This is a genomic window from Pedobacter sp. 22226 (assembly GCF_052045455.1).
In the GTDB taxonomy this organism is placed as follows: Bacteria; Bacteroidota; Bacteroidia; order Sphingobacteriales; family Sphingobacteriaceae; genus Pedobacter; species Pedobacter jeongneungensis.
Genome location: NZ_JBQEPB010000004.1, coordinates 1 through 57,671, shown reverse-complemented (window position 1 = coordinate 57,671; position 57,671 = coordinate 1). Strand labels below are relative to the sequence as shown.

Annotated in this window: 41 protein-coding genes (1 of these 41 running past the window's edge); 25 read left to right on the top strand and 16 right to left on the bottom strand. The window is 39.7% G+C overall.

Annotated elements, in window-relative coordinates; all coding sequences use genetic code 11:
• The 4 genes from ACTJKC_RS09770 to ACTJKC_RS09755 form a co-directional block, all read left to right on the top strand.
• Positions 1-1,024: the 3' portion of an efflux RND transporter periplasmic adaptor subunit gene (locus ACTJKC_RS09770; protein ID WP_344852238.1), read on the top strand. 146 nt of this gene lie to the left of the window's left edge; the window shows 1,024 of its 1,170 coding nt (coding positions 147-1,170); its start codon lies off the left edge, out of view; its stop codon occupies positions 1,022-1,024.
• A 50-nt stretch (positions 1,025-1,074) separates the two neighbouring features.
• Positions 1,075-4,257 carry an efflux RND transporter permease subunit gene (locus ACTJKC_RS09765; protein WP_344852239.1) on the top strand — a complete coding sequence of 1,061 codons (3,183 nt, stop codon included), beginning with the start codon at positions 1,075-1,077 and terminating at the stop codon, positions 4,255-4,257.
• 10 nt (positions 4,258-4,267) lie between these two features.
• A complete protein-coding gene (locus ACTJKC_RS09760; RefSeq protein ID WP_344852240.1) occupies positions 4,268-5,668 on the top strand; it encodes an efflux transporter outer membrane subunit in 1,401 nt (466 codons plus the stop codon).
• A gap of 1,352 nt (positions 5,669-7,020) precedes the next feature.
• On the top strand, positions 7,021-10,557 hold the full coding sequence (locus ACTJKC_RS09755) for a gliding motility-associated C-terminal domain-containing protein (RefSeq protein WP_440791480.1): 3,537 nt from the start codon (positions 7,021-7,023) through the stop codon (positions 10,555-10,557).
• Here ACTJKC_RS09755 and ACTJKC_RS09750 read toward each other — a convergent pair.
• Positions 10,554-11,564 carry a PorP/SprF family type IX secretion system membrane protein gene (locus tag ACTJKC_RS09750; protein WP_344852242.1) on the bottom strand — a complete coding sequence of 337 codons (1,011 nt, stop codon included), beginning with the start codon at positions 11,562-11,564 and terminating at the stop codon, positions 10,554-10,556. The genes ACTJKC_RS09755 and ACTJKC_RS09750 overlap by 4 nt on opposite strands.
• 296 nt (positions 11,565-11,860) lie before the next feature.
• Here ACTJKC_RS09750 and ACTJKC_RS09745 point away from each other — a divergent pair, with 296 nt between their 5' ends.
• The 5 genes from ACTJKC_RS09745 (at position 11,861) to ACTJKC_RS09725 (ending at position 17,367) form a co-directional block, all read left to right on the top strand.
• Positions 11,861-14,752 (top strand): DEAD/DEAH box helicase, encoded by a 2,892-nt coding sequence (locus tag ACTJKC_RS09745; protein WP_440791477.1) that lies wholly within the window; start codon positions 11,861-11,863, stop codon positions 14,750-14,752.
• 205 nt (positions 14,753-14,957) lie between these two features.
• Positions 14,958-15,344, top strand: a complete 387-nt coding sequence (locus tag ACTJKC_RS09740) for a GxxExxY protein (protein WP_440791475.1) — start codon at positions 14,958-14,960, stop codon at positions 15,342-15,344.
• Between the two features lie 145 nt (positions 15,345-15,489).
• Positions 15,490-15,807 carry a YgaP family membrane protein gene (locus ACTJKC_RS09735; protein ID WP_025143335.1) on the top strand — a complete coding sequence of 106 codons (318 nt, stop codon included), beginning with the start codon at positions 15,490-15,492 and terminating at the stop codon, positions 15,805-15,807.
• Positions 15,808-15,872: 65 nt separating this feature from the next.
• Positions 15,873-16,655 (top strand): 3-keto-disaccharide hydrolase, encoded by a 783-nt coding sequence (locus tag ACTJKC_RS09730; RefSeq protein WP_293310408.1) that lies wholly within the window; start codon positions 15,873-15,875, stop codon positions 16,653-16,655.
• Between the two features lie 109 nt (positions 16,656-16,764).
• Positions 16,765-17,367 carry a TMEM175 family protein gene (locus ACTJKC_RS09725; RefSeq protein ID WP_344852246.1) on the top strand — a complete coding sequence of 201 codons (603 nt, stop codon included), beginning with the start codon at positions 16,765-16,767 and terminating at the stop codon, positions 17,365-17,367.
• 236 nt (positions 17,368-17,603) lie between these two features.
• Here ACTJKC_RS09725 and aat read toward each other — a convergent pair whose 3' ends face one another.
• Positions 17,604-18,236: a leucyl/phenylalanyl-tRNA--protein transferase gene (gene aat / locus ACTJKC_RS09720; RefSeq protein WP_440791472.1), complete on the bottom strand. Its 633-nt coding sequence runs from the start codon at positions 18,234-18,236 to the stop codon at positions 17,604-17,606.
• Between the two features lie 73 nt (positions 18,237-18,309).
• Between aat and ACTJKC_RS09715 the strand changes: the two genes are divergently transcribed.
• Together ACTJKC_RS09715 and ACTJKC_RS09710 are read left to right on the top strand one after the other, a co-directional pair.
• Complete coding sequence (locus ACTJKC_RS09715; RefSeq protein WP_344852248.1) at positions 18,310-19,752, top strand: DUF1800 domain-containing protein; 1,443 nt, start codon at positions 18,310-18,312, stop codon at positions 19,750-19,752.
• Positions 19,753-19,952: 200 nt separating this feature from the next.
• Positions 19,953-21,152, top strand: coding sequence for a DUF1501 domain-containing protein (locus ACTJKC_RS09710; protein WP_440791470.1), 1,200 nt, complete (start codon positions 19,953-19,955; stop codon positions 21,150-21,152).
• Positions 21,153-21,284: 132 nt separating this feature from the next.
• Here ACTJKC_RS09710 and ACTJKC_RS09705 read toward each other — a convergent pair whose 3' ends face one another.
• Positions 21,285-21,638, bottom strand: coding sequence for a hypothetical protein (locus ACTJKC_RS09705; protein WP_440791468.1), 354 nt, complete (start codon positions 21,636-21,638; stop codon positions 21,285-21,287).
• 107 nt (positions 21,639-21,745) lie between these two features.
• On the opposite strand from ACTJKC_RS09705, the gene ACTJKC_RS09700 reads away from it, so the two are divergent.
• Positions 21,746-22,114 carry a YccF domain-containing protein gene (locus ACTJKC_RS09700; RefSeq protein WP_440791466.1) on the top strand — a complete coding sequence of 123 codons (369 nt, stop codon included), beginning with the start codon at positions 21,746-21,748 and terminating at the stop codon, positions 22,112-22,114.
• Positions 22,115-22,543: 429 nt separating this feature from the next.
• Here the strand turns inward: ACTJKC_RS09700 and ACTJKC_RS09695 are convergent, their stop codons facing one another.
• The 3 genes from ACTJKC_RS09695 to ACTJKC_RS09685 form a co-directional block, all read right to left on the bottom strand.
• Positions 22,544-23,560, bottom strand: coding sequence for a glycosyltransferase family protein (locus ACTJKC_RS09695; protein ID WP_440791464.1), 1,017 nt, complete (start codon positions 23,558-23,560; stop codon positions 22,544-22,546).
• 20 nt (positions 23,561-23,580) lie between these two features.
• Positions 23,581-24,435 (bottom strand): UDP-2,3-diacylglucosamine diphosphatase, encoded by an 855-nt coding sequence (locus tag ACTJKC_RS09690; protein WP_440791462.1) that lies wholly within the window; start codon positions 24,433-24,435, stop codon positions 23,581-23,583.
• A gap of 626 nt (positions 24,436-25,061) precedes the next feature.
• Positions 25,062-27,569: a YfhO family protein gene (locus tag ACTJKC_RS09685; protein ID WP_440791460.1), complete on the bottom strand. Its 2,508-nt coding sequence runs from the start codon at positions 27,567-27,569 to the stop codon at positions 25,062-25,064.
• 129 nt (positions 27,570-27,698) lie between these two features.
• Here ACTJKC_RS09685 and ACTJKC_RS09680 point away from each other — a divergent pair, with 129 nt between their 5' ends.
• The 5 genes from ACTJKC_RS09680 (at position 27,699) to ACTJKC_RS09660 (ending at position 33,422) form a co-directional block, all read left to right on the top strand.
• Positions 27,699-28,778, top strand: coding sequence for an alginate lyase family protein (locus tag ACTJKC_RS09680; RefSeq protein ID WP_440791458.1), 1,080 nt, complete (start codon positions 27,699-27,701; stop codon positions 28,776-28,778).
• 65 nt (positions 28,779-28,843) lie between these two features.
• Positions 28,844-29,350, top strand: coding sequence for a GbsR/MarR family transcriptional regulator (locus tag ACTJKC_RS09675; RefSeq protein ID WP_344851668.1), 507 nt, complete (start codon positions 28,844-28,846; stop codon positions 29,348-29,350).
• A gap of 232 nt (positions 29,351-29,582) precedes the next feature.
• A complete protein-coding gene (locus ACTJKC_RS09670; RefSeq protein ID WP_440791455.1) occupies positions 29,583-30,398 on the top strand; it encodes a DUF393 domain-containing protein in 816 nt (271 codons plus the stop codon).
• A 4-nt stretch (positions 30,399-30,402) separates the two neighbouring features.
• Positions 30,403-31,347 carry a TIGR01777 family oxidoreductase gene (locus ACTJKC_RS09665; protein WP_440791453.1) on the top strand — a complete coding sequence of 315 codons (945 nt, stop codon included), beginning with the start codon at positions 30,403-30,405 and terminating at the stop codon, positions 31,345-31,347.
• 419 nt (positions 31,348-31,766) lie between these two features.
• The gene (locus ACTJKC_RS09660) at positions 31,767-33,422 is read left to right on the top strand and encodes a glutamine--tRNA ligase/YqeY domain fusion protein (RefSeq protein ID WP_440791451.1); all 1,656 of its coding nucleotides are present in this window, start codon (positions 31,767-31,769) and stop codon (positions 33,420-33,422) included.
• Positions 33,423-33,798: 376 nt separating this feature from the next.
• On the opposite strand, the gene ACTJKC_RS09655 is transcribed toward ACTJKC_RS09660, so the two are convergent.
• Positions 33,799-34,635 carry an N-acetylmuramoyl-L-alanine amidase gene (locus ACTJKC_RS09655; RefSeq protein ID WP_440791449.1) on the bottom strand — a complete coding sequence of 279 codons (837 nt, stop codon included), beginning with the start codon at positions 34,633-34,635 and terminating at the stop codon, positions 33,799-33,801.
• 114 nt (positions 34,636-34,749) lie between these two features.
• Here ACTJKC_RS09655 and ACTJKC_RS09650 point away from each other — a divergent pair, with 114 nt between their 5' ends.
• Positions 34,750-36,432 carry a dipeptidyl-peptidase 3 family protein gene (locus ACTJKC_RS09650; RefSeq protein ID WP_440791447.1) on the top strand — a complete coding sequence of 561 codons (1,683 nt, stop codon included), beginning with the start codon at positions 34,750-34,752 and terminating at the stop codon, positions 36,430-36,432.
• A gap of 512 nt (positions 36,433-36,944) precedes the next feature.
• A complete protein-coding gene (locus ACTJKC_RS09645; RefSeq protein WP_440791445.1) occupies positions 36,945-39,386 on the top strand; it encodes an outer membrane beta-barrel protein in 2,442 nt (813 codons plus the stop codon).
• Positions 39,387-39,587: 201 nt separating this feature from the next.
• Here ACTJKC_RS09645 and ACTJKC_RS09640 read toward each other — a convergent pair whose 3' ends face one another.
• From ACTJKC_RS09640 to ACTJKC_RS09615, 6 genes are all read right to left on the bottom strand, one after another.
• The gene (locus ACTJKC_RS09640; RefSeq protein WP_440791443.1) at positions 39,588-40,082 is read right to left on the bottom strand and encodes an N-acetyltransferase family protein; all 495 of its coding nucleotides are present in this window, start codon (positions 40,080-40,082) and stop codon (positions 39,588-39,590) included.
• Positions 40,079-40,639 carry a thiamine pyrophosphokinase gene (locus ACTJKC_RS09635; RefSeq protein ID WP_344851608.1) on the bottom strand — a complete coding sequence of 187 codons (561 nt, stop codon included), beginning with the start codon at positions 40,637-40,639 and terminating at the stop codon, positions 40,079-40,081. The genes ACTJKC_RS09640 and ACTJKC_RS09635 overlap by 4 nt, the downstream gene beginning before the upstream one ends.
• 63 nt (positions 40,640-40,702) lie before the next feature.
• A complete protein-coding gene (locus tag ACTJKC_RS09630) occupies positions 40,703-41,995 on the bottom strand; it encodes a hypothetical protein (RefSeq protein WP_440791441.1) in 1,293 nt (430 codons plus the stop codon).
• A gap of 59 nt (positions 41,996-42,054) precedes the next feature.
• Complete coding sequence (locus tag ACTJKC_RS09625; RefSeq protein ID WP_440791439.1) at positions 42,055-42,699, bottom strand: thiamine phosphate synthase; 645 nt, start codon at positions 42,697-42,699, stop codon at positions 42,055-42,057.
• A gap of 143 nt (positions 42,700-42,842) precedes the next feature.
• On the bottom strand, positions 42,843-45,287 hold the full coding sequence (locus tag ACTJKC_RS09620) for a TonB-dependent receptor (protein ID WP_440791437.1): 2,445 nt from the start codon (positions 45,285-45,287) through the stop codon (positions 42,843-42,845).
• 808 nt (positions 45,288-46,095) lie between these two features.
• Positions 46,096-46,626 (bottom strand): AAA family ATPase, encoded by a 531-nt coding sequence (locus ACTJKC_RS09615; protein WP_440791435.1) that lies wholly within the window; start codon positions 46,624-46,626, stop codon positions 46,096-46,098.
• A 435-nt stretch (positions 46,627-47,061) separates the two neighbouring features.
• On the opposite strand from ACTJKC_RS09615, the gene ACTJKC_RS09610 reads away from it, so the two are divergent.
• Positions 47,062-47,379 (top strand): carboxypeptidase regulatory-like domain-containing protein, encoded by a 318-nt coding sequence (locus tag ACTJKC_RS09610; protein ID WP_344851613.1) that lies wholly within the window; start codon positions 47,062-47,064, stop codon positions 47,377-47,379.
• A 210-nt stretch (positions 47,380-47,589) separates the two neighbouring features.
• Positions 47,590-50,427 (top strand): carbamoyl-phosphate synthase large subunit, encoded by a 2,838-nt coding sequence (carB, locus tag ACTJKC_RS09605; protein ID WP_344851614.1) that lies wholly within the window; start codon positions 47,590-47,592, stop codon positions 50,425-50,427.
• 193 nt (positions 50,428-50,620) lie between these two features.
• Here carB and ACTJKC_RS09600 read toward each other — a convergent pair whose 3' ends face one another.
• The gene (locus ACTJKC_RS09600) at positions 50,621-51,928 is read right to left on the bottom strand and encodes a M20/M25/M40 family metallo-hydrolase (RefSeq protein ID WP_440791433.1); all 1,308 of its coding nucleotides are present in this window, start codon (positions 51,926-51,928) and stop codon (positions 50,621-50,623) included.
• A gap of 231 nt (positions 51,929-52,159) precedes the next feature.
• On the bottom strand, positions 52,160-53,284 hold the full coding sequence (locus tag ACTJKC_RS09595; protein WP_344851616.1) for a DUF4407 domain-containing protein: 1,125 nt from the start codon (positions 53,282-53,284) through the stop codon (positions 52,160-52,162).
• A 128-nt stretch (positions 53,285-53,412) separates the two neighbouring features.
• Between ACTJKC_RS09595 and ACTJKC_RS09590 the strand changes: the two genes are divergently transcribed.
• Both ACTJKC_RS09590 and ACTJKC_RS09585 read left to right on the top strand, forming a co-directional pair.
• Positions 53,413-53,730 (top strand): rhodanese-like domain-containing protein, encoded by a 318-nt coding sequence (locus ACTJKC_RS09590; protein ID WP_344851617.1) that lies wholly within the window; start codon positions 53,413-53,415, stop codon positions 53,728-53,730.
• Between the two features lie 139 nt (positions 53,731-53,869).
• Positions 53,870-54,067 (top strand): DUF6358 family protein, encoded by a 198-nt coding sequence (locus tag ACTJKC_RS09585; protein ID WP_440791430.1) that lies wholly within the window; start codon positions 53,870-53,872, stop codon positions 54,065-54,067.
• Here ACTJKC_RS09585 and ACTJKC_RS09580 read toward each other — a convergent pair.
• Positions 54,045-55,076: a dipeptide epimerase gene (locus ACTJKC_RS09580; protein ID WP_440791428.1), complete on the bottom strand. Its 1,032-nt coding sequence runs from the start codon at positions 55,074-55,076 to the stop codon at positions 54,045-54,047. The genes ACTJKC_RS09585 and ACTJKC_RS09580 overlap by 23 nt on opposite strands.
• A 78-nt stretch (positions 55,077-55,154) precedes the next feature.
• Here ACTJKC_RS09580 and ACTJKC_RS09575 point away from each other — a divergent pair, with 78 nt between their 5' ends.
• Together ACTJKC_RS09575 and ACTJKC_RS09570 are read left to right on the top strand one after the other, a co-directional pair.
• On the top strand, positions 55,155-56,291 hold the full coding sequence (locus tag ACTJKC_RS09575) for a hypothetical protein (protein ID WP_440791426.1): 1,137 nt from the start codon (positions 55,155-55,157) through the stop codon (positions 56,289-56,291).
• 168 nt (positions 56,292-56,459) lie between these two features.
• Entirely contained in the window at positions 56,460-57,443 is a 984-nt protein-coding gene (locus ACTJKC_RS09570) for a hypothetical protein (RefSeq protein WP_440791424.1), read from the top strand.
• Positions 57,444-57,671: the final 228 nt, after the last annotated feature.

Sequence of the window (57,671 nt, the reverse complement as noted above, 5' to 3'; positions counted from 1 at the left end):
CACCACTTTAGATTCTGATTATCCGGCAACGATTGAAGGTATCCAAAATATCGACATCCGTCCGAAAGTAGATGGCTTTATTGAAAAGATTTTTGTAGATGAGGGTGCGGTAGTTAAAAAAGGCCAGTTACTTTTCACCATTAATGCACCTCAGTACGAGCAGCAGGTACGTACAGCAAGAGCGGCTATCAGCAGTGCAGAAGCTGATGTAAATGCAGCTCAGTTAACGGTAAACAAAACCAGGCCGTTGGTAGAAAAAGACATCATCAGCAAATACGATCTTGATGCTGCCCAGTTAACATTGCAAAGCAGGAAAGCAGCTTTGGCACAGGCAAAAGCCGAATTGGTAAATGCACAGGTTAATTTAGGTTATACCTCTGTTAAAAGCCCGGTTGATGGCGTAGTGGGCAGTATTCCTTTCAGAAACGGAAGTTTGGTAAGCAGTACCAGCACACAACCATTAACAACAGTTTCTAATACTTCAAAGGTTTATGCTTACTTCTCTTTAAATGAGAAACAACTTTTAGATTTTTCTAAAACCTATAAAGGAAATACATTGGCCGAGCAGATGAAAAACATCCCTGCAGTAAGCCTGGTACTTGCCGATGGAACAATTTATGCGCAAAATGGTAAAATCGAATCCATCAACGGACAGATTAACACCAGCACAGGTTCTGCAAGTTTAAGGGCAACTTTCCCCAACCCTACTTCTTTACTAAAAAATGGTGCAAGTGCTTCGGTAAGGATTCCACAACACATCGATAATGCAATTTTAGTCCCTCAAAAATCAACAATCGATTTACAGGGAAAGAAATTCGTTTATGTTTTGGGCGATTCTGCTAAAACCATCAACACTGAAATTCAGGTAATGGATTTGGCCAAAGGCAAATTCTATGTAGTAACTAAAGGATTAAAAGCTGGTGATAAAGTTGTTCTTGAAGGTTTCCAATCGTTAAAAGACGGAACGAAAATCAAGCCTGAAGAAAAAAGTGCCGATTCAGTTTATGCTGACATCAAGAAATAACAATATAATCTTGCCAATCACACTCTATTGTAGTGTAATCAATATTAATTATGTTTAAGAAATTTATAGAAAGACCGGTTTTATCAACGGTTATATCCATCATCATCGTAATACTCGGTGTTTTAGGTTTAGCTACGTTGCCGGTTTCACAATATCCTGAAATTGCGCCACCAACGGTGCAGGTTTCTACTTCATACCAGGGGGCCAATGCCGATGTGGTAATGAACAGCGTTGTTGTTCCGCTGGAAGAGCAGATAAATGGTGTGGAAGACATGACCTACATGACTTCTACCGCAAGTAACGATGGTACCGCAACCATTACGGTAAACTTTAAACTGGGTACCAACCCCGATTTAGCAGCGGTAAACGTACAGAACAGGGTTGCCCGTGCTACCAGTTTATTACCTGCAGAGGTAACCAAATCGGGGGTAATTACGGCTAAAAGACAGGCGAGTAATGTACTGATTTTTGGTTTGTATAGCGATGATCCTTCTTACGACCAGAAATTTTTGCAGAACTACGCAAACATTAACATCATTCCACAGATTAAACGTATTAATGGTGTAGGTGATGCAAGTGCATTCGGAACGTTAGATTATACCATGCGTATCTGGTTAAAGCCTGATGTGATGGCAACTTACGGTTTGGTGCCGAATGACATTAACGTAGCGCTTGCTGATCAGAACGTGGAGGCTGCTCCGGGTCAGTTTGGAGAGCTTGGCGATCAGGCATTTCAATACACCTTAAAATATACGGGCAGGTTAAAAGATGAGGCTCAATTTGGCAACATCATTATCCGCACTACTGATAACGGCCAGATTTTGCGTTTAAAAGATATTGCAAGGATCGAATTAGGTGCGCAGAGTTATGCCAGTTCGGTTAAATTTAACGGAAAACAGGCCTTGGGTATCGCGATTAACCAAACAGCAGGTTCGAATGCAAAAGAAGTAATCGAAAACTCGATCAAAACACTTGATGAAGCTCAAAAATCTTTCCCAAAAGGCGTTCACTACTCAACTTTGGTTAACGTAAATGACTTTTTGGATGCATCAATTGAAAAAGTGCTTCACACCTTAATTGAAGCATTTATTTTGGTGTTCTTAGTGGTATTTATCTTCTTACAGGATTTCCGTTCAACCCTGATCCCGGCAATCAGCGTGCCGGTGGCCATTATAGGAACGTTCTTCTTCCTGAGTTTATTTGGATTTACCATCAACTTACTAACCTTATTTGCCCTCGTACTGGCCATTGGTATTGTGGTGGATGATGCGATTGTGGTAGTTGAGGCCGTGCACGCCAAGCTGGATGAAGGTTATACCGACGCCAGAAAAGCAACTATTGATGCGATGGACGATATTAGCGGAGCGATTATTTCGATCACTTTGGTAATGGCTGCGGTATTTATTCCCGTGAGTTTTATCTCCGGATCATCAGGTGTATTTTATAAGCAATTCGGTTTAACACTGGCTATTTCCATCATCTTATCAGCCATTAACGCCTTAACTTTAAGTCCGGCACTATGTGCTTTATTCTTAAAACCTCACAAAGAAGAACACGAAAAATCTAAAAACTTTTTAAACCGTTTTTACGATGCTTTCAATACTTCATTTGATGCGGTAACCGGAAAATACAAAAAATCGGTAGGCTTCCTGTCCCGTAAAAAATGGATTGTTGGTTTGGCCATTGCCTTCTTTGCTGTTGTGTTGGTTTGGACGATGAATACCACACCAAAAGGTTTCGTACCGAATGAGGATTTGGGAACGATCATGAGTGATATCTCATTACCAGCAGGAACCTCGCAAGAGGAAACCAGTATTGTAATTGCAAAAATCGACAGTATCGCACACAAAATACCTGAAATCAAAAATACTTTGAGGGTTGTGGGCCGTAGTATGATTAGTGGTTCGGGTAGTTCGTACGGGATGGTAATTTCGCGTTTAACCCCTTGGGATGAACGTAAAGGCCGTGATGTAAAAACAATTATCGGCGAACTATTTGCCAAAACAGCAGGCATTAAAGGCGCTAAAATTATTTTCTTTGCGCCGCCAACCATTCAGGGTTTTGGTACCAGCGGTGGTTTTGAGTTTCAGTTGCAGGATAAAACCGGTGGCGATATTAAAAAATTCAACGAAATTGGAAACGGATTTTTAGCGGCATTGAGTAAACGTCCGGAGATTCAATATGCTTCTACCTCTTTTAACCCGAATTTTCCGCAATATCAGATTGATGTTAATGTGGCAAAGGTTAAACAGGCCGGCTTAACGGTTAGTGATGTTTTAGGCGTAATGCAGGGCTACTATGGTGGTGTTTATGCATCAAACTTTAATAAATTCGGTAAACAATTCAGGGTAATGTTCCAGGCAGATGCCCAGTACCGTGCAAATGAACAAACCTTAACGCGTATTTTTGTCAGGAATTCGTCGGGCGGTATGGCTCCGGTTTCAGAGTTTATTACTTTAACCAAAGTGTACGGACCACAGGCTATTTCGCGTTTCAACTTGTTTACTTCAATTTCGGTAACAGGTAACCCTAATCCGGGTTATAGCTCTGGTGATGCCCTGAAAGCTGTTCAGGAGGAAGCGGCTAAAAACCTTCCGGCAGGATATGGATATGAATTTTCAGGTTTATCACGTGAAGAGATGGCCGGCGGAAGTCAAACCGTTTTCATCTTTTTACTGTGCGTAATCTTTGTTTATTTCTTACTTGCTGCACAGTATGAGAGTTATATTTTACCATTAGCCGTTTTATTCTCGCTACCGGTTGGTTTGGCAGGTGTATTCGTTTTCGATAAGATTTTCGGGGTGGATAACAACATTTATACGCAGATTACCCTGATCATGCTTGTGGGACTACTCGCCAAGAACGCCATTTTGATTGTAGAATATGCGGTGGATAGAAGAAGAAAAGGCATGAGTATTGCCAATGCGGCAATTGATGGTGCAACCGCACGTTTACGTCCGATTTTGATGACTTCTTTTGCTTTTATCTTGGGATTATTGCCATTGATGTTATCTTCAGGTGTTGGTGCCGCAGGTAATACCTCAATTGGTACAGGTGCAGTTGGCGGTATGTTAATTGGTACAATATTCGGGGTTTTCGTAATCCCTGCCCTCTTTATCATATTCCAATCCTTACAGGAGCGCATCAGTAATAAATCACCTTTTAACGAAGGCATCGATCATGAACAAACGCCGGAGGAATATGAATTGGCTACTGCGAACAGCAAACATTAATATTAAGAAAATGAAATTTAGATATAAGCACCCCGTTTTAATCGGTTTAGCCATCGTTACCCTGAGTGCCTGCGTAACTAAAAAATACGAACGCCCCCAGGTAACAAGCGAAGGTTTATACCGCGATAATAATACAACGGATACCAATACGATAGCAAATGTACAATGGAAAACCTTGTTTTCTGATACCACTTTGCAATCGTTGATCCAGCAAGGGATAAATGAAAATTTAGACCTGAAACAGGCAATTGAGCGGATTAAAATTGCAGAAGCTACTTTAATACAGAGCCGTGGTGCGTTGTTACCCAGCTTACAGGCCGATGTTAACGTAACCGATAATAAGGCATCTGCTGCTGCACAGAATTTTCCGGCAGGGATTAACATTAATTTAGAAACCCAAACCTATAAAGCACAGCTGAGCACCAGCTGGGAAGCTGATATCTGGGGAAAATTAACCAGCGCAAAACGCAGCGCCTATGCTACTTTATTGCAAAGTGATGCTGCAAAAAGAGCTGTACAAACCCAACTGATTGCCACCATTGCCAATAATTATTATACTTTACTGGCACTTGATAAACAACTGGCCATTACCGAGGAAACCATTAAGGTGCGTACAAAGGATGTGGAAACCATGCGTGAGTTAAAACAGGGAGCGGTAGTAAATGGAGCAGCAGTTGTACAAAGTGAAGCCAATTTATACGCAGCACAAGTAACCTTACCTGATTTAAAAAGAAGCATTAAAGAAGCCGAAAATGCATTAAGCGTATTGGTTGCAAAAGCACCGAATGCGATTAACCGCACCACGCTGGATCAGCAAACACCATATGCTAATTTACAAACCGGGGTTTCTGCACAATTGTTGCAAAACCGTCCGGATGTTATAGCTGCAGAATTTGGTTTCAGGGCTGCTTTCGAAAACACCAATGTAGCCAAAGCTTATTTTTACCCGGCTTTAACCATTACCGCAGCAGGTGGTTTATCGAGTTTGCAATTAAGCGATTTCTTCAGCAAATCGATCTTCTATAATTTAGTAGGCGGTTTAACCCAGCCTATTTTTGCAAAAGGTGCCAATAAAGCACGTTTAAAAACAGCAGAAGCCAATCAGCAGATTGCTTTTTATAATTTCCAGCAAACACTTTTAACCGGTGGACAGGAAGTATCAAATGCTTTATATGCTTATCAAACGGCTGCAGAAAAGGAAGAAACAAGAACAAAACAAATTGCCTCGTTAACCAAAGCAGTTGATTTTACGAAAGAATTATTACGTTACAGCTCTGCAACAAACTATACTGATGTGTTAACTTCAGAGCAAAGTTTGCTAAGCGCGCAATTAAGCGGGATTAACGATAGATTACAGAAACTGCAATCGGTAGTGAACCTGTACCGTGCATTAGGCGGCGGCTGGAAATAAACAATAATTAACAAGCACATTTAAAGGCATCCTGATTTTTCAGGATGCCTTTTTTGGTAGGGATCTAAAATGAGAATGATCACCATTTGGGTGTAATTATTTTTTGCCACGGAAACATAGATTAACACAGAGATTTTTTTGTCATCCTGAGCGCAGCGAAGGATCTTTAAAACGAGATTTATCACCCTGAGGAGTAATTTATTGTATAAAATCAGAATAAATGACAGATGTATAAGAAGCTAAATCCCTTCAAAGTATCGTCATTTCGACTGAAGCTCACCGATTTTTCATCGGTAGCGCAATGGAGAAATCTTTAACTTTAATAACTTGATGAACAGATCTCTCTCCGCCTATTCAGAGGACATTCGTTATTTTTGGCCACGGAAACACAGATGAACACGGAGATTTTTTTGTCATCCTGAGCATAGCGAAGAATCTTTAAAACGAGATTTATCATCCTGAGGGGTAATTTATTGTATAAAATCAGAATAAATGACAGATGTATAAGAAGCTAAATCTCTTGAAAGTATCGTCATTTCGACTGAAGCTCACCGATTTTTTATCGGTAGCGCAATGGAGAAATCTTTAAATTAACTTCAATAACTTGATGAACAGATCTCTCCCCGCCTATTCAGAGGACATTCGTTATTTTTGGCCACGGAAACACAGATGAACACTGAGAACATTTTTTTGTCATCCTGAGCGCAGCGAAGGATCTTTAAAACAAGATTTATCATCCTGAGGGGTAATCTATTATATAAAATCAGAATAAATGACAGATGTATAAGAAGCTAAATCCCTTCAAAGTATCGTCATTTCGACTGAAGCACACCGATTTTTCATCGGTAGCGCAATGGAGAAATCTTTAACTTTAATAACTTGATGAACAGATCTCCCCCCGCCTATTCAGTGGAGATTCGTTATTTTTGGCCACGGAAACACAGATAAACACGGAGAACATTTTTTTGTCATCCTGAGCGCAGCGAAGGATCTTTAAAATGCGAAAATCTCTCTATTTAACGTATCCATTCAAAAGTTTCAATGAAACCTTCCTGCCATGCGCAGCACCAAATCATTGTGACAATGAAACCTTCCCGCAATGCGCAGCACCAAATCATTGGAAATAGCAGTAATCATGTAATTTCACCTGTAATATGAAGCAGAAAGGCAGATTCAATAAATAGCTGATGTTATAAATTTACAACAACCCAAAACCTTATTTATCAGCGGTTATCATTTTAAATCTGCAGGTAAACTTTAATTTACATTTCCAGCAATGAATAAAAAAAGATTTTAACTAAAACCCTAGCCACTAAACTTTTATTTGTATTTTGGCTGCACCAAACAATTTTATGCGTCTCTCAAAACTTTTAGCCCTGTTTGCGGGCTTATTTTTCTTTAATAATATCTACGCTCAAACTTATGTGGTTACCAGCAATGCCGATAGTGGCCCTGGAACATTGAGAGAAGGTTTAACACAGGCAGCTGCCGTAAATAGAACGACTACTTTTACCATCAATTTTAATTTACCCGGCAGCCCCGGCGATAATGCCAACCGCACCATCAGGCTACGTTCTGCTTTACCTGTAGTATCATCTAATGTAATTATCGATGGCACCTCACAAGCCGCCTGGCCTGCACTCGGCGTTTCGGGAGCGAAAGTTATCCTGGAGCCAGAATATACCAACACAACCTTTTCGGGCCTGGTTATCGGCCAGTATGCCACAACACTGGTCCAAACAACTGGTGTAGAAATTTATGGTCTGTACATCCGTAATTTCGCAACCATTACCAACCTTCAAAACGTAAATATGGGGCAGGGATCGGGTATTGTGCTAGATTACCGTGCAAATAATATCACCATCGGGGCACCCGGAAAAGGAAACGTAATCGGCGGCAATATCAATGGTATTGTTGTTCAGAACAGTTCTTTTTTCAGTACGGCGGTAAATACCAAAATAAAGATCCAATCCAATTTAATCGGGGTAATTTATGATGGTATTACACCTAACACCAACGTAACGGGTATTTCGGCCAGTCTTTACGATTGCGGACTGGATGTTGGTGGCGACAATGCCGGCGAAGGAAACGTAATTGCTGCTAACCGCATTAACGTTGATATTACCCGTTCCTCTTACTCCACCACTGCAAGATTCGATATTAATGTAATCAATAACAAAATCGGTGTAGATTATACCGGCAAAAAGGATTTCCACGAATTACCAATCTTCCTTTCTTCATCCTCTTTAGAAATTGCAGGTTTAAAGGTTAACGCGGTAAATACTGCACTTTACGTGCGCAATAACATTATCGGCGGGAACAGGACAACTGGCGTCTCAATCACCAATTCTGATTTCATTTTAACGGGTAACGCAATTGGTACCGATGCTGCCGGAGCTGTGGTAATGGGTAATGGGATAGGCATAAAAATAGAATCAGGCGCAGGCGGCACCATCGGAGGAGCAACTCCAGCCGAAGCCAATTTAATTGCCAACAATAATTTCGGGGTTGAAACGGTGTCGTCAAGGCCGGTAAAAATTACCAGGAACAGTTTCTTTTGCAACAGAACATTTGGGATCGGAAAAACCTTAACCATTCTTCAACCGTATATTCAGGTCCTTAAAAAAAGAAGTGATTATGTTTCGGGGCGGGCCACACCAAACTCCGAAGTCGAATTATTTTATACCGTAAACTGTCAGGGTATTTGCGAAGGCAAAACCTATATTGCCACCGTGCAGGCAGGTAGCGATGGCAGATGGGAATATAACGGCAGCCTTTCCGGAATGGTAACTGCAACCGCCAGTTTATTAAATGCAACTACCTCCCCTTTTTCTACCGCAGAGTTATTGCCAAACGAAGCCATTATAGAACCCGTAACCTGTAGCGCCAACGGATCAATCACCATCCCTGAGCCCCGTGAAGGTTTTACCTTTAGCTGGGTAAAAATAGAAACTGATGGTAGCCGTGTACCTAAAGGGAATACGCAAAGCATTACCAATTTAGAAGTTGGTACTTACGAAGTAACTGTTGATGATGGATGTAAAGCTTTTCCAACGGTATTTATCATCAAGGATCAAAAGTTAACCAAACCAACTATCCTGCCTGTTAATCCTGTTTGCGGACAACTTTCTTTTACCTATACCGCAGAGGTTTTAAGAGGTAAGGGGGTATTGAAATACAAGTGGACCAATACCGCAACGAATACCGTAGTGAGTAATGCCAACCCTGCCAATTTACCAGAGGGCACTTATTTTGTAACCGTATCGGATGAAGCAAACTGTTCGCTTGATTCTGATCCGATTACAATTAAAAGGAAACCACAGATCATTATTACCAGTACAATTTCCCCCAAACATGCCACTTGCGGGAGCCAGAATGGTGCAATTACCGGCTTAAAAATTACTGATTTTACTGGCAAGGTAACCTATAAATGGTATGCTGGAATAGATCAGACCAAATTCACCCCAGATAATGTCATTTCTTCTGATCTTGACTTAATAAATGTAGAAGGCGGAGCTTACACCCTTGTTGCTTCCGATGAAGGACAATGCGGGGCCAGATCAGCTAATTTCTTTATCCCTACCGACAATACCATCCAGATCAGCGATGCCTCAATCAGAAAAAACGAAACCTGTAATAACAGCAATGGAGCTATTGGAGGGATTACCCTTACTGATGCAGATGGTTATGAGTGGATCGGGCCAGATGGAATTACCATTAAAAAAGGCACTTACTCTGCCGGCACATCCTTATTAATTGAAAACCTGAAAGCCGGTTCTTACAGGCTTTGGGCCAGCAACAGTAAATCTACCTGTCCACGGGTTCCAAGAGATTTCGTAATCACTGCAACACCGCTTCCGGTTTATAACTTTTCACACCGCGAATCGCCAACAACCTGTGGGCTGATTAATGGAACCATCGACCTGGATTTTAGTTCTGCACTTCCATCCAGATACGAATGGAAAGATCAGGCAGGCAACATCGTTTTAAGTACCAGAACAACTACTTCTATTTCACTTAAAAATTTACCCGGGGGCGTTTACACCATGTATGCCTACGATGTTAATGGCTGCCCGCCCATTATTATAGGCCCTTATACCATAGAGGTTACACCACTCCTTACCATCGTACCAAAAACCGGAACACCTGTTAAAGATGGTTGTACCCTGCAGAGAGGTTCGGTTACCGGAGTTGAAGTAATTGGCGGTGTACCGGGTTATACTTTTAAATGGATAAACGAGGCTGGCAAAGCCGTTCAGTTTACACAGGATTTAACCAAAGTTGGCGCAGGAACCTATCGTTTAGAAGTGAAAGACAAAACGGCCTGCGGTTACGCCATCAGCGAGCCATTTACCATTGTTGATGAGCCCTTTAAAATATTAACTCCGGTTATTAACGATCTCCGCGTTTGTTATGTTTCAGATATTGTATTACCTGTAATCGCTCCTGAAGAAGGAACTTATCAGTTATTCGAAAAAACAGACGATACCAAACCTTTTTTAGAAAGTACAGCAGGCATCTTTAAATTTAAAGTAGCCAAAACAGCCGATTATTTTGTGCGCAGAAAACTAGGTTCCTGTACCAGCGAATTTGCAAAAGTACATGTAGAAGTAACGCACGATAACTTAGAAATCACCAACACCATGACGCCGAACGGCGATGGCATGAACGATGTATGGCAGGTGCGCGGATTGCCCGATTTTAAAGGAACCAACATTAAAGTTTATACCCGGGGTGGTCAGCTGGTGTACGAATCTATCGGCAATTACAACAAACCGTTTGATGGCCGTTTCAGGGATAAGGAATTACCTGCAGGCGTATATTATTATGTAATCGATTTGCGGGCCGAATGTAAACCATTAGGCGGAAGCATTACGCTTTTACGTTAAAACTGCCGGCTTGGGCAGGCTACCTGATAACGGTTGTTTAATAAAATACCCAGTACAATTTCGTGCGTGCCATTATTTACCGAGCGTAAACCTGAAGTATTTACATCATAAGAATAACTCAGGTTTACCAGCGAGGCCACATTAAAGCCTGCCAAAAGCGAAAAAGAATCATTGTTTCGGAAACTGCTGCCTACCCAGAATTTATCTTTATAGGCGAATTTCAGGTTGGCATCAAATGCGGCAGGGGCGTTGGCCCAATAGGTAATCAATGCCGATGGAATCATTGCAATATCCTCATCCAGGAATATTTTGTAACCGGCAGTACCATAAAAAGTAGCGGCCTGGTAAGCATCAATTTTGATTTTATTGCCTACAACACTGCTTTTATTGCCAATAAGCTGTTTAGCCGAAATACCTGCAAAAAACCTCGGACTGTACAACCAAACACCAGCGCCAACATCAGGCCTGATTTTATTGTTATAATCAGCAGAGAACAAGGGATCGCCGGATTCATCAGCAACAATGCCACGCACATCAACATTGATCGATTTAAACCCTCCGGATAAACCTAACGATAAATTAATTTCGTTGGTAAGGCCAAGGTGATAAGCATAAGTTACGCTCACGTTGGTTTGTCTGATCAAGCCTGCTTTATCTGTCATCGCTACCAAACCAATGCCATGGTGCGGCTCAGCAGCTGTGTAGTTATTTACATAACTCCTGCTCATGGGGTTTTCTCCGTTACCCGCAAAAGAATTTACATTGCTGCGCACAAAGTCTTCACCTATGGCGGTGCTTAAAGACAGGTATTGTGTACTTGGCGAACCCTCTAAACCGGTCCATTGCTTGCGCAAACCAATTTTTAAATCAGTATAGTTATCAATACCCGATAAAGCCGGGTTTAATAGAATGTTATTGAAAATATATTGGGTGCTTCTCGGAATTTCCTGCCCGTAGCCAGAAAAAAACAAACAAGTGAACACAGAGAGCGTGTAAAAAAATTTCATTTTAAGCGATGGTGATGCGTTAATTAACTGATAATAAAAGCTTATCAATCCTGCTGCTAAGATAATAAGTTGTTATCAATTATAAAGTATTAATATTTGCATCCCGGGCGGGGCATTTTACCCTCCTGATTAACAGCTGCCGGTTAAACTATTGCCTTTCAGCTTTATTTTTATTACGCATAAAATTTCTCTATATTTTTTCTCCCAAAAACGGCCAGTTCTTTTGATGTAATCCCAAAATATTGTAAGTTTAAAGTTTTTTAAGCGCTTAGCTTACAAAAATTTTAAATCCATCAATGTTACGTGTCGATAGTTCTAAAGCCTGTAAAGTGGTGTACTCTTTGTGCAAACATGAGTACCTTGGCTATTTAATTGAACCTCACGTTGTTCAGCTAAATCCTCAGGGCGATTTTTCTTTTACCTACCAGCGGATTTTTACCCATACCGCAGAAGAATTTAATGCCTGCCTGAGTGAAATCGATTATAAGCTGATCAAGATTTTAGACGACATTGAGCAGGACTCGCTGATTAAAAAGTATTATAAAAAATTAATCAGGCCAACCGAGTTTTTCACCAAGGTTTTCGACGATAAGTTTTACGAAAACGTGCGCCCGAAAATTGAAAAGAAACTCGCCGAAGCCTTAGAAATTTTAAAGGTTAAAAACGAGCTCTATGTAATGGATAAAGATGGCTGGCCTGTAGAGCGTAAAATCGAACTTGCAGATGAACCTGCCTCTATCCTCTTCCATTTCAGGAGGAATGAAACCGAAACCCGTTATTTCCCGACCATTAAATACCAGAACCTGCGCATTGAGTTTATGTTTAAAGAAGCGCAGATTATCAGTAACAAACCTGCCTGGTTATTACTGAACGATGTATTGTACTTTTTTGATCAGGATATTGAGGGCAAAAAACTCCAGCCTTTTCTAAACAAACGTTTTATTGCCATCCCCAAAACTACCGAAGCCACTTATTTCGAAAAATTTGTTGCGCCACTGATCGAAAAACACCATGTGTATGCAGAGGGTTTCGAAATCAGAACCGAACAGTTTGAGGCAACACCGGTAATTAAGGTTTTATATGTAGATGGCGGTTTATCGCAGATCCAGTTATATTTTAAGTATGGCGAATATACTTTTCCGGTCGAAAATGCGCATAAAGTAACCGTACGTTTAGAAAAAACGGCCGATAATTATATTTTCCACCGGATAAAACGTTCGGCCGAATGGGAGAAAAAGCAGTTTAACCTGTTGCTTTCATTAGGACTTAAAAAAACAAGTTCTTTGTTCAGCAACCTCGAAGTAGGTGCTGCAGATGAAAACCCAAGTTATGCTGCCATTAACTGGGTAAATGAGCATATTGAGCTATTAGAGGCAGCAGGTTTTGAAATTGAACAGGCCACCGGACAGAAAAAATTTGTGTTAGGTGCCAGTAAAATCGATCTTGAAGTTAAAGAAGGAAACGATTGGTTCGATATTCATGCTGTAGTATGGTTTGGCAAATACCAGATTCCATTTCTGTCCTTAAAACAGCATATTTTACATAAAAAGCGTGAGTTTTTATTGCCAGATGGCGAAGTGGCCATTATCCCCGATAAATGGTTTACCCAATATGGCAGTCTTTTCAGTTTGGCAGAAGCCGGGCAAACGCTTAAATTAAAGAAACACCACATCGGTTTAATTAACGATCTGGCCGAAGATAGTTTGGCAAATGTTACGCTAGAACGTAAGCTTCAGCGCTTATCAGATTTTGAAGACATTGCCGATACGCAGATGCCCGTGCATTTTAAAGGCAGTTTACGCGATTATCAAAAAGCGGGCTATAATTGGTTTAGCTTTTTACGCGAATATAATTTTGGTGGTTGTTTAGCCGATGATATGGGGTTGGGTAAAACCATCCAGACTTTGGCCATGCTGCAAAAAGTGAAGGAAGATGATCAATTGTTGGGCACACAAACCACATCGCTGATCATCATGCCTACCTCGTTAATATATAACTGGTTAACAGAAGCGAAAAAGTTTACACCAAAGCTTAAAATTTTGGCGCACACTGGTACTAACCGGAATAAGGATGTGGCCAATTTTGTCAATTACGACATCATTATTACCACTTATGGCGTAACCAGGGTAGATGTAGACGAACTGAAAAATTTCTATTTCAACTATATCATTCTCGACGAAAGTCAGAACATTAAAAACCCGGCATCTAAATCTTTTAAAGCCGTTAGAAGCTTAAAATCGAAACACAAACTGATTCTGAGCGGTACACCGGTAGAAAATTCAGTGAGCGATTTATGGTCGCAGTTAACTTTCTTAAACCCGGGTTTATTGGGTACGCAGGCATTTTTCTACGAAGAATATGTGCAGGCAATCGAAAAGAAAAAGGACGAAGAAAAAGCGCGAAAACTGCAATCGATTATCAAACCATTTGTACTTCGCAGAACGAAAGAGCAGGTGGCCGCAGAGTTACCACCCAAAACGGAGCAGGTAATTTATTGCGACATGAGTGAAGACCAGGCCGCTTATTACGAAAAGACAAAATCTGCCTACCGTAACGACCTGCTGCAGAGCATGGATGATGGCACTTTTGCGCAAAAACAGGTTCAGCTTTTACAGGGATTAACCGCTTTGCGCCAGCTGGCTAATCATCCCGTAATGATCGATGGCGAATATATTTCTGATTCCGGCAAATTTGAAAACGTAATCCATACCCTGGATAACGTGCTTAAAGGCGGACATAAGGTTCTGGTATTTTCTCAGTTTGTAAAACACCTCGATATCTTTAAAAAACATTTTGAAGCCGAAAATATTCCTTTCGCTTATTTAGACGGTGCCACCCGCAACCGTGGCGAAATTGTTTCCGAATTTCAGCAGAATACCGATTTAAAGGTTTTCCTGATCTCCATAAAAGCCGGTGGTGTGGGCTTAAACTTAACACAGGCCGATTATGTTTTTATCCTCGACCCCTGGTGGAACCCGGCTGTAGAGCAGCAAGCCATCGACAGGACACACCGTATTGGCCAGGATAAAAAAGTTTTCATCTATAAATTCATTGCAAAGGACACCGTTGAAGAGAAAATCCTTGCATTGCAGAATCGTAAAAAATCACTCGCTAACTCATTGATCACCACAGAAGAAAGCTTCTTTAAATCGTTGAGTAAAGAGGATATCAGGGATATATTGAATTAGGTACTAAAATTTAGACACAGATCTTTCTGTTTATCTCTTTTGCACTAAAATCACAAATTCTTTTAATGCCTAAAAGCCAATTTTATTATTTTTTGCCACGGAGGCACTGAAAACACGGAGTAGGTTTCGCGGCTTCATGCTATTTTGCTATATTAGTGTATAACATCCCAAGTTAATTGAATTAAAATTATGTTAAATACTTGGTATGGACATTCTACAATCAGACTTTCCTCTAAAAAACGAAACAAATCTCATTATTAATGCAGCCATTGAAATTCATAATCATTTAGGCTGTGGTTTTTTAGAAATTGTATATAAAGATGCATTTTGCATTGAATTAGAAAGCAGGGGGTATTTTTATGAAAGAGAAAAACTATATCAACTTTATTATAAGGATATTTTGTTGCCACACAGTTTTTATGCCGATTTTATTATTTTCGATTCGGTTATATTAGAAATTAAAGCCAAAAGCGCAATTTCAAGTGCAGACATCGCACAAACACTAAACTACCTCCGATGTTCTGGTTGCAAAGTCGGTCTTATTTTAAATTTTGGAAAGCAAAGCCTTGAAATTAAACGTGTGGTTTTATAAATAGCTCAATCTCCGTGTAAATCCGTGAATCCGTGGCCAAAAACAAAAATGAATCTGTGTTTTCGCGATAAACTCTATTTTAATTTTCTTTTCAAAACTCATTCCCTCCTAACTTGTTATACAATAGAACATAAATTCTACCATCATGACAAATCAAGATTTTAATACCGCAGTAAATAACGTAAAAGAAGCCTGGAAGTACCCTGAATTATTCGAAAATGTTTCAAAATCCGAGCGTTGGTTATCAGGAGCGGCAGGTACCTATTTATTATTTAAAGGCATTACCAGTATATTTTCACACCCGGTAATCGGTTTAACCGGTGCAGCTATAGGTGCAGGTTTATTATACCGCGGCATTACAGGTTACTGCCCGTTGCGCGATTTAGCCGAGCAACGCAAAGAAGATATTGCCCCTGATGAAGTGATTATAAGTGAAACCTACGTTGTTGACGATTTGGGGTAAAATTTTAAATACTAAATTTCCATTTCTTAATAAACTGGTTAACTTTAAAAAGTTAAACCACAATTATGAACAAGTACACACTATTATTTATTCCTGTTTTATTTGCAGGGCAAGCTATGGCACAAGATAAAAAACCAGATCCTGCCAAAGACCCCAAAACAACCGAGGTTTGGTCGCCTGTACCTAAAATTGTTACCCCTGGCAAACTGCCTCAGGATGCACCTTCTGATGCAATTGTCCTTTTTAACGGCCGCAATTTAGATGCCTGGCACTCTGTTAAAGATCCGTCTAAGCCAGCTGCCTGGACAATAGACGATGGATTTTTCACCGTAAAAAAAGGCACTGGAAATATCGAAACCAATAAAAAATTTACCGATTACCAATTGCATATGGAATGGAAAATTCCTGAAAATATTTCTGGCGAAGGTCAGGCACGAGGTAACAGTGGCGTATTTTTAGCTTCAACCGGCGGTGGTGATGATGGTTACGAAATCCAGATTATGGATGCTTATAACAACAAAACCTATGTTAACGGACAAACCGGAAGTGTTTACAAACAAGCCATTCCATTAGCCAATGCCAACAAAAAACCAGGCGAATGGCAGTATTACGATATCATCTGGAATGCGCCACGCTTTAACGAAGATGGAACAGTACAAAAACCGGCAAGCGTTACCTTGTTTCTAAATGGAGTGCTTTTACAAAATGGTTATGTTTTAAAAGGCGAAACCCGTTATATTGGTGCCCCTGAATACAAAAAGCATGGTCCGGCTTCAATTAAATTACAAGATCACGGCGACCCAAGTCCGGCCATTAGCTTTAGAAATATCTGGGTAAGAGAATTATAATTTCAACAAAACAACAATAAGGAACCTGCAGGCCAAAAGCTTGCAGGTTTTGTTTTATAACATAATTTGACTGATAATTGTAAACAGATTATTTAAGGTCGGATTTTTTATGAACAAAGGCAGGTTAGAAGCATTTAGCGATGGTGTTATTGCAATCATCATTACCATTATGGTTTTAGAGATTAAAGTTCCCGAACATGGCGAAACTTTGGCAACCTTAAAACCACTGATCCCTAAATTTATTAGCTATATCCTCAGTTTCATTTATGTAGGCATCTACTGGAACAATCATCATCATTTATTGCACGCAGTGAAAAAGGTAAACGGATCGATGCTTTGGGCCAACCTAAATTTTCTGTTCTGGCTTTCTTTATTTCCGGTTGCTGCCGGGTGGATGGGCGAGCATCATTTTGCTTTATGGCCGGTTATTATTTACGGCGCGGTACTCCTTCTTGCGGCAATTTCTTATACTTTACTCGTTATCGTAATTAAAAGAACCGAAGGGCAGCATTCGTTAGTGGTACATGCAATCGGTAACGATGCCAAAGGAAAATTCTCACTACTCTTCTATATTGCTGGCATCGGCTTAAGTTTTATCAATCCATGGATCGGTGTTGCACTTTATTTCCTGGTGGCCTGCATCTGGTTTATTCCTGACAGAAGAATAGAAAACGCTATGCGCGAGCAAGGTTTAATTGATGATAGTAAGTGAGAAATAATTCTTTGCGTTTTATTTGAAAATAAACATGCAGTAATACTTCTGAGAACCATCCAAAATTAATTTCTTATGGCGTTAGCCGAAAATAGCAATTCAAGCCTGGCCCCTTAGCCCCGATTGAAGTGAACATCCCGATTTTTCTTCGGGATAAAACGGAAAGTGGGAAGAAACCTAAATAGTAGCAGCAAGCGGCGCTTCAAATAAATTGACAAACTAAGCGGATTTCGGCATTAACCTGCCTGTAATATCTCCATATACAATTCACGATCAATCATTTCTGCACCTAAACTCATTAAATGATCATTCGGTAACTGACAGTCAATTAAATCGATATTCATTTTACTTAAAAAGATGAGTGCAGCTTTTGAGGCGTTACTTACATGACTAAACATGCTTTCGCCGCAAAAAACACGGTTAACCTTTAGCCCGTACAAACCACCAACTAACCGGTTTTCCAGCCAAACTTCTACACTATGCGCATAACCCTGCTGATGCAGATTGATGTAAGCCTGCTGCATTTCATTGGTAATCCACGTTCCGTCCTGCCCTTTTCTTTCCGTTGTGGCACAATTCCGGATCACTTCTGCAAAAGCCTGGTTAAAAGTAATTTTAAAAACCTCGTCCTTTAAAATTTTCTTCATGCTTTTGCTGACCTTGATTTTAGCTGGATAAATAACACAGCGTTCATGTGGCGAGTACCATAAAATAGGTTCGCCCTCACTAAACCATGGAAATATACCGTTTGAATAGGCAATTAACAGCCTTTCCATACTCAAATCGCCGCCAATGGCCAATAAACCATCCTCTTCTGCCAAAGCTGGATCAGGGAAACCGGGGTGATCATCAGAGAGTTGAAAAAACATAGGCGAAAATAAGAAAGAAAACAAAGATTAAACCCTTGCGTTTTAAATAAGTCATACTGTTAAATTGTCCATTATGAACGCAAAAGATAATTTCTTAAAAGTAAAACATCTTTACAACCGGGCGGGCTTCGGAATTTCTTATACCGATTTACAGAAATTAAGCAAAAAAAACCTCGATAAAGTGGTTGATAACCTGCTTAAAGATTCGCAAAAAGACGATCCGATCAAATTAGTGAATGATTTTGAATCAAGACGGCAACTTTTGGTACAGGCGGGTTTATACGCTAAGAAAGACCTGACTGATGATGAAAAGAAAATGCGCCAGCAGATTGTGCGCGAGCAGAACGAAGTAAGCCGCGACCTCAACATTGCGTTCATCAACCAGATGATTAATACTGATGCACCCTTAAGGGAGAAAATGACGCTCTTTTGGCATGGGCATTTTGCCTGCCGCAGTAACAATCCTTTTTTTGCACAACAGCTAAACAACATTCAACGCAAAAACGCATTGGGCAGTTTTAAAACCCTGCTGGTTGAAGTTTCTAAGTCGCCGGCCATGTTGCAATACCTCAATAACCAGCAGAACAAGAAAGGCAAGCCAAATGAGAATTTCGCCCGCGAACTCATGGAACTTTTCACCCTGGGTAGAGGTAATTATGCGGAACAGGATATTAAAGAATCTGCCCGTTCTTTTACCGGCTGGATGTACGATAAAGATGGTTCATTTATTTTCAGACAGAACCTTCACGATACCGGTACCAAAACTTTTTTCGGTAAAACCGGAAATTTTGAAGGCGAAAACATCATCGATATTATTTTAGAAAAACCCGAAACTTCACAATTTATCGCCAGGAAAGTGTATAAATTCTTTGTAAATGATAATCCCAACGAGGATCATGTTAAAGAACTGGCTGCACATTTCTACAATTCGAAATACGATATTGCTTCGATGATGAAAAAAATGTTTACCTCCGATTGGTTTTACAGTCCGGAAAATGTAGGTACAAAAATTAAATCACCAGCTGAGTTTCTGGTAGGTTTAAGTCGCGAGTTTTATGTCACTTACAATAAACCACAGGTTTTAATCCAGTTACAGAGCAGTTTAGGTCAGTATTTATTTAATCCCCCAAACGTTGCGGGCTGGCCTGGCGGACAAAGCTGGATCGACAGCTCCTCGCTTATGTTAAGGATGCGCATTCCTTCGCTGGTTTTAAATGACGGGGAAATCGATTTCAGTGGTAAGGCCGATCCGGAAGATGAAGCCGTAATTGCTTTGAGCAGGGTGGCAACCACTAATGCCAATGCTAACAGCAAACCAAAATCATACGTTAATGCAAATGCCGACTGGTCTAAATTTTTAAGCACTTTACCAAAGGGATTAACGCCATTAGAACTTACCCGGTTTTTACTACAGCCAAAATTAAACGATAAAATTACCACTATGGTTAGCGATAATAAAGGGTTGCGGAGTACAGCGGTAGAGATTACGAGTATGCCGGAGTATCAGCTTTGCTAGCATGGATAAACTAATCGAATATTAAATTTGAATAATTGTTAATGGTTTGATAGCTTATGGTTGATAGCTGATTCGGTAAACCCAAAACAATAAGTCAAAGAACCATGAATTATTACCCTTAAATATCGTGGCCATGAACCATCAACCAAAATACCATGAACCAATAACCAAGTCAACCACCAAACCAAAACATTAGCAAAATGAACAGAAGAAACTTTTTAAGAAATACAGGATTTATGGCAGCAGGTTCGCTATTTGTTCCGGCTTTTATGAAACCGCTCGAGGCCATGGCGCTTGATGAATTGAGTTTATACAAGAATCTGGTTGTGGTGCAACTCTCTGGCGGAAACGATGGCTTGAATACGGTTATTCCTTTCGGAAATGACATTTACTACCAAAAAAGGAAAAGCATTGCCATTAAACCTGAGGAAGTAATTAAACTGAATGATATGCAGGGCTTAAACCCGAACATGGCCGCACTGCAGGAAATACATGATCAGGGCTGGATGACCATTATTAACGATGTGGGTTACCCTAATCCTGATCGTTCACATTTCCGTTCGATGGATATCTGGCAAACTGGTAGCGACAGCAATCAATTCCTTTCTACGGGATGGATTGGCCGTTATTTAGATAGCAACTGCCAAACCTGCAAATTTCCATATACGGCAATTGAAGTAGATGATTCGCTTTCTCTGGCCATGAAAGGACAAACTAAAAAAGGCATTGCCCTTAAAGACCCCGCAGCATTGTTCCGCAATACCAACGATCCGTTTTTTAAAGCCATGTTGCAGAATGATAAAGAACATCTGGACGAAGATAATCTCGGTTATTTATATAAAACGATGATCGAAACTTCTTCGTCAGCCAATTATATTCAGAATACCTCAAAAATTTATCAGTCCAAATCAACCTATCCTAATTCGGGTTTTGCCAACCAGTTGAAAACGGTTTCAAAATTTATTTCGTCGGGATTAAAAACAAGGGTTTATTATGTTTCGCTAAGCGGTTTCGATACCCATGTAAACCAGATCGGTCAGCAGGGGAATTTGCTTAAACAATATAGCGAAGGCATGGCCGCTTTCCTGAAAGACTTGAAAACCAATAATAAATTAGACGATACCCTGGTAATTACCTTCTCCGAATTTGGCCGCAGGGTAGAACAAAATGCCAGTAACGGCACCGACCACGGAACGGCAAATAACATGTTTGTTTTCGGCGGAAAGTTAAAGAAACAAGGCATTTTCAATGCCGCACCAAACTTAAGTGATCTGGATACCGGCGATTTAAAATACCAGCTGGATTTCAGGCAGGTTTATGGCACCATTCTCGATAAATGGCTGGATGTGAATAATGCTGATATCCTGAATAAGAAATTTAATACACTCGATTTTATATAGAAAGGTCCGTCATCCCGAATGAAACGTAGTGAAATGCCCGCCTGCATCGGGCAGGGAGAGATCTGCCTCGATAGATCTCTCGACTTCGTTACTCTCCGCTCGAGATGACGGTGATTTCAAAGAAGTTGTACCTTACTTCCTCTTCAGCACATAAACGGGGCGGTTAGAATCCGTACCAGTTTGCTCGGTGTAAACACTCAACAGCTCGTAGCCATAGCCTTTTAACTTATTCAAACAATCTAATGCTGAATTAAATTCGAGTTTTTTATCATTATCGTCCCTGATGTACGTTTCGCTATAATCACCCACTTTCTGTCCATATTCAAAGGCAATCCATTGTTTATCGGCTAAAAAACTTTTTACTGCCCGTACCTGGATGTAATCTACATGGATATCAGTCAATTTTACTCCGTTAACGTTTTGAGCTTTGGCATCAGATAGCCCAAAGCAGGCGGCAAGTACCGCTGCAAGAATTAATTTTTTCATGTTGTGTTTCTTTTGTGTGTAATTCTAAATTACAGAGAATCTATTAAGAATGCACATGTTATCTGTAACAAAAAGCAGATTCCTAAATCTTAACCTAAACAAACACAATGAACTTTTTAGGCAATATCATCTGGATTATTTTTGGCGGCATCTTCATTTTTTTCGAATACATTATCGGAGGTTTAATCCTTTGCCTTACCATTGTTGGTATTCCTTTTGGTATCCAATGTTTTAAATTCGCCATTGTGGGCCTTGCGCCTTTTGGGGTTAAAATAACCGATACTTCATCAAATACGGGCTGCCTTTCTACCGTTATGAACCTGATCTGGATTTTTTGTTGTGGTTTTTGGATCGCCTTAACGCATTTGTTTTTTGGCATCCTGCTTTGCATTACCATCGTAGGCATTCCGTTCGGCCGCCAGCATTTTAAGCTGATGAACCTGGCCTTTACGCCTTTCGGGAAATCGATTTCTTAATTAATAGTTCCTTCATTTCGATTCCGAACATTCGGAAAGAAATCTTTAAACATTTTTTTTTTGGAAAGCAGGGTCCTGTGTTTGTCGGATCTGGAAGTCCTGCCATCCGCTTTACCTCTCTGCGTTCGGTGCCCGCTCCTGTCAGGTTTAGAAAACAATGTACTGTGCAAGAACCCGTTTGAACTTATATTCACTTACATGTCTTAAATGGTTTAAAAATTAAAAATTAAAAATCTTTATACTAGATTTCTCGACTGCGCTGTACTTCGCTCGAAATAGAAATTGGTTCCTGCTGTATCGCTTAACTAAAAAACTCTTCACAACGTTTGGAGGATAATCAATTGTCGACTCAAGACTCAACACCGAGATCCTTCGACTACGCTCAGGATGACAAAACGAGTGTAAATGACTCTGGATTACAGGCCTGGACTACAGACTTTGGACTCCGGACTTCGATTTCACCCTCGCATATTTCCTCACCATATCATCAATAATCTGCGCGGTTTCATCCGGGAAATCAAATTCGTGTTTTTGAGGATTTTCCACCCAGTTTTTAACAATCGGCAACCAGTTACGCGTACTTCCCCAAATTACAGGTAAGCCAAATTGTTTTAAAGCATAGGCATTACATTGCTGCTCAAACTGGAAACGCATAGGCGCAACCAGCAGTTTTTTCTTTAAATAAAGTGCTTCGGCTGGTCCTTCGAAGCCGCCACCGGTAAACAAGCCTTCGCAGGTGGCCAGACTTTTATTAAACTTTTCGTTATTAACAGGTTCTACAAAAACATTCCCTTGCTGATAAGCAACTTTGCTGTGTTTAGAGAAAACCTGCCAGGTAATATTCGGTATCTGGGTAAAAAGCTTTACCAAACGCTTATCATCAATGGCTGGCAGATATACCGTATAATGTCCTAAATTTTCACTTTTCAGGTTTCTGATCTCTGCCCTGATTACTGGCGTATGGATAAAAGTATCGTAACGATCAAAATGGAACCCAATGTGGTATTTGGTGGGTGCATAACGGCTCAAAATAAGCTTTCCCCAATCTAAAGTCCTCGGACGGGGTACTTTTTTTGATTTAAATGCAGCCTGATGACTTAATGAAACACATTCGATGCCCTGCAGTTTGCAGGCCCAGGCGCTTACCGGTTCAAAATCGTTAACAATTAAATCGTATTCTTTAAGTGGCAACTGTTTCATATCTTTCCTAAAACGGAAAAGATTCATGTTCAGCCAGGTTTTATAATGATCTACACCACCTTTTTTCCCGAAAATGAAACTGAAACCATGCAACTGGTATTTAACGGGCTGGCTTAATTTTACATCGGCCTGTGTGCCGCTAACCAAAATATCCAGTTCGCCATATTTTTGAAGGAGAGGAATAATTTCCCTCGCCCTGCTGATATGACCGTTACCTGTTCCCTGTATTGCGTAAAGTATCTTCATTTATGCCCGAATATCTAAAATTATTGGGCAATTTCATACTTTATATTCTGTAAAAGAATATTTATGTCCAGTTTACTTTTTAAATCTTCTGCATCCGAAAGCAGTCCTTCGTCCAGTTCATCTTTGGTAAAGTGCTGGTGCTCATATTTAAATACCGTCCAGTTTTGATCCTGATATTCCAGAGCAGTCAAATTTTCAACCCAATCGCCACTGTTCAGATAAGTTACTTTTCCATCTTCGGTTGCAATTTCACGTTGCTCCGCCTGGTGAATGTGACCGCAAACCACATAGTGATATCCTTTTTCTATCGCAAGCTCGGCTGCCGTTTGTTCAAAACTGTTGATAAACTTAACAGCATCTTTAAACTTAGCCTTAATTTTTTTAGAAAAGCTCATCTTTTCCCTTCCAAACGCCGTAAGCACCCAGTTTACAAAACTATTAATCAGGATAAGCGTATCATAACCCACCGCACCTAGTTTGGCCAGCCATTTGGAATGCTGCATGGTTACATCGAAAACATCGCCATGAAAAAACCATGCTTTTTTGCCATCAAGCTCTAAAATCAGTTTATTTTGAAGGTGAAAAGTCCCCATTTCCATACCGTCGAATTTACGGAGCATTTCATCGTGGTTCCCGGTAAGGTAATGTACCTGCACACCCTCTGAAACGAATTTCATCAGTTTACGGATCACTTTCATGTGCGATTCGGGCCAGTAACTTTTACTAAACTGCCAGATATCGATGATATCGCCGTTCAGGATCAGTGTTTTGGGTTTAATGCTTTTAAGATACTTTAAAAGTTCTTTTGCATGGCAGCCATAAGTACCTAAATGTACATCGGAGATTACGACTACATCGACATTTCTTTTATCCATAAAAGGGAAATTTTAGGGGGAAGGGTATGGTTACCGCCCGTTTTGAGCAGTTTAGAGACAAATTAAATGGGTTACCACTCTTCTTCCTCATCGAGTTTTACCTCAAAAGGGCTAAAGAAATAAAGTACAACAATTAATAAGCATACGGCAAAGAATGACTCTAACATATCACCTGATTTTTCAATACAAAGATAAGACGCTGTATATCAAACAAATGTTACGACATTGTTAAATTTTAGTTTGGCGGTTAATTGGTTCATTTGCCATTGGTTTATTGGTTAACCGGTTAACCGTATAAATTGGTTAACTGAACCGGAAACGTAGATAGAGAAGATCCTACGAAAGTTCCGTCATCTCGACCGGAGCATCGCGGAGTGGAGAGATCTATCTCGAGGTAGATCTCTCGGCTACATTGCACTACGCTCAGGATGACTAATCGCGAGGAAAAGTATAGTAAAAGGATGTCATCCCGACCGGAGCGTCCCGAATATTCGGAAGAGAGATCTAGCGCGTGGGATTGAGTTTGGGTTAATAACTTCCGACCTCGGTCACCGGAACCCCGACTAAAAAATAAAACCCCGCAAGAATTAAATCCTACGGGGTGTAAATATAATTTAAAGGAATAATTAAGCTTTAACCGCTTTCTTTTTCTTTTTTTCTTCTGAGTAAAAACCGAAACCTAAACCAGCCAATAACAAGATTGATCCTGCTAAAGAGATTTTCTCACCAGTGTAATACGAAGTTGGGTGGAAAATAAATTCAAGTTTATGGTTACCGGCTTCCAGCTGTGCTGCACGTAAAACATAATCGGCCCTGAAATATGGCTTTTCTACACCATCAATGTACATTTTCCAACCTTTGTTATAATAGATCTCTGAGAATACTGCAATGGCATCTTTAGCCGTAGAATATTCGTAGGTTAAATGGTCAGGATTATAACTGGTTAATTTAATAAAGCCTTCCTGCCCGGTGCCTAAACGTTTGGTATCGATTACATTCTTAAAGCTTTCATCAACAATAGCTTCTTTTTTCGCATCAAAACTGCTGATGGCTTTCATTTCTTCATCGGCATTTCTGGCAAACTGCACGCTTTGTACAAACCATGCATTACCCGCTGCTGTTGGGTTACGCTGCATTTTGTACGAGCCGTTTTGAGGATCCTGCGTAATGATGTATTTGGTGTTTAACATGTCCAATACATCCTGGTTGATGCTTTTGGTAAACTGATGTTGAATTAACTCATCATAACGTTTCAGCTTAGCAGCATGATAACCTCCAATTGTTTTATGAAAATTAGATGTACTGGCATCATTAAAAGTATTTATTGAAGCGTCATATACCCTATAATTAGGATCTTTATCAGCCATTATGAAATTATCAACATCTCTTGGTTTAAAGAAGTCCGATGCTGTTTTTTTGTATTCGAAGTTTTGGTTATTCAAATACCTACGGTCTACCTGCCACATATCCACCAAAATGGCAAGCCCTAATAAACCTAAAGCAAGTTGAACATTTAACTTTTTCATAATAAATGCCCAAACAATCGCAAAACCAACAACTACAAAGAAAAATGAACGTAAAGCATCTGCACGGCCTATTGCAATTCTATCTTCTACCAATCCATTCGCGATTTTTTGTGCAATTGAAGCATTATTTTGTAGTGTTTGGGTTAAAGCCTGTACAATCTGAGTATGATTTGAAGCTTTAAAGCTAAAAAACAGTGTAGGTACAATTGCTACAATCAATGCAAATCCACCGGTAATAGCTGCAGACCAGGTTAGTTTTTTAACTAATACTTTTTGATCGATATTTCCATCTTGGATTTCTTTTATTGCTAAAACAGCTAATATTGGTACCATTAATCCGACTACTGCCAAAATTGATTCCACTGCCCTGAATTTATTATAAAGCGGGAAGTAATCGAAAAACAAATTACTTACTAAAGGGAAATGACGGCCAAAAGAAAGTAGAATAAACAAAATTGTTGTTGCCAGTATCCACCATTTTAATTGATTACGGACAATAAATAATCCAAAAACAAATAGGAAACAGATTATTGCACCAAAATAATAACCACCTTGTGTAAATGGTTTCTCTCCCCAATACTGCTGCATATTCAATTGCCCCCCCAATTGCTGAATAGCCTGTGTTGTTTGGGTTGGATCACCCCCAGTAATTTCAGAAACAGCTTTATACATATTTCCTTCAGGCTTTACTAATGCTTCTACTCCAGATGCACCTCCGTATAAATCCGGGATTAGGAAGGTAAAACTTTCACCAACGCCCTGGCTCCATTGATAAGCATATTCTTTTGACATACCAGAATCTTTTTCTGTTGATGCCGATTCGGTAGCTGTTAAATTAGATTTACCACGGTTTGTTTCTTTTGCATACTCTGCTGTAGACCATAATAAACTTGCATTGATCATTATCGCAATGCCAATAGAAAAAGCTAGAAAAGCCAAAGACTTTACCAAATTTGAAACAGTTTTGTCTTTAACAGCTTTATAAAACTCTACAATAACAAAAATTAAAATTGCCAACATCAAATAATAGGTCATTTGAACGTGATTTGTTCTAATTTCGAGAGCCAGGAATAGCGCAGTTAAGCTAGCACCATACCAGTATTTACCTCTTAGAGTTAATAATATACTGGCTATAATTGGTGCAAAAAAACCAATCGCAAGTGCCTTGCTACTATGTCCACTAGCAATTAAAACAAAGTTGTACATTGTAAAAGTAAAAGCAATTGCACCAGCCGCAGCTAGCCAGGGATTGACCTTTAATACGATAAATAAGAAATAAGCTCCTAAAAGTAACAAAAGAACTGTACCAGTTGGATTTGGTAAAGCTTTAGTAATCAAGGCAATTCCATAAGTAGCACCATTATACGCATACGGCACCCAAATTTGATATGCTGGCATACCGCCAAACATCTGGTTGGTCCAAAGTGGAGCTTTACCATCTTTTTCTTTAAAGTCCATAATTTCCTTTTGCATAGCTTGTGATTGAATCACATCGCTTTGCGCAGGGGCTTTACCAACTAAAACAGGACTGAAGTAGGCAAAAGTAATGACTACAAAAAATGCAATAATGGCCAGGTGTACGCCATTTTTATTAAACCAGTTATTCATTAAGGTTTGTTTAAGTTTAAACGAACGTCAAAAATAAAAATTTGGGCGGTATAAAAAAGGAATAAATTAAATGCGTGCTGAATAAAAAATTAGATTTGTAGCAGAGTATAAAAATTCAACCCATTTATTATGAGAAAGTTTGTTGTTACAATCGCGCTCGCATCCCTATCTTTTGCATCTTTCGGGCAGATTGTAAGTTTAACCTCCGCTGAAACTGCAAAGCTGAAAAGCGCAATCAAAAATGATGAAGAAACCAAGAAACTCTATCTGGGCTTCGAAAAATCGACTTTAAAATACCTGAGCGAACAGCCCAACCCGATCGATACCATCAGAACGGAAGGTTTACTGAAAGGAAATCCAAAGAAAGTGAAAACCCAGCAGGCCCTTGCCGATATGAGCAAAATATTTGCACTGGCTTTAGAATACCGGATTACCAGTGATCAGAAATATTTAAACAAATGTGTAGAATTTCTTTCTGCTTGGGCAAAAAACAATAAACCCAATGGCGATCCTATTGACGATACCAATCTCGATCCGGCAGTTGAAGCTTACGACCTGATCAAAACCGACATCCCAGCCGCAGCTAAAAAAGAGATCGAAAAATGGCTGAGTGAAACGGCATGGGCAGAAATTAACAGCAAAAGGATGAAAGCAGGCAGGGGCACGGCGATTAATAACTGGAATGCACACCGTTTAAAAGTAGTGGGCGAAATTGGCTATACACTCAACAACCAGGAATTAACCAACTGGACAATCGACAACCTGAAAAGCCACATCAACATTAATTTGTATGCAGATGGTACCAGTTTAGACTTTAAAGAACGCGATGCCATGCATTACCACATTTACGACCTGGAGCCCATGTTGAAACTGGCCATCATAATCGACCGGGCAAAGGGAGAAAACTTTTATGCCTACGAATCGCCAAAAGGATCATCGATCAAAAAATCGGTAGAATGGTTGATCCCGTATATCAAAGGCGAAAAACAGCATGAGGAATATGTAAATACCACGGTTAAATTCGATCGCGACCGGGCAAAGAACAACGAACCGGGCTTTGCACCAGGAAGCATGTTTAAACCAGGCCTGGCTTTGCCGGTATTAAGATTCTCAGTTTATTTTGATCCTGCACAAAGCGATCTGTTAAAACAGGTAAGCGGCAACCCAAGCACCTGGCAAAAAGTATTAGATGAACTAAAGCATAAATAACACCTTTCAAATTAAATAAAGTTTCAATAATTTTTGAAAGTTTAAAAATAAGATTATATTTGTGTATGGAATTAGCAGCAGCAAAATTAAAATTTATAGAAGCCTGGGGCAAATTAGGCTCAGAATGGGGAATTAACCGCACCATGGCTCAGGTACATGCGCTGTTGTTAATTTCACCGGAAGCATTAACCACCGAAGAAATTATGGAGCAGCTCAGTATTTCGAGAGGCAATGCAAACATGACCCTCCGCGACCTGATTGGCTGGGGATTAATTGAAAAGCAACATAAAGCCGGTGAGCGGAAAGAATACTTTTTTGCAGATAAAGATGTTTGGAATATTGCCCGTCAGGTAGCTAAAGAACGCAAAAAAAGAGAACTGGACCCCGTTTTAAAGATTTTGAACGAACTCTCTACCGTAAATGGCGATGAAAAAGACCCGGAGTTTATTACTTTCAAAAAATCTATCAAAGACATTAACAAATTAGCCGGAAACGTAGATAAAACTTTAGAAACGATGCTAAAAGCGGAAGAAAGCTGGTTCTGGAGTTCGGTGTTGAAGGTGTTTAAATAGAGATGTGAGACACGAGATTTGAGATGTGAGACTGGTTAAGTTAGATTGGAGTAGCAAGTAGCAAGATTGGAGTATTAGGTATCAAGATTATAGTATTAAGACAGCGTTAACTTAAACCTTATAAACCATACACCCTTAAACCTTACATCTTAAAAAAGCCTTACTTATAGTCCGGCTTAATTTTTTAAATCTATGTTTCATAATTTACTGAAAGTATTAAAATTTAAATAAAATGAGAACGCTAAAGAACCATGTGATTTTATTTGACAATGAGTGCCCCATGTGTTATGCCTATACCAAGGTTTTTGTTAAAACTGGTATGTTGGCAAAAGATGGCAGAGAAGCTTATCAGGAAATGCCGCAGGATATTTGTCCGTTGGTAGACAGGCAGCGGGCAGCAAATGAAATTGCGCTGATAAATACAGAAACGGGCGAAGTTACCTATGGCATCCAGAGTTTATTCAAGATCATTGCACATGCCATCCCCTTCTTTAAACCATTATTTTTATTTGGGCCGTTTATTTACTTAATGCGTAAATTTTATGCTTTTATTTCTTACAACCGCAAAGTGATTATTCCCGCAGCAGTTAAAGAAAACACCATACAGCCTGCTTTTAAACTCCATTACCGCATTGCTTATCTCCTTTCTACCTGGCTGATTACTGCTTACGTATTAACGGCTTATGCACATTTGCTTACCGATTTTGTCCCTTTGGGTAATTCTTACCGGGAATATTTAATTTGTGGCGGGCAGCTATTTTTTCAGGGAGCTATTATTCTTTTTTACCGAAAAGAAAAACTGTGGGATTACCTGGGCAATATGATGACCATTTCTTTCGCCGGTTCATTGTTGCTTCTGCCTGTTTTGACATTGGTTAAATATCTTGAAATCCAACCTGTATTTTTTGTTCTGTACTTTTTAATGGTTGCCGGTTTGATGTTTTTGGAACACATCCGCAGGAGCAAATTGTTAAAGCTGGGTTGGTTAATGAGTGTGAGCTGGGCGCTTTACCGCTTAATTGTTTTAGGTTTAATATTTAGTTTTTAAGATCATGAAATACGGAAAAATTGTACTGGCCGGAGGAAATGGCTATTTGGGCGGTGTATTGGCCACACATTTTAGCAACCTGGCTGATGAAGTGATCATCCTTGCCAGAAAACCTCAGGCCGAAACCGAAAATATTAAAACGCTATTATGGGATGGTAAAACCATGGGCGGGTGGGCAAATAGTTTAAATGGCGCAGACCTGCTGGTTAACCTTTGCGGCAAAAATGTAAACTGCAGGTACACCGAAAAAAACAAGAAAGAAATTTTCGATTCTAGACTGATTCCCACCCGTTTACTGGGCGAAGCGATCAATGATATGGGAAACCCGCCTAGGCTTTGGATCAATATTACTTCTGCTACCATTTACCGCCATGCGGAAGACCGGCCTCAGGATGAATTCACCGGCGAAATCGGTACAGGTTTCTCAATTGAAGTCTGTAAAGCCTGGGAAAAGAGTTTTTTCGGAACTGAAACACCTCAAACAAGAAAAATAGCCCTTAGGATGGGCATTGTGTTAGGTTTAAAAGATGGTGCTTTTCCACGTTTACTCAACCTGGTGAAACTGGGCATGGGTGGTAAACAAGGTAATGGCGAACAATACATGAGCTGGATCCACGAAGAGGATGCTGCCCGGAGTATTGAATGGTTGCTTAATCACCCAGAAATTGAAGGTATTGTAAACTGCGCGGCACCAAATGCAGTTAAAAATAATCTTTTTATGCGCAGCATCAGAAAAGCTTTTGGTCGCAGCTTTGGTTTACCTACACCTGCCTGGTTACTGGCCATTGGCGCAAAAATTATCGGAACAGAAACAGAACTGATCTTAAAAAGCAGATGGGTTAAACCAGCTGTGTTGGTGAATAGTGGTTTTGAGTTTAAGTATGGGGAAGTGAAGGAGGCGGTGGAAGCGCTGAGCGCTGAGCGGAAAGCGTTTGGCGCTGGGCGATAAGGAGAAAAGGTTAGCGTCCGTAGTAAATTTACATTGAGTTTAAAGTGGGTTAACTGATTTTTAGTTTGAGGCTTTAGAAGATTTTGCCCCTTGCTCGGTCTTGCCTCGGCTCGCCGCCGCCGAAAGGGGCTCTTTCTTTATCCTTGATGATAAAGAAACAAACAATCAACGCTTGGAACTGATGTCGGATAGCAGGGAACATAATGCTTGGCGATGATGGCCTGTAAGAGTAAACTAGAAATATGTCAACCATCATTTAAAAACATTAATCAACGCACCAATTGAGCGTTGCTTTGATCATTTTACAACTATTAATGAAATTCTATCGCCATAATGTTAACTGTATGCTAATAAACCGTTAATCATTGCATAAATACGCTCAATCTTTTTACATTTGCATTCCTAATTTACAGGTTTTTATGAGTGAAGAGAAGTCATTGAACTTTATTGAAGAAATTGTTGAGAACGACTTAAATAGTGGTAAGTATGAAACTTTGGTTACGCGTTTCCCGCCGGAGCCTAATGGTTATCTGCACATCGGCCACGCGAAAGCAATATGCTTAAATTTCGGACTAACACAAAAATACGGCGGTTATACCAACCTGCGTTTTGATGATACCAATCCGGTAACGGAGAAAACAGAATACGTTAACAGCCAGCAGGAAGATATCAGGTGGCTGGGTTTTAACTGGAAAAATGAATTGTATGCATCAGATTATTTTGATGAACTTTATGGTTTTGCCGTTAAGCTGATCGAAAAAGGATTGGCTTATGTGGATGAAAGTTCGGCAGATGAAATTGCAGCTTTAAAAGGTACACCAACAGAACCTGGTCAGGACAGTCCACACCGTAACCGTACCATTGAAGATAACCTCGATATTTTTACCAAAATGAAAAATGGTGAATTTGCCGATGGTGCTTATATTTTGCGGGCTAAAATCGACATGGCAAGTCCGAATATGTTGATGCGCGATCCGATTATTTACCGCATTAAACATGCAGAGCATCACCGTACAGGCAACAAATGGTGCATTTACCCGATGTATGATTTTGCCCACGGACAAAGTGATAGCATTGAAAATATCACACACTCGATTTGTACTTTAGAATATGTTTCGCACCGCGAACTGTACGATTGGTTTATCGAAAAGTTAGAGATTTTCCCTTCTAAACAATATGAATTTGCCCGTTTAAATCTTACCAGTACGGTAATGAGCAAACGTAAGCTTTTGCAATTGGTTAACGAGAAGCTGGTAAGCGGTTGGGACGACCCACGGATGCCTACAATTTCAGGTCTGCGCAGAAGAGGATTCACACCCAAAAGTATCCGCGAATTTTGTGAGCGTATTGGTATTGCCAAACGCGAGAATTTAATTGAGCTGAGTTTGTTGGAATTCTGTATCCGCGAGGATCTGAACAAAACAGCTAACCGTGTAATGGCGGTTTTAGATCCGATTAAACTGGTAATTACCAATTACGAAAAAGGAACGGAAGATTTAATCGGCGAGAACAATCCAGAGGCTGAAGATGGAGGAGGTACCCGCGTAATTCCTTTTAGCAGCCAGCTTTGGATTGAGCGTGAAGATTTTATGGAAGTACCGGCTAAAAAATGGTTCCGTTTGGCACCGGGTGCAATGGTTCGTTTAAAATTTGCCTACATTGTGAAGTGCGAAGATTTTGTGAAAGATGAAAACGGAAACGTTACCGAAATCCGTTGTACTTACATTCCTGAATCGAAAAGCGGAAGCGATACCAGCGGTATCAACGTTAAAGGTACCATCCATTGGGTGAGTGCGCCACATGCTAAAACTGCTGAAATCCGCTTATACGACCGTTTATTCACATCAGAAACACCAGATGCTGAGGAAGGCGACTTTAAAGATTATTTAAACCCTGAAAGTTTAACGGTTTTACCTAACGCTTACATCGAACCTGCCCTGGCAGACGCCGATTTAGATGGCCGTTACCAGTTTATCCGTAAAGGTTATTTCTGTTTAGATAAAGATTCTACTGCCGAAAAACTGGTTTTCAATAGAACGGTAACACTAAAAGATACATTTAAGAAGCCGAATTAATTTTTTCTTTTTTGACCGCAGATAGGCACAGATGAACACAGATTAATGTGGTTTATCTGTGCTTTTTTGTTAGCTCGTTGGTTTATTCGTCATTGGTCATTAGTCATTGGTGGGTTTTGGCGCCAAATCATTCCATCATCCATTTTACATCTTCCATCATAACCGCAAAAAATGATTAGGTTGATTGGTCATTAGCCATTGGTTGGTTATGGCGCCAGATCATTCCATTATCCATTTTACATCTTCCATTACTAAATGCGAAGCTCGCAAAGTAGCGACGCGAAGTACGCTGAGAAGAGTATTTTGCACCTAAACTTCAGACATCAGTCCTCCGACTTTTCGGACTCATTTGCGTTAACCGCCGAACGCCACCCGCCTAGTACTTCGCATACACATTATAAAGCACCAAAATATCAACCGGTGTTAAAATCGGTGTAATATCACTCTGTATAAAATGGATTTTAAAAGCTGTAATTGCTGCCGGCAGGTTGCTGGTATCGTAACCGATATATTTTAAAGCCATTTCGGTGTTAAAATCAGCAGGTGGGTTTTTTAGTACATCATCATACCAATAACCGAAGCCTTTATCAGCGAGTTTTTTCCAGGGGAAATTTTTCGGATCGTTTTTACGTTTTGGCGCAATATCGGAATGGCCAATAAAATTTGCGGCTGGAATGTTATAGGTTTTCTTCAATGTAGCCAATAACTTCAGCAAACTATTAATCTGTGCATCCGGCCATGGGTCTGTTAATCCATTATTATCCAGTTCGATACCTATCGATGAAGAATTAAGGTCGGTATCTTTGCCCCATTTGCTTATTCCGGCGTGGTTGGCGCGGAGGTAATCGTTAACCATGTGTACTACCTTACCATCTCTGCTGATTACATAATGTGCACTGGTACCTGCTTTGGTAGAGAAAAATGTTTTAATCGTTTGTGCCAGACTATCTTGCGCCGTATGGTGGATCACCACAAAATTTGGTTTACGTATCCCAAAATTTACAGAACCAACCCACTCCTGATTTGTTGCTTCTAACGAATCATAAAGCTGACCAACCGGAGGAGTAGTGCCGATTATTTTCGAAAAATCTTTTGCCTTATCTTTATATATTTTTTCTGTTGCAGCGTATTTATTGGTGCTACAGGCCGATAAAATGAGTACGAGAGAAAAAGATAAAATAGATGTTGACTTTGATAATCTGGAAAATAACATGGGCATGAATTGTTAATGGGATGAAGTTACAAAGTTATAGGAAACTTAAGTCAATACATCAAACTTTATACAAAGCTTTCAAAATTTACTAATTTAGCAGCGATATACTTTAATATGAAGAATTTATACAAATCAACCCTGATTTTATCTGCAATTGCTATTTCGGCCGGGTCAATAACATCTTGTACAGGCGATAATAAACCTGCAGATGGAAAAGCCACTGTAACAATACAAAAAGATAGCCTGACAAATTATGTTGCTCAGCGTCTGGCCATTTACGAAAAAGTTAAGCTCACTACCAATATCAACCAATTAAGTGTTAACGATCGTAAAATTTTGCCTTTGCTGATCCAGGCGGCAGAAATTATGGACGAGCTGTATTGGAAACAGGCCTATCCGCAAAGGGATAGCTTGCTGGCAACCATTAAAGATGAAAAAACACGTGATTTCTTAAATATCAATTATGGTCCCTGGGATAGGTTAAATAACGACAAACCTTTTGTTGAAGGCGTGGGTGCTAAACCAGAAGGGGCCTCTTTTTATCCTTATGGAATTACAAAGGACGCGATAGAAAAATCTGACCTGGCTGATAAATTTGGTGCATATTCTGTGGTTCAGAAAGATAGTACGGGGAAATTATCTACTGTTCCTTACCACGTTTTGTATGCTTCAGAATTGCAGCGCGTAAGTTCTCTCCTTAAACAGGCTGCTTTAATTGCGGAAGATGCAGGTTTGAAAAAGTATTTAAACTTAAGGGCTGATGCCCTGGTTACAGATAATTTTACGGCGAGTGATTATGCCTGGCTGGATATGAAAACCAATGGGTTGGACATTATTATCGGTCCGATTGAAAACTATGAAGATAAACTCTTTAATGCCCGTACCAGTTACGAAGCTTATGTTTTAATTAAAGATAAAGAGTGGAGCAAACGTTTAGCAAAATATGTTAAAATGTTGCCTGAGTTGCAGAAAAACCTGCCTGTTGCAGCTAAATATAAAGCTGAAACCCCGGGTACAGATTCTGAACTTAATGCATACGATGTGGTTTATTATGCCGGTGACTGTAACGCGGGATCGAAAACCATTGCCGTTAACCTTCCGAACGATGAAAAAATACAACAGGAAAAAGGTACCCGCCGTTCGCAGTTAAAAAATGCGATGCAGGCTAAATTTGATAAGATTCTGGTGCCGATTTCTAAAGAACTGATTGATGCCGATCAGCAACAATACATTAAATTCGACGCTTTTTTTGCTAACGTCATGTTTCATGAAGTGGCACACGGGTTGGGTATTAAAAAAACCATTACCGGAAAAGGATTTGTACGTGCAGCACTAAAAGAACAATATAGCTGGTTAGAAGAAGGTAAGGCCGATATTTTAGGCTTGTACATGGTAACCGGTCTGCTTAAAAAAGGCGAATTAAAAGGTGATATTAAAGATTACTACACCACATTTATGGCTGGTATTTTACGCTCGGTGCGCTTTGGGGTATCAGAAGCGCATGGAAAAGCCAACATGCAGTGTTTTAATTATTTCCAGGAAAAAGGAGCTTTCGAACGTACTGCCAAAGGTACGTACAAGGTTAATTTTGAGAAATCTGCAACTGCCATGAACGATTTAAGTGCATTTATTATCACCCTTCAGGGCAATGGCGATAAAGTTGCGGTAGAAAAAGCGCAAAAAGAAAAAGCAATTATCCATCCGGAACTTCAAACCGATCTTGACCGCTTAACCAAAAAGAATATTCCGGTTGATGTTGTTTTCGAACAAGGAGTTGATGTATTGGGTGTAAAATAATATTTTCTCATTTAAGGGATCTAAAGGCCATAAATTAGCAGATTTAAACTTGTTGATTTGTGGCTTTTTTATTGGTTCATTTGCCATTGGCCATTAGTTTATTGGTAATCGCAATTGATTATTGGCCATTTTTTATTTGGGTAATTGTTTCCTTCGGCAACGCTCAGGGGGGTTAATTGGCATGATCTGGATTTGAGTACTGCCAATTGCCAGCTGAAAACTTCCTGGTGTCTTCGTGCCTTTTTTAAAAAGATTGTTCATTAGTTACTGCGAAGTTATAGCGCTAAACTTCCGTCATCGGACGTCCGACTCAGGACTTGGGACTTCGGACTAAAGACTTTTTCAAAATCATTGTAACCTTTTCAAAAAACGGTCGTCTTATTTATAACTAAACAATGGGGAACCTTTCGTTCCGAGCTAAACTTTAAATAAGCAAGCACAAAGTAAAAAGCGCATGTAAAAGCGTTGTGGAATCTTTTTGCCCATTTTTTTAAGATAATAAAAACCTGAAAATGAAAATATTTTACACCATATCGTTAACATTAACACTGTTTTTAACTGCCACAGTAGGTTTTGCACAAACAAATCCCAAAGCCAACATCAGCGGGATAATTTTGGATGAGAATAAAAAACCTGCCGATTATGTTACAGTTGTACTCTTTAAAGCGGCTGATTCGAGCATTGTTAAAACAGCTTTTACTGATCCGAACGGAACCTTTGGCTTTAATGTGGCCTCCAAGGGAAGCTACTTTTATAAAGCCAGCAATATGGGTTATAAAACGCTGAAAAGTAAAATCATTGTTTTAACAGAAGATAACCAGAAAGTGGATTTTGGAACGGCACAGCTTGTTGCAACAGCCCAGAACCTAAAAGAAGTGAGTGTAGCGGTAACCAAACCGTTAATCGAAAGAAAAATGGATAAGATCGTAATGAACGTTTCTAACAGTGCAATCATGACCGGTTCTACTGCGCTGGAAGTTTTGCAAAAAGCGCCAGGTGTAACGGTAGATCAGAACGATAAAATTTCGATGATGGGTAAACAGGGTGTACTGATTCAGCTGGATGGAAAACAGACTTACATGAGCAGCGCCGATGTGGCCAATTTACTCCGTAATATGCAAAGTTCAGAAATCGAAAGTATTGAGCTGATCACCAATCCTTCTTCAAAATACGATGCTTCGGGTAATTCGGGAATCATCAACATTAAAACCAAGAAAAATAAAAACGGTGGTACAAACGGCAGTTTAACCGGAACAGCCGGATATGGAAAAAACTTTAGGGGCAATGCGGGTTTAAACCTTAATCATAGAACACAAAAACTGAATCTTTTTGGCAATTATAATTATGGCAGGAACGAGCGCGAAAACCGCATTGACATCGACCGGATTTCAAACGGAACACCGGACACCTATTTTATGCAGGTTGGCAGCAGTTTAAGAAAGCAACAGAACAATAACTTTAAAGCAGGTTTAGATTATTTTATCGATAAGAAAAATACCATTGGTGTATTGGTAAACGGTTACTTTAACCACGGTACAGAGGCCTCGGTAAATAATACGTTAATTGGTCCTTCTTTTCAGAAAACAGATTCCATACTGATTTCGAATACTTTGCAAACCAATAAATACAATAATCTTTCTTACAATTTAAACTATAAGTCGGTTTTAGATACCGCTGGATCGGAAATTTCTGCTGATGTAGATTATTCAAGGTACAACGGAAATGATGGGTCGAAGTATGATAACGATTACCTGTTTGCTAATGGCGACAGGATGCGACCTATTATGTACACCAGAAATAACACGCCATCTATTATAGATATTAAAGCATTTAAAGTTGATTACAATGTTTCGTTAACTAAAACCATTAAACTAGAGGCGGGGGTAAAAAGCAGCTGGGTTAAAACCAATAACGACCTTCAGGCCGAAGAATTTGTAAACAATAACTGGCAGAACGATGTACGCCGCAGCAACCAGTTTATTTATGATGAAAACGTAAATGCAGCTTATACCAATTTAAACAAACAGTTTAAAAATACGAGTGTACAGATTGGTTTAAGGATGGAACAAACCAACTCGAAAGGGAATTTGATCACCACCAATACCGTTGTGGAGCGGAGTTACTGGGATTTCTTTCCAACATTGTTTGTTCAGCAAACGCTTTCCAAAAACAACCAGTTGGGCTTTTCTTACAGCAGGAGGATCGATCGCCCGAGTTACGATGCCTTAAATCCTTTTGTGTATTACCTTGATCAATACACCTATAACAAAGGGAATCCTTTTCTGAACCCGCAATACACCAATAATTTCGAACTGAGTTACACTTTATTGCAAAAATATATGTTATCAGTTGGATACAGCAGGGTTAACGACGTTATTATGGAAGTGCTTTTGCCAGATACTGCTCAAAAAGCCCTGTACCAAACCAATGCAAACCTTGCTAAAAACATCAGCTATAACGCCAATTTGAATATCCCTGTTCAGGTGACTAAATGGTGGCAGATGAATAATAATTTAAATGTTTTTTACCTGAGTTTCCAGGCGCCGGATTTGTCGGGGAAAGAATTAAAAACAGGAAAAACATCTTTTCAGTTTAAAACGCAGCAAACCTTTATTATTATGAGCGGTTTCACGGCAGAACTGAATGGCAGTTATGAATCGCCGCTTGATTATGGCACTTTTGCGATCAGACCCCGCTACTCGATCGATGCTGGTTTAAGTAAAACGTTATTTAATAAAAAAGCAAGTTTAAAACTGGCTTTATCGGATGTGTTTAATACCTATAAAACCAATTTATCGAGTATATATTCTGGTTTAACCTACGAAGTGCGTCAGAAAAATGAAAGTCAGGTGGGCCGGATCAGTTTTACTTACCGCTTTGGCAAGAATGAGATTAAACCGGCTCGCCGAAGATCAACCGGAACTGAATCGGAACAGGGAAGGATGAAGAATTAGGAATAAAAAAGCCTCAGAATTGTTAAGATTTTGAGGCTTTTCGTTAAAAAAAAAGTCGTTATCTCGACTGAAACGCAGTGGAGCGCCCGCCTGCTACGGTCAGGGAGAGATCTATCCCAAGATAGATTTAGCTTCGCTGAGTACTTACGTGGTTCCCGACTTTGTTGCACTCCGCTTGAAATGACGGGAATTTAAGAGGTGTTAAAACCTGTACTCCATTACATAATCATCCATAAAGAAACCTCCGCCGATATCGATTTTCACCGATTCTTTAACGGTAAAACCTCCTTTTAGGTAGAAATCTTTGGCTTTATTATGTTTGTTTACATTTAATTGTAAAGCACTTCCACCGGCATCTTTTACCTGATTAAATACTTCATTAATTAAAATTTTACCCACGCCTTTACCGTGTGCTGATGGCAATACATAAAGTTTGTGCAGCTTGTAAATCCGCTCTTCATGCCCGGTGATGGAGTAACCTGCAAAGCCAAATTGATTTTCGCCTTCTTCGGCGATCAGGAAAATATGCCCTTCCATTAACTGCTTTAGCAGTTCGCCTCTGTTGTACATTTTATCCAGCATGTAATCAATCTGCGCCTGTCCGATAATATCTAAATAAGTTGAAGGCCAGGTAGCCGCTGCAATATCCCTGATGATTTCTAAATCTTCTTCTTTTGCTTTTCTAAGGGTAATCATATCGGTTCACTAATAAAAATAGGTTGTCCCGAAAAGGTGAATTCTACAAAACCATCGTTAACCACTTTAAAAATTTCGTCTTCATCCTGCATGAGGTTGGTTACCTCAAGGTATCGGTTGCCGTGGATCAAAAACTCGCTTCCTGCAGGTTTCCAAACCGAAAATCCCGATTTAATCGGATAATGTTTAGCCCTTTCGGTAAAAACAACCAGGTTGATTTTATCTTCAAAGCCTGCATATTTTTCTAAATCGAATTTGCGCGTAATCACATTTACTGCAGGATATTTTTCTTCGTACAGGTAATTAATGGCCACCATTAAAGCATCAACAGGCCCCTGAATTATTTTAGTGTCTTCCTGTACTTCCTGTCCGTTGCCATTTACTAAAACATCTACTTTTAAACCGAGAGAAAATATTTTATCATAATTTTCGCCATTAACCAATAAGGTTGGGCTCCATTCTAACAGCTGACCTAAAAGTTCTTCGTTAAAATTTCCAAGCTCTTCTATAAATAAAGCCGGCTCCTGTTTTTCTTTTACAATGTGATGTGAAGACATACTGCGAATATAGAAATTTCACATTAAGAAGCATACACGAAGAATCAGCTCCGGGTAAAATGATTAGCGGTTGTAAGGATATTCATTTACCCAATGAAAACCCCTGTTGATGAGCCTGAAATCTTTCAGGTCTTTCTTTTTAAAACTCACCGAAACAGAATCTTTATTTCTCAAGCCCGAAATAACAAGTTGATCTTTCCCGATAAGATTGTAGTTTAGCACATATTTCAGTGAATCTTTAGCGGTGGATTTTAATACCAGTTCTTTCTTTTTCTGGTTAAAAACCGTGGTGAAATTGACGATACTATCATTCATTTTTTTAACCTTAGCATAACCCTCATAGCTAATAATCATCTGTTTCCATCGGGTACTGTCGGTAGTTAATGGCGGTAACACTGCGCCTTTAAGTTTCATGTTTTCTACATTGTAAATACCGTACAAAAATGGTTTTGGAGCGGCGCTGCCATAAGTTTTTCTTTGCTGAAGTAATGAATATAGGAGTAAAATAACCGAAGCCGTAATGTACAGGTATTTTAAGCTATAAGCCGAAATATAAAGCCATCGTTTTTTAAAGGTTGGCCGGTACATTTGATCGAGCTGTTGACTTTCGTATTTAATAAAGAAACGGTATAATTTTAAAAAGTGGGGAGCTAAAATAAAAAGGCTCATTACTACAAGTGCTGTAGAGAGTAGTTTTACAGGAACATCGAAAAAATAATTCATCGACATTACATGAGCGGTTGCTGCGAGTGACAGGAATGCACCCACAATTACCGTTCTGCGGAATAATAGTAAAACCGCAGAAACTTCTACAATGCCCATAAAAAGATTATATCCTTTTGAAAAACCGAGGAAGGTCCAGGCCAGGCCCATTGGAGAGGCATCACCAAATGGCTGAAGCAACCTGTTTAGCGAAGGATCAGGAAACTGGAGCTTAATTACTTTTACCGCTCCATATAGTAATAAGGTTAAAGCCAGGTAAAACCTAACCAGCACCACCAGCCAATAATATGCAGCATTATAACTCTTGCGTTTGCGATCTAAAACCGACCAAATAATACAACCTATAACCGAAACAAAAAACATAACCAGCAACAATACCCAGTCATATGAGGTATCGCCACTTCCGTTGGTATGGATGCTAAAATCGTAAGTGTAGTGGATGATATGTTTGGAGAACCAGGGAATAAAATCGTGTAGAAGTAAGCCAGGCAACTGCAATACACCCGACAGCACCATGAAAGCGCCGTTATTGTTCAGGATAATAAAAAGTGATAACAGCAGAAAAAAGAACCTAAAGGATACTTTTTTATAAATATTCCATGGGAGGCTGGTTTGAAGCGCGTTTTCAGACATATTGGTTTGGGTTTATCCCAAAACTAAAAATTATCCAACGGTCATCAAACTATAAAATGTTAATTAACAGCACTTTCTTTAACTAAACTGTAAAAATCCTGATAAGCTTCTATAAAATCATCAGCAAAATTAACCGCTCCGGAAACGGCTATTCCGTAAACGCCGGTTTGCATTAGAGCTTCTACATTATAAATTTTAACGCCCCCTACCGCCAATACCGGAAGATCGATTCCTTTTTCTTTTAATTCCCTTATGACTTGCTGATAACCTTCGAGATCCAAAAGCGGGTAATCGTTAGGCTTGGTTTCAGTCACTGCATATGGACCAAACCCTGCATAATCTGCACCTTCGCTAGCCAGTCTGATTAAATTCTCAAGTGTATTTGCCGAACCGCCTAATGTAATATCATTGCCTACCAATTTACGCAAAACTGTAAAATCAGCATTCATATCTTCAATATGGAAACCCTGGATATCGGCCTTTCCATTTAAATGAACATGATTGGTAACGATTAATGTGGTACCCCAATCATCACAGATTTCTGCAATAGCATTAATATCCTGCAAAAGTTCTTCATCTGTTTTACTCAGGCAACGGTACTGGATCCATTTTGCTCCTGCCTCGCAGGCTAACTGTACCTGTTCAATATGGCTTAAGTGTGGAATATCGTGTGTGATGTACTGAAATTTTTCGATATACTTCATTGGATCAGGATTTTTAAGATTAAAAAAGATTTTTAAGATCAGGAGGGCAATATAACTAAAATCGCCATTGAGAGTTGATCTTCAAATGGCGATTTTTAGCTTTAGTTTTTATTTAGGCTTTAGTCTCTCAGCTTCGGCCTTTCTTAAAACTTAACGTTCAAACTCAGTAAAAAGTTGGTTCCGGCTTGCGGGTAGAAAAAGTTTTCGGTTATTCTGCTACCGCCCGATTGGTAACCATAAGTATAGCCGTTGCTTTCGTATTTTTTATCTAAAAGGTTATTCACCAATAAACCAAGGTTAATATTTTTAACGCCGGCAAATTTAAAATCGTAACCTAAACGTGCGTTATTTACCCAGTAACCATTAATGGTTCTGTCGTTGTTCTGCGTATTGTCTAAATATTGTTTGCTAACATATTTGCTTTGTAATGCGATAGCAAAACCACTGACAGGTTTATAAACCAGTTCGCCAAATAGCACCGTGTTTGGAGAAAATGAAATATCGGTAAGGTTGTAGTTGTTTACTACCTGTCCGCCGTTATCGTAATCATCATAATATTCGGTAAAGTTTTTGATTTTGTTGCGGCTAAATGCGGCGTTGGCGTTTACAATAAACTGTTTGCTAATGATATAAGAACCGTCTAATTCAATACCCATACGATAACTTTTATCTACATTCTGGCGGAAGTTACCACCCACATCATTTATTTTTCCGGTTACCACCAACTGGTTTTTATAGAACATGCCATAAGCATTAGCGCCAATATTAAACTGATCATTTTTAAAACGGTAACCCAATTCCACATCGTTCAGGTGCTCCGGTTTAGGAGTAACGCCTACCGTTGCATCGGTATAATCATCGCGGTTAGGCTCTTTATTGGCCACACTAAACGAAGCGTAAACATTGCTTTGCTGATTGATAAAATAAGCAGCGCCAAATTTAGGATTAAAGAAATTTAGGGTTTGGTTAATCGCCAGGGTATTCAATTTGTTTTCTGTTCCGGCAATATCATAATAAACACGGCGGTACTGTAAATCGGCAAATAAACTCAAAGCTTCAACCAGACTGTAGTTTACCTTACCATAAACGTTAAAATCGGTCTTGAAACCATCGTTATCGTAATAATGCCTGTCTATGTTTCCGTTTGATGCATATTGCGCCCAGATTACCTGGCCAAAATGTGCTCCCTTATATTCGTTGTAAGCACCACCCAAAGTAAAGTTTAAACTCTTTTCCGGCACATAGTTGAAAGCATAGGTAACCCCATAAAAATCGTTATCCAGCCAGCGGCGACGGATTAAATCGGTATTGGTAACCGGAGTTCCTCCTGGAATAACAACAGAGTTTAGACCGTAGTTTTTCAGTTCATCCTGCACCCGGTATTCTTCGTAATACCCTTGTCCCTGAGTATAATGTAATGCCCCGTTAAAAGAAAACTGATCAGAAAACTGTCTGGCATAAATTAACTGATAATGGTTTTGAGTATAATTATCCGTCTGGTTATTATAAAGGAAACTGTTGTATCTTCTGCCCGAGTTTAAAAGGTTTGCAGCATCTTCGGCACTTAATCCGTTTCTGTCGATATAGGCATTCATTCCGGCTACATCATTTTCTAAACGTGATTGCGGGATGCCGTTCCACGATTGGTAGGTTTTCTCATTGCCCGAAAAAACATTTACACGCAACAAATCTTTATTTCCATGGTAGGCACCAGATAAGAAGTACGATTTTAGCAACGATGATCCACGGTCAACATAACCATCAGAACTGATCCTCGATAAACGGCCATCAAAGCTAAAGCGGTTGTTAATCAAACCTGTTCCTACCTTTACTGTATTTTTCCAGGTATTAAAACTACCATAAGTGCTGTTTACCTCCGCATAAGGTTCCGTTTCGCTGGCGGTGGTTTGGATGTTTAAACTCGCGCCAAAGGCACCTGCACCATTGGTTGAGGTACCTACCCCGCGCTGGATCTGTACATTATCAACCGAAGAAGCAAAATCGGGCATATTTACATAAAATGTTCCCTGGCTTTCGCTATCGTTAATCGGAATACCGTTCACCGTTACATTGATCCTGCTGTTATCGCTCCCGCGGATCCGGATCCCCGTATAACCCACACCGGCACCGGCGTCAGAGTTAACCACTACGCCAGGGGTATTCTGCAGGATAAAAGGCAAATCCTGCCCGAAGTTATTCTGCTGGATTTCTTCCTTGCTGATATTCTTATAAGTAGTTGCCGATTTATCTGTAGCACGGGTTGCGCGAACAATTACCTCCTCAGTAAGGAAATTTTGTGGCGCGAGGCTAAAATCCAGGGTAGTGTTCTGCGTAAGTTCTACCGTTTTTTCTGTTGATTTATAACCTACATAACTTACTATTAGGGTATATTTTCCGTTAGAAAGGTTGGTGATGGAATAATTTCCGCCGGCATCGCTCATTACAGCTGTTTTCTGATTCCTCAATTTAACCGTGGCACCCGGAAGGGCTTGCTGATTATGATCGGTTATTTTGCCCGTAACCGAAAACTGTGCCGATGCAAAGAACGGTAGCATTGCAATAAGCGCTGCAAAAAGTAAATTTTTCAATGTTTTTGTTTTTAGTTAAACCCATCGGAAAAGGGGCTTCCCCGATTTCAGTTAAACTTCCATAACTCCAATCCCTACGCCGGCATTACCCGGATCAGGTGCATTCGAGGCTGATGGATGGAGGGTTTCAAGGCTGATGGTTTTACCCTCTACCTTTTTACCTTCTACCTTTTACCTCAAAATGGGTATGATCTCAGCCTGTTTTTGTGTTTATTTAAACAAGGCACCCCTAATGATGAGGCAAATGTAGAAAATATTTGGCAATTCAGATGGTTTTTAATGCGTTATAGGTTAACCGGGCAAAAATTGACAGTATTATTTAAAAAAGAGCGTTTTTTTATGTTTAGAAAATGATCGGTTCTGTGTACATGGCATTTTTAGTCCTGCTTTACGTTTCAAGTCCTCTCCCGATGAAAAATCGGGATCCGGGCTTTCCACTTCAATCAGGTTTAGGTGGCAGGGCCGGTAAAACCATTAACAGATGATCACCAGATGTTCACATCGAGCAATTTCATTTTTAGCCATAGATGCACACGGATAAACATGGATTTTTATATCTGTGTGCATCCTTTTTATCTGTGGTTAAATTATTTTACCTATGGTGCCCCATCAGTAAGGTTCGTGTTTCAGCACCATGGTAACAAACCGCTGTTAAATAAACCCGATAGCAGCGAACACGAATCCCGGTTCTTACCGATGAATCGGCACTAAATTAGCATCGGGATGAGTAAAGCGGATGGCGGGACTGCCGGCCGCCAAAAACTACTGACAATCGTTTCCAAAAATTAAAAAAACCTAATTGATTTTATTATCTCCCCAAAAACTCATCAATAGCCTTAATCGCATTCGTTACCCTTTCATCATCCAATCCGCCAATAACTTTGTAATTGGCATTAAGCACCTGCAGTTCTTTATGCCAAACCTGCATAAAATATTCACGTTTATCTGGGAAATCTCGTAGCGGATCATCCTGCCAGGGTAAATCGATGTCCATTAACAGGTATAAATCGTAAGGCCTTTTGGGCAAAGCATCCAGTACTATGTTTGGTGTTTCGCCCAGCACTTCATCACTCCATATTTTTACGGTAACAAAAGTGGTATCGCAGATGATAAAATCGCTTTCGGTAACGGCTAAAATGGCATCTTCGAGGGCTACTTGTCCGTAATACATGTTTTCTTCATCTTGCAGGGTATAATCCGTAACCAGGTTTTCGCAGTAATAACGGGCATATTCCGGCACCCACGAAACTTTGTAGCGTTTTGCCAGCCATTGAGATAGGGTAGATTTTCCCGTACTTTCCGGGCCAACAACAGCGATTTTTTTGATATTTTTATTCACGATAAAATTTTCTGAATACATCCAAATGTAAAGGAAAAAGCCTTAAAAGAAAAAATCCGGTTGAGGAGGGCTCCTCTAACCGGATAATAAACCAAACAAACTATTTATGAAGAAATCCTCATTGCGGGTAACTAATCCGCGGAGGAAGCTTTAGATCATTGTCTAAAGTATATACAAAACGCATATATGTTCTGCTTATTACAACATTATTGCCAATAATGGGATCTTCACAACTTCGTGACTTAATTCTGACGCGTGAAGCTGTTTTTTCGAAATTCTTTTAACACTAATTAACATTTGCGGTAATATTGTACATTTTGATTTTACAGTCGTGTATAATTTATAGTACAATATGCATTTGGGGTGTTCATTATTTAAAACTATTTGTACAAAATGGTGTTATTTATTTCGGACATCACACTAAAACGATATACCATGAAAAAATTATGTGTTGTATTATCATTGATTATTGTATTTGCCCTGGGTGCAATTGCATTTACCAATATTAAACAGGGCGGAATAATCGGAAAAATTAGCCCGGTTGATGCTGCATCATCTGTTACGCTTGTAGCTGCCACAGACACGCTTAGAGCCGAAGTAAATCAGGGAGTTTTTACTTTCACCAACCTTAAACAAGGTGTTTATAACGTGGTGATAAAAGCCAATGCACCATATAAAGATGCTGTGATAGAAAAGGTTGCCGTAAAAGATAGCGCCACTACAGATTTAGGCGAAATTAAATTGCAACAGTAGCGAATTTTACGAAAGAAAAATCTAAAAAGAGGGTTCAGTAAACCCTCTTTTTTATTTTAAAAAAATCAGCATAAAATCCCTCTAAAGGTGTATCTTTGCATCCCGACAGAACAGTTGGGATTTTTCTTCTTACAAGCACAAAATCTCGTTGCTTCCTGGGTTTAAAACACCCTGATACTTTAGAATTTTAATTATTGTTTAAGCTTTATCATGCCTAAAGACACTTCCATCCGCTCAGTACTGATTATAGGATCTGGACCAATTATCATTGGCCAAGCCTGTGAATTTGATTACTCGGGTTCGCAAGCGGCCCTTTCTTTAAAAGAAGAAGGGATTACCGTTTCCATTATCAACTCCAATCCGGCTACTATTATGACGGATAAGGTTATCGGTGACCATGTTTACCTGCGCCCGTTAACTGTTGATTCAATAGAGGTTATTTTACAAGAGCATATCGACTCTGCAGATTTACCTAGAATTGATGCGGTACTTCCTACAATGGGAGGTCAAACAGCCTTAAATCTTTGTAAAGAAGCTGAAGAACGTGGTGTTTGGGAAAAATACGGTGTTAAAGTAGTTGGTGTAGATGTTGCTGCAATCGAAAAAACAGAAAACCGTGAAGCTTTCCGCCAGTTAATGGTTGATATCGGTGTAGGTGTTGCTGAATCGAAAATTGCCAATTCATTTTTGGAAGGTAAAGAAGCCGCACAGGAAATCGGTTATCCATTGGTAATCCGCCCTTCGTACACTTTAGGTGGTTCTGGTGGTGGTTTCGTACATAAGAAAGAAGAATTTGATGCCGCTTTAAAACGTGGTTTAGAAGCTTCTCCAACACACGAAGTACTGGTAGAGAAAGCGGTTTTAGGCTGGAAAGAATATGAGCTGGAGTTATTAAGGGATAGTAATGATAACGTAATCATTATCTGTTCGATCGAAAATTTCGACCCGATGGGTATCCACACAGGAGATTCGATCACTGTTGCGCCTGCAATGACCTTATCAGATCGTTGTTACCAGGAAATGCGTAACCAGGCTATTAAAATGATGCGTGCAATCGGCAACTTTGCCGGTGGCTGTAACGTTCAGTTTTCGGTTAACCCGGTAAATGACGAAATTATCGCCATCGAAATTAACCCACGTGTATCGCGCTCATCAGCCTTGGCAAGTAAGGCAACCGGTTATCCGATTGCAAAAATCGCTGCAAAACTGGCTATCGGTTATAACCTGGATGAAATTGAAAACCAGATTACCAAAACCACTTCTGCCTATTTTGAGCCTACTTTAGATTATGTAATCGTAAAAGTACCTCGCTGGAACTTCGATAAATTTAAAGGCGCAAACAAAGAGCTTGGCTTGCAGATGAAATCTGTGGGTGAGGTAATGGCTATCGGCCGTACCTTTATCGAAGCGTTGCAAAAAGCTTGTCAGAGTTTAGAAATTAATCGCGCAGGTTTAGGTGCAGATGGCAGACAGGTGCGCAATATTGAAGAAATTATGGACGGTTTGGAGCATGCTTCATGGAACCGTTTGTTCTTAATAAAAGATGCCATGGTAATGGGCGTGCCTTTAGAGTCGATCCGTAAGGTTACCAAAATCGATAAATGGTTCTTAAACCAGATTCAGGAGCTTGTATTGCTTGAAACTGAATTAAAAAGATACTCTTTAAATAATATCCCTCAGGATTTCTTTGTAACGCTTAAACAAAAAGGTTTCTCTGATATTCAGATTGCCTGGTTGTTAGGAAACGTTACCGAAGATGAAGTGTACGATCGCCGTAAGGCTTTAGGCATCAACAGGGTATATAAAATGGTTGATACCTGTGCAGCAGAGTTCCCGGCTAAAACACCATACTACTACTCTACTTTTGAGGAGGAGAACGAATCTAAACCGTCCGACAGGAAGAAAGTAATTGTATTGGGTTCTGGTCCTAACCGTATTGGTCAGGGTATTGAGTTCGATTATTCTTGTGTACATGGTTTACTGGCTGCAAAAGAATCAGGTTTCGAAGCAATCATGATCAATTGTAACCCTGAAACGGTTTCTACAGATTTTAACATGGCCGATAAATTATACTTCGAGCCGGTTTTCTGGGAACATGTACGCGAAATTATTGAACTGGAGAAACCAGAAGGTGTAATTGTTCAGTTGGGTGGACAAACAGCCTTAAAAATGGCAGAGAAATTAACCGAAAAAGGAATCAAAATTATCGGTACCTCTTTCGAAAATATGGATATCGCGGAAGACCGTGGCCGTTTCTCTGACCTGTTAAAAGATCTTAATATTCCTTATCCAAAATATGGTGTTGCAGAAAATGCTGAAGAAGCAATTGTTGTAGCAAACGAGGTTGGTTATCCGGTGTTGGTTCGTCCGAGTTACGTATTGGGTGGACAAGGAATGAGTATCGTTATCAACGATGAAGACCTTGAAAAAGCAGTAGTAAAATTATTGGGCGATTTACCGGGCAACCGCGTACTGATTGACCACTTTTTAGATAGAGCAGAAGAAGCAGAGTCAGATTCGATTTCTGATGGTGATGATGTTCACATTGTAGGTATGATGGAGCACATTGAGCCTGCAGGTATCCACTCCGGAGATTCGTTCGCAGTATTACCAACCTTTAGCTTATCAGAAACGGTAACTAAAGCGATGGAAGAATACTCGATCAAAATTGCAAAGGCTTTAAATGTACGTGGATTATTGAACATCCAGTTTGCCATTAAAGATGAAAAGGTATATGTAATTGAAGCCAACCCAAGGGCATCGCGTACGGTTCCGTTCATTGCAAAAGCATACGATGTACCATATATTAATATCGCGGCTAAAATTATGCTGGGCGCAGCAAAACTGAAAGATTTCACAATTGTGCGCAAGCTTAAAGGTTATGCGATTAAAGAACCGGTTTTCTCTTACGAGAAATTCCCTGAAGTAGCGAAAGAATTAGGTCCTGAAATGAAATCAACAGGTGAAGCGATCCGTTTCATCAAAGATTTGGAAGATCCTTACTTCCGCAAGCTTTACAAAGATAAATCGATGTATTTGAGTAAGTAATCTGCTTACGAAGGTTTATAAATAGCAATGGCCAGTGATTTTTCACTGGCCATTTTTTGTTCGTTATCTCGACTGAAGCGCAGCGAAATGGGGAGATCTTTTAAACTGGCGGAAAAGATTTCTCCACTTCGGTTGAAATGACGATCGCGCTTAAACCTATCAGATTTTTAAAACCTGATAGGTTTACAATTTATTATTTCTTCAGCTTCGGTATTCTGGTTGGTGTATCCGTTCCGTTTACAATGGTTACAGCGCTTTTAGCAATGGCTTTTATCGTAGAAAGGATATTCTCTACATCTAAAGAGCTATACTCATCTTTCACGCTGTGGTATAATTTATCGATATCAATTTTATCGGTACTGATGGTGTGCGCCGGAACACCTAAAGCGGCTAAAGTAGCATTATCACTTCTGTAAAATAAGTTCTGATCCGGGTAAGGGTCTGGGTGGAAAGTAAATTCCGTTCCAGCTAAGTTTTTCTGTAAAATCTTGCCAAAATCCGATCTTTCATAGCCGGTAATAAATGCGGTGTTTTTTCCAAATTTCGAATCTTTACCAATCATTTCGATATTGAACATGGCTACAACATCATCAGGATTTAGTTTTTCTGAGAAATACCTTGCACCAAAACCACCAATTTCTTCTGCTGTAAAAGCAACAAAGATTAAAGTACGTTCGTTATTTTTTTGTGCTTTGTAATATTTTGCCAGGGCAATCATTGCGGTTGTGCCCGATGCATCATCATCGGCCCCGTTAGCAATACTATCGCCATCTACTGGTTTTAAAAAACCTAAATGATCGTAGTGACCAGAGAAAACTACGATTTCTTTTGCTTTAGATTTACCCGGTATAACGCCCGCAACATTGAATAAAGGCATTTTGGTAATCTTGTTTTTAAAAGTGGCTGAAAAATCTGTTGCAGCATCCTTACCTAAAACAAAAACCTGTACAGCACTGGTTGTTTTTTTAATATCTTCTTCATCAACAGTTGCCGGTTTGCTGAAATGATCCCTGTAACGGTTAAAGAGATCTGCAAATTTACTGTCGACCAAAACAATCTGACTCTTTTCTGCATTGAGCATAGCCCTGAACTGAGCTACAAAAGGCTTTTCGGGGTCTAACTTAACTACTGTGGCATTCGATTTATCAAGTGTAATATTTTCGGTGGTAGTGCCCGTAACCATTAAATTTTCCGGTGCAATTTCCTGTCCATCTATTTTAACAATGGTACTTTGGTTGGCTACCTGGTATTTGTTAAAAGTCTGGCGGAATGTTTTTTCTCCCGTTAGAGGCTGTAAACCGATTTTTTTAAATTCTGACTCAATAAATGTAGCTGCTTTATCAATGCCCGGGGTAAATGTCGCACGCCCCTGCATATCATCTGCACTTAAAGTTTTAATCAGGTGATCGGTGTACTCACGCGTGATGATTTTATCAATATTTTGCGCCCTAAGCTGCAAACTTGCCATTCCGACAAGGGTAAAGAGGAATATTTTCTTCATATAATAAGTATAGAGGTGTGAATTTAGGGAAAATTAAGGTTTTTGACTGATAGTTGTGTGATTTTTTAGTTGATGGCCTGATAGTTCGTAGCCTTATTGGTTTATAGTTGATGGTTTTTTTGTTCATAGTTCTATTTTACTTTGCAACCTTGAAACCTTTCAACATTACAATTTACCCTTATCTATTAAACCATTCGCCCCCTCATCCCTCTCACATTATCCATCTTCCATCTACTCCCCATCCCAATCGTATTTCTCCAGGTCGCGGTAGGCTTTTCCTTTAATAATTTCTTTCTTTTTGGTTGATTCGGAATCTACCCTGGTTTCATGGATATTATCGGCTACTTCGAAATGGAAATCCTTATCCTTTTTAGAATGATAAATCGCTACCTCATCACCATCTGATATGGCATAATCATAAGGTCCGCGGGCGCTCATGAGTTTTACAAAAACCGGCAAACATTCGAAGAAAATAAACAGCAGTCCGATAAAAGTAACTGCAATGGCCGTATTGTTATCGCTGGTGCCATCTACATTAAATTTAAGCTGACCTAAAGCCCAGTTGCGGTCGGCAAAACCTGCAATATCCGATAAACTGTCTAATTGCTTTTTGGTGTACAATTTCTCGGTAAACAAACCATCAAATGCTTTGCGTTTATCTACAAAACTTTCTGATTTACTGATGGCAGCTTTTAACGAATCGAGCTCTGTGGTTCGCTGTGCAATTTCTGCTTCCTTACGTTTGGCATAAGGACCATAGCCCATCACCCCCGATGTTTCAGTGGTTTTATTCCCGAAAATCTCGAAATTAAGCTTTTGTCTGTCCGCTTTGATGCCTTTTTCAAGTGAATCCCTGGTGGCTTTCTGCTGATTTAACCTGCCAAATTCTACCTGGTATTTTTTCTCGAATGCTTTGTTCAAAGTATCAATTTTGGCCCGCTGACCATTAAGGTAACTTACTTTTAAGCGTTCTTTAATCTCTTTATCAAAAATTTTAAGCTCAATTGGGCGCGATATCACCATACCGATCATAATGGCCAGCAAAATACGAGGCGTAGCCTGGAGCAGTTGTTTGTTGGTACTTGCACTTTTATTGATGCTCGATACAATGTAACGGTCCATGTTAAAAATGGCCGCTCCCCACAAAAAGCCAAAAATAATGGCGAAAATTACGGCCAGATCGGTGCCCTTAAATACAAAATACATGGCATACCCGCCAGATAGTGCTGCAAACAAGCCCGTAAAAAAGATGGTGGCACCAATGCCGGTATATTTATTTTGTTCCGAAGGGTATTTCTCGAGCGTTGGGATGTGGGCGCCAGAGCAAAACCAGAAGAAACGGTTCAGTTTGTCCATTTATAACTATTTATATTTAAACGCCTAAGGGTTTCAGTTGTTACAGTTTTAAGCAAAATTTTATGGCATTTTTTTGATGGGGAGTGTAAAGCTGATTTTCCTATATTTGCATAAATACATTTAATAAAATGAAAGAAATATCGGTACAAGAACTAAAAGAGAAAATCGATAACAAAGAAGATTTTCAACTAATTGATGTTCGTGAAACATTCGAATATGAGGTTTCCAATCTTGATGGTGAGAATATCCCTTTGGGCGGAATTTTAATTGAAGCGGATAAGGTTGCTAAAGATAAACCGGTAATTATTCAGTGCCGTAGCGGAAAAAGAAGTGCAGCAGCAGTAATGCAGTTAGAGCAACAGTATGGGTACGACAATCTTTATAACCTAAAAGGTGGTATTTTAGCCTGGCAAGAAGCTTTTGACCCGAATATGCAAGTATATTAAAATAATTATTGAATTTTGAATGATAGAATGAAGGAATGATAGGTTGAGTGAATGTTTAATCAGTCTATCATTCCAAATTTAGCATTCACTCGTTCAATTCCTCTCGCATTCAATCATTCTGTCATTCAATCCTTCTATTGTGGGTAAAAAATTTGCTTTAAATATCTTTTATAACCTCGCCATTATCCTTTCCATTTTTGGATTGGTTTGGTGTTATAATAACCATAAATACCTGCCTGCAGCGTTTTTGGTTGGTGTGGTTTGCTGCTTGTTTTATTTCAAGTATCAGTTAACAAAAGAGATCCGTAAGTCTTTTAAAGAAAAAGATCCGAAGTAGTACCTTCCAGTCCTAAACCGGGTAAATTTTTCAAAATATATTTTCCGTTTTCAAAAGCGGGATCGGTAAATGGGTTGTTTTTGGTGAGCCATGGTCCGTCTAAATCGGCCCAGTTGCATAATGGTGCTAAAGCGGCTGCGGCTAAAGTGGCACAACTGGTTTCGCTCATGCAACCTATCAGCACTTTCATACCGAAAGACCGGGCTTTTAAAATCATTTGGTGACCTTCGTACATGCCACAGCTTTTCATTAGTTTTACGTTAATGCCATGATAAGCCCCTTTCAGTTTATCCATATCGGCTAAACGCTGCACCGCTTCATCAGCCAATAATGGAATCGGGCTACGTTCGGTTAACCAGGCATTTCCATCGAGGTTATTTTTATCCATCGGTTGTTCAATTAACACCACACCCTGATTATGGAGCCAATAAATTAAGTCGATTGCTTTTATTTTATCTGCCCAACCCTGGTTTGCATCTACATAAAGCGGTACGCTGGTCATGCTGCGTATGGTTTCGATAATTTCCTGGTCATTATCCCTGCCCAGCTTTACTTTGATCACTTTAAATGCTTCGGCATCTTTCAGTTTTTCGCGGATTACTTCTGGTGTATCAATCCCGATGGTGTAAGAAGTTACGGGCATTTTTGCCGGGTCGGCCCCATAAATTTCGTAACAGGGCTTGTTTAATAGTTTACCCTGAATATCATTAAGCGCAATATCGATAGCCGCTTTTATTGCAGGTTGGCCAGGCGCAAGGCTATCTAAATAAGCAATAATTTCTTCAAAATTGAACGGATATTGAATTTTATCCCAATCTACCAGTTTAAGAAAATTACCTGCACTTTCGTAGCTTTCGCCCATATATGGCACCATAGAGGCCTCGCCATACCCCACAACGCCTTCGTGTTCGATCTTTAATAACATTAAAGGGGTACTGGTACGGGTAAATTTCGAAATCGAAAAAGGATGTTTTAACTCTAACTCAAATTGCTTGCAACTAATTTTCATTATCAATCGTCTTCTAAATAAATGAGGTAATTGTCGTCTTACAAATTATCTTTGTTTATTAACGCAAATATTCCTGCCATGAAAAACATTTCAAGATTACGGTATTTTATTTATTTATCCTTAATAATTATTGGAGGATGTACCACAGGGAAAAAAGCCTTGCAAAAAGGTGATTATGATGCTTCGGTTGAAAAATCGGTAAGCAGGTTGCAAAACTCGCCAAAAAACAGTGAAGCAATGGAAGTGCTGAAAACGGCCTACGGATTGGCTTTGCAGGATCATTTGCGGAAAATTGACGAAGCCAAAATGTCGAACGATTTGTTCAGGTGGGAATCGGTGATGTACGATTATCAAAAAATAAATCAGCTGGCCGATGATATCAATAGCTGCCCTGCCTGTTTGGCCATTGTTCCAAATCCTTCAAAGTACATTACCGAACTGGCTGATAGTAAATATAATGCTGCCGGTGCGAGGTATGGTTCGGGTTTGGGCTATTTAAGGGAAAATAACCGTCAGGCCGCAAAAAAAGCGTATTACGAGTTTGAGAAAACAATAAACCTTCAGCCCGATTATAAAGATGCCAAAGCAAAAATGGAAGATGCTTACTGGGCCGCAGTAACCAGGGTTGTAGTGCAGCCGATTATAGTAAACAGCAGCATGTACAAGTTAAGTGCTGATTATTTTCAGCAGCAGATTGATCAGTATATTGCAAAATACTCGAAGAATAAGTTTGTGATTTTTTACGGGGAAGAACAGGCTACCAATCAAAAAATTGTTCCCGATCAGGTATTGAGTTTAAATTTTGATGATTTTGTAGTGGGCCAGACTTATGTAAAAGAAAGGGTTGAAAAACTAAAACGCGATAGTGTGGTGATTGGCGAAACCCGCGATAAAAAACCGGTTTACGGAACGGTAAAAGCCACTTTAAGCATTTTTGAAAAGAACATTTCCTCTTCAGGTTTATTGGATATGAGCATTACTGACTGGAAAACAAGAAAACTGGTGCACCAGCAGAAATTTCCTGGCACTTATGTTTGGAGAGATAGCTGGGCCAGTTATAAAGGCGATGACAGGGCTTTAAGCAACCAGCAATTAGCCATCACCAGAAGGAAAGAACAATTGCCGCCGCCACCAAGTGCGCTGTTTTTAGAGTTTACCAAGCCTATTTATAACCAGTTGGTAGAGGATATAGGATATTATTATAATAATTACTAGACTTCACCCACCTCACCCTGTTAAAGGAAGGGGTTTCACTTACTGCAGTAACCTCCCTCTCCTGCAGGAGAGGGAAACGGTGGACACTGCTATACTACTGCCACTCACAGGGTGAGGTTGTAATCCCTGCGTTAAAATAAAACATCGTTGCTTAGCCCTTAAAATATAATGGCTAATATTGCAGTGATGAATACCGGCTTATACAATCCTTTCCAGAATTTCGATTTTTTATATAAAACCTGCTTTTTAAGTGGTAAAACTTTCAATTCTCCTGTTATTCAGGTGCCTTTGCTACCAAAATGGCTGTTGAAACAGGCAGGCTTAACCGGCGAAGAGCAGATCCAGTTTTTGGATGAAAGCATCCGTTCGTACAACACCCTGGTGATTCCGGTAAACAGTGAGGTAAATGAGCAGTTTTTAAATCCGCTGGAAGCTAAGATCGAAGCGGCTTTTGCAAAAGGTTACGATGCGGTTGCTGCGTTGCCGGAGCTGGATCTTTTTAACTGGATTGGCAAGTTTTTATATGGTTTTGTGTACATCGAAATGCATTCGGCTTTGCGCAAAGAAATGACCGCTGATGGTTTGAATATGTCGCAATCGCTGATGATGAAATTTGCCAACCTGAATTTCATGATGCAAAACCTTTACACAAGCCTGGAGTTTGAGGATTTTTCGCCATGGTCTATCACCGTTGTAAAATTAGAGAATGAGGAAACGCCATTCAGCTTCCGCGATGAAATTAATACGCTCACTTTCTCTTTAAAAATGAAAGATTTTGGCATTATTGCCTGCCTGCAGGATAACGGCACCAATAAACGCTATCATCAGGACATTATTAACGAAGTAAAAGGTAAAGCTTTAACGGCTGAACAATTTGAAGAACTGAGTGCCCGTTTTTATTATTCTGCCTATCTTTTTAACCGCCTGCCCGAATATACTTTTATGCCTGTTGAAGGCACTACTTATATTGAAGCGATGCCTTTACGCGGCAACATGACCAAACCGCTTTTTGATGTCTGGCAAAATAAAATATATGCACAGGTACTGGAAAATTTCTGGAAACCATGGGGCTATGTGGTATTCGAGATTATTAAAAACCCTGAGGAGCCGATGAGTTTCTTTGAGAAACCTTATTTGCCAACTGCAGGTTAGGTTTTATCTAGGCGCGATCGTCATTTCGAGCGGAGTGCAACGCAGCCGAGAAATCTGTGTTGATAGATCTCTCCCTGCCCGTAGCAGGCGGGCATTTCGCTATGCTTCAGTCGTATTCTAGGTTTACCACAATTGCAAATTTATTTTAAGAAAAACTCCAAATAAAGAGTTTTTCTTATCTTTTATGACGCTCTCCTATAATTCTCGACATACATTTCTCCTCTTTTG

Bases quoted from the DNA above. Each gene is read 5' to 3' on its own strand.
- ACTJKC_RS09685 (WP_440791460.1), bottom strand. From the start codon at position 27,569: ATGAATAACTGGTTTAATAAAAATGGCGTACACCTGGCCATTATTGCA.
- ACTJKC_RS09735 (WP_025143335.1), top strand. From the start codon at position 15,490: ATGACAAATCAAGATTTTAATACCGCAGTAAATAACGTAAAAGAAGCC.
- ACTJKC_RS09590 (WP_344851617.1), top strand. From the start codon at position 53,413: ATGAAAGAAATATCGGTACAAGAACTAAAAGAGAAAATCGATAACAAA.
- ACTJKC_RS09610 (WP_344851613.1), top strand. From the start codon at position 47,062: ATGAAAAAATTATGTGTTGTATTATCATTGATTATTGTATTTGCCCTG.
- ACTJKC_RS09760 (WP_344852240.1), top strand. From the start codon at position 4,268: ATGAAATTTAGATATAAGCACCCCGTTTTAATCGGTTTAGCCATCGTT.
- ACTJKC_RS09600 (WP_440791433.1), bottom strand. From the start codon at position 51,928: ATGAAGAAAATATTCCTCTTTACCCTTGTCGGAATGGCAAGTTTGCAG.
- ACTJKC_RS09690 (WP_440791462.1), bottom strand. From the start codon at position 24,435: ATGGATAAAAGAAATGTCGATGTAGTCGTAATCTCCGATGTACATTTA.
- ACTJKC_RS09695 (WP_440791464.1), bottom strand. From the start codon at position 23,560: ATGAAGATACTTTACGCAATACAGGGAACAGGTAACGGTCATATCAGC.
- ACTJKC_RS09575 (WP_440791426.1), top strand. From the start codon at position 55,155: ATGAAAAACATTTCAAGATTACGGTATTTTATTTATTTATCCTTAATA.
- ACTJKC_RS09710 (WP_440791470.1), top strand. From the start codon at position 19,953: ATGAACAGAAGAAACTTTTTAAGAAATACAGGATTTATGGCAGCAGGT.
- ACTJKC_RS09765 (WP_344852239.1), top strand. From the start codon at position 1,075: ATGTTTAAGAAATTTATAGAAAGACCGGTTTTATCAACGGTTATATCC.
- ACTJKC_RS09715 (WP_344852248.1), top strand. From the start codon at position 18,310: ATGAACGCAAAAGATAATTTCTTAAAAGTAAAACATCTTTACAACCGG.
- ACTJKC_RS09630 (WP_440791441.1), bottom strand. From the start codon at position 41,995: ATGTCTGAAAACGCGCTTCAAACCAGCCTCCCATGGAATATTTATAAA.
- ACTJKC_RS09730 (WP_293310408.1), top strand. From the start codon at position 15,873: ATGAACAAGTACACACTATTATTTATTCCTGTTTTATTTGCAGGGCAA.
- ACTJKC_RS09650 (WP_440791447.1), top strand. From the start codon at position 34,750: ATGAAGAATTTATACAAATCAACCCTGATTTTATCTGCAATTGCTATT.
- aat (WP_440791472.1), bottom strand. From the start codon at position 18,236: ATGTTTTTTCAACTCTCTGATGATCACCCCGGTTTCCCTGATCCAGCT.
- ACTJKC_RS09670 (WP_440791455.1), top strand. From the start codon at position 29,583: ATGAGAACGCTAAAGAACCATGTGATTTTATTTGACAATGAGTGCCCC.
- ACTJKC_RS09750 (WP_344852242.1), bottom strand. From the start codon at position 11,564: ATGAAATTTTTTTACACGCTCTCTGTGTTCACTTGTTTGTTTTTTTCT.
- ACTJKC_RS09655 (WP_440791449.1), bottom strand. From the start codon at position 34,635: ATGTTATTTTCCAGATTATCAAAGTCAACATCTATTTTATCTTTTTCT.
- ACTJKC_RS09640 (WP_440791443.1), bottom strand. From the start codon at position 40,082: ATGATTACCCTTAGAAAAGCAAAAGAAGAAGATTTAGAAATCATCAGG.
- ACTJKC_RS09665 (WP_440791453.1), top strand. From the start codon at position 30,403: ATGAAATACGGAAAAATTGTACTGGCCGGAGGAAATGGCTATTTGGGC.
- ACTJKC_RS09745 (WP_440791477.1), top strand. From the start codon at position 11,861: ATGTTACGTGTCGATAGTTCTAAAGCCTGTAAAGTGGTGTACTCTTTG.
- ACTJKC_RS09675 (WP_344851668.1), top strand. From the start codon at position 28,844: ATGGAATTAGCAGCAGCAAAATTAAAATTTATAGAAGCCTGGGGCAAA.
- ACTJKC_RS09595 (WP_344851616.1), bottom strand. From the start codon at position 53,284: ATGGACAAACTGAACCGTTTCTTCTGGTTTTGCTCTGGCGCCCACATC.
- ACTJKC_RS09755 (WP_440791480.1), top strand. From the start codon at position 7,021: ATGCGTCTCTCAAAACTTTTAGCCCTGTTTGCGGGCTTATTTTTCTTT.
- ACTJKC_RS09680 (WP_440791458.1), top strand. From the start codon at position 27,699: ATGAGAAAGTTTGTTGTTACAATCGCGCTCGCATCCCTATCTTTTGCA.
- ACTJKC_RS09660 (WP_440791451.1), top strand. From the start codon at position 31,767: ATGAGTGAAGAGAAGTCATTGAACTTTATTGAAGAAATTGTTGAGAAC.
- ACTJKC_RS09705 (WP_440791468.1), bottom strand. From the start codon at position 21,638: ATGAAAAAATTAATTCTTGCAGCGGTACTTGCCGCCTGCTTTGGGCTA.
- ACTJKC_RS09645 (WP_440791445.1), top strand. From the start codon at position 36,945: ATGAAAATATTTTACACCATATCGTTAACATTAACACTGTTTTTAACT.
- ACTJKC_RS09580 (WP_440791428.1), bottom strand. From the start codon at position 55,076: ATGAAAATTAGTTGCAAGCAATTTGAGTTAGAGTTAAAACATCCTTTT.
- carB (WP_344851614.1), top strand. From the start codon at position 47,590: ATGCCTAAAGACACTTCCATCCGCTCAGTACTGATTATAGGATCTGGA.
- ACTJKC_RS09740 (WP_440791475.1), top strand. From the start codon at position 14,958: ATGGACATTCTACAATCAGACTTTCCTCTAAAAAACGAAACAAATCTC.
- ACTJKC_RS09625 (WP_440791439.1), bottom strand. From the start codon at position 42,699: ATGAAGTATATCGAAAAATTTCAGTACATCACACACGATATTCCACAC.
- ACTJKC_RS09635 (WP_344851608.1), bottom strand. From the start codon at position 40,639: ATGTCTTCACATCACATTGTAAAAGAAAAACAGGAGCCGGCTTTATTT.
- ACTJKC_RS09725 (WP_344852246.1), top strand. From the start codon at position 16,765: ATGAACAAAGGCAGGTTAGAAGCATTTAGCGATGGTGTTATTGCAATC.
- ACTJKC_RS09700 (WP_440791466.1), top strand. From the start codon at position 21,746: ATGAACTTTTTAGGCAATATCATCTGGATTATTTTTGGCGGCATCTTC.
- ACTJKC_RS09570 (WP_440791424.1), top strand. From the start codon at position 56,460: ATGGCTAATATTGCAGTGATGAATACCGGCTTATACAATCCTTTCCAG.